The 57,671-nt window shown below is 56.6% G+C and carries 39 protein-coding genes (2 of these 39 cut by a window edge); 29 read left to right on the top strand and 10 right to left on the bottom strand.

Going from position 1 to position 57,671, the window contains the following annotated elements; all coding sequences use genetic code 11:
• The 3 genes from ACXAD0_RS15410 to ACXAD0_RS15400 all read left to right on the top strand — a co-directional run.
• Nucleotides 1-383 carry the 3' portion of an NUDIX hydrolase gene (locus tag ACXAD0_RS15410; protein ID WP_475089483.1) on the top strand. It extends 226 nt beyond the left edge of the window, so only the last 383 of its 609 coding nucleotides appear in the window; the start codon falls outside the window, past its left edge; its stop codon occupies nt 381-383.
• Nucleotides 384-456: 73 nt separating this feature from the next.
• Entirely contained in the window at nt 457-2,256 is a 1,800-nt protein-coding gene (locus ACXAD0_RS15405) for an ABCB family ABC transporter ATP-binding protein/permease (RefSeq protein ID WP_475089482.1), read from the top strand.
• A 104-nt stretch (nt 2,257-2,360) separates the two neighbouring features.
• On the top strand, nt 2,361-4,085 hold the full coding sequence (locus tag ACXAD0_RS15400; protein ID WP_475089481.1) for a dipeptidyl-peptidase 3 family protein: 1,725 nt from the start codon (nt 2,361-2,363) through the stop codon (nt 4,083-4,085).
• 111 nt (nt 4,086-4,196) lie between these two features.
• On the opposite strand, the gene ACXAD0_RS15395 is transcribed toward ACXAD0_RS15400, so the two are convergent.
• Nucleotides 4,197-5,270: a DUF389 domain-containing protein gene (locus ACXAD0_RS15395; RefSeq protein WP_475089480.1), complete on the bottom strand. Its 1,074-nt coding sequence runs from the start codon at nt 5,268-5,270 to the stop codon at nt 4,197-4,199.
• A 232-nt stretch (nt 5,271-5,502) separates the two neighbouring features.
• On the opposite strand from ACXAD0_RS15395, the gene ACXAD0_RS15390 reads away from it, so the two are divergent.
• The 6 genes from ACXAD0_RS15390 to ACXAD0_RS15365 all read left to right on the top strand — a co-directional run bounded on the left by ACXAD0_RS15390 (nt 5,503) and on the right by ACXAD0_RS15365 (nt 13,018).
• Nucleotides 5,503-6,966 (top strand): DNA-3-methyladenine glycosylase 2 family protein, encoded by a 1,464-nt coding sequence (locus ACXAD0_RS15390; RefSeq protein WP_475089479.1) that lies wholly within the window; start codon nt 5,503-5,505, stop codon nt 6,964-6,966.
• Nucleotides 6,967-6,973: 7 nt separating this feature from the next.
• Nucleotides 6,974-7,474: a methylated-DNA--[protein]-cysteine S-methyltransferase gene (locus ACXAD0_RS15385; RefSeq protein WP_475089478.1), complete on the top strand. Its 501-nt coding sequence runs from the start codon at nt 6,974-6,976 to the stop codon at nt 7,472-7,474.
• A gap of 89 nt (nt 7,475-7,563) precedes the next feature.
• Nucleotides 7,564-8,097: a gamma carbonic anhydrase family protein gene (locus ACXAD0_RS15380; protein ID WP_475089477.1), complete on the top strand. Its 534-nt coding sequence runs from the start codon at nt 7,564-7,566 to the stop codon at nt 8,095-8,097.
• Nucleotides 8,097-8,300, top strand: a complete 204-nt coding sequence (locus ACXAD0_RS15375) for a DUF1289 domain-containing protein (RefSeq protein ID WP_475089476.1) — start codon at nt 8,097-8,099, stop codon at nt 8,298-8,300. The genes ACXAD0_RS15380 and ACXAD0_RS15375 overlap by 1 nt, the downstream gene beginning before the upstream one ends.
• Before the next feature lie 45 nt (nt 8,301-8,345).
• The gene (gene dnaE / locus ACXAD0_RS15370) at nt 8,346-11,861 is read left to right on the top strand and encodes a DNA polymerase III subunit alpha (RefSeq protein ID WP_475089475.1); all 3,516 of its coding nucleotides are present in this window, start codon (nt 8,346-8,348) and stop codon (nt 11,859-11,861) included.
• 200 nt (nt 11,862-12,061) lie between these two features.
• Complete coding sequence (locus ACXAD0_RS15365) at nt 12,062-13,018, top strand: acetyl-CoA carboxylase carboxyltransferase subunit alpha (RefSeq protein ID WP_475089473.1); 957 nt, start codon at nt 12,062-12,064, stop codon at nt 13,016-13,018.
• Between the two features lie 82 nt (nt 13,019-13,100).
• Here ACXAD0_RS15365 and ACXAD0_RS15360 read toward each other — a convergent pair whose 3' ends face one another.
• On the bottom strand, nt 13,101-14,009 hold the full coding sequence (locus ACXAD0_RS15360; protein WP_475089472.1) for a DegV family protein: 909 nt from the start codon (nt 14,007-14,009) through the stop codon (nt 13,101-13,103).
• Between the two features lie 256 nt (nt 14,010-14,265).
• On the bottom strand, nt 14,266-15,738 hold the full coding sequence (locus ACXAD0_RS15355; RefSeq protein ID WP_475090402.1) for a sugar porter family MFS transporter: 1,473 nt from the start codon (nt 15,736-15,738) through the stop codon (nt 14,266-14,268).
• 205 nt (nt 15,739-15,943) lie between these two features.
• Here ACXAD0_RS15355 and tilS point away from each other — a divergent pair, with 205 nt between their 5' ends.
• From tilS to rpoS, 12 genes are all read left to right on the top strand, one after another.
• Nucleotides 15,944-17,290: a tRNA lysidine(34) synthetase TilS gene (gene tilS, locus ACXAD0_RS15350; protein WP_475089471.1), complete on the top strand. Its 1,347-nt coding sequence runs from the start codon at nt 15,944-15,946 to the stop codon at nt 17,288-17,290.
• Nucleotides 17,291-17,414: 124 nt separating this feature from the next.
• Nucleotides 17,415-19,049, top strand: a complete 1,635-nt coding sequence (locus tag ACXAD0_RS15345; protein WP_475089470.1) for a CTP synthase — start codon at nt 17,415-17,417, stop codon at nt 19,047-19,049.
• Nucleotides 19,050-19,191: 142 nt separating this feature from the next.
• Nucleotides 19,192-20,037, top strand: coding sequence for a 3-deoxy-8-phosphooctulonate synthase (gene kdsA, locus ACXAD0_RS15340; RefSeq protein ID WP_475089469.1), 846 nt, complete (start codon nt 19,192-19,194; stop codon nt 20,035-20,037).
• A gap of 166 nt (nt 20,038-20,203) precedes the next feature.
• Entirely contained in the window at nt 20,204-21,490 is a 1,287-nt protein-coding gene (gene eno, locus ACXAD0_RS15335) for a phosphopyruvate hydratase (protein WP_475089467.1), read from the top strand.
• A gap of 62 nt (nt 21,491-21,552) precedes the next feature.
• A complete protein-coding gene (locus ACXAD0_RS15330) occupies nt 21,553-21,858 on the top strand; it encodes an FtsB family cell division protein (protein ID WP_475089466.1) in 306 nt (101 codons plus the stop codon).
• Nucleotides 21,858-22,598, top strand: coding sequence for a 2-C-methyl-D-erythritol 4-phosphate cytidylyltransferase (gene ispD, locus ACXAD0_RS15325; RefSeq protein ID WP_475089465.1), 741 nt, complete (start codon nt 21,858-21,860; stop codon nt 22,596-22,598). Before ACXAD0_RS15330 ends, ispD begins: the two co-directional genes overlap by 1 nt.
• 10 nt (nt 22,599-22,608) lie before the next feature.
• On the top strand, nt 22,609-23,094 hold the full coding sequence (gene ispF, locus ACXAD0_RS15320) for a 2-C-methyl-D-erythritol 2,4-cyclodiphosphate synthase (RefSeq protein WP_475089463.1): 486 nt from the start codon (nt 22,609-22,611) through the stop codon (nt 23,092-23,094).
• The gene (gene truD / locus ACXAD0_RS15315; protein ID WP_475089462.1) at nt 23,087-24,055 is read left to right on the top strand and encodes a tRNA pseudouridine(13) synthase TruD; all 969 of its coding nucleotides are present in this window, start codon (nt 23,087-23,089) and stop codon (nt 24,053-24,055) included. Before ispF ends, truD begins: the two co-directional genes overlap by 8 nt.
• Nucleotides 24,056-24,148: 93 nt before the next feature.
• A complete protein-coding gene (locus ACXAD0_RS15310; RefSeq protein WP_475089461.1) occupies nt 24,149-24,823 on the top strand; it encodes a protein-L-isoaspartate(D-aspartate) O-methyltransferase in 675 nt (224 codons plus the stop codon).
• Nucleotides 24,820-25,770, top strand: coding sequence for a DUF368 domain-containing protein (locus ACXAD0_RS15305; RefSeq protein WP_475089459.1), 951 nt, complete (start codon nt 24,820-24,822; stop codon nt 25,768-25,770). The genes ACXAD0_RS15310 and ACXAD0_RS15305 overlap by 4 nt, the downstream gene beginning before the upstream one ends.
• Before the next feature lie 142 nt (nt 25,771-25,912).
• Nucleotides 25,913-26,758: a peptidoglycan DD-metalloendopeptidase family protein gene (locus tag ACXAD0_RS15300; protein ID WP_475089457.1), complete on the top strand. Its 846-nt coding sequence runs from the start codon at nt 25,913-25,915 to the stop codon at nt 26,756-26,758.
• A 211-nt stretch (nt 26,759-26,969) separates the two neighbouring features.
• Nucleotides 26,970-28,019 (top strand): RNA polymerase sigma factor RpoS, encoded by a 1,050-nt coding sequence (rpoS, locus tag ACXAD0_RS15295; protein ID WP_475089456.1) that lies wholly within the window; start codon nt 26,970-26,972, stop codon nt 28,017-28,019.
• An 81-nt stretch (nt 28,020-28,100) separates the two neighbouring features.
• On the opposite strand, the gene ACXAD0_RS15290 is transcribed toward rpoS, so the two are convergent.
• From ACXAD0_RS15290 to ACXAD0_RS15280, 3 genes are all read right to left on the bottom strand, one after another.
• Complete coding sequence (locus ACXAD0_RS15290; protein ID WP_475089454.1) at nt 28,101-28,427, bottom strand: YdbL family probable chaperone protein; 327 nt, start codon at nt 28,425-28,427, stop codon at nt 28,101-28,103.
• An 11-nt stretch (nt 28,428-28,438) separates the two neighbouring features.
• The gene (locus tag ACXAD0_RS15285) at nt 28,439-28,588 is read right to left on the bottom strand and encodes a YnbE family lipoprotein (RefSeq protein ID WP_475089452.1); all 150 of its coding nucleotides are present in this window, start codon (nt 28,586-28,588) and stop codon (nt 28,439-28,441) included.
• A gap of 134 nt (nt 28,589-28,722) precedes the next feature.
• Nucleotides 28,723-31,671 (bottom strand): intermembrane phospholipid transport protein YdbH family protein, encoded by a 2,949-nt coding sequence (locus tag ACXAD0_RS15280; RefSeq protein ID WP_475090400.1) that lies wholly within the window; start codon nt 31,669-31,671, stop codon nt 28,723-28,725.
• Nucleotides 31,672-32,026: 355 nt separating this feature from the next.
• On the opposite strand from ACXAD0_RS15280, the gene pepN reads away from it, so the two are divergent.
• On the top strand, nt 32,027-34,654 hold the full coding sequence (gene pepN, locus ACXAD0_RS15275; RefSeq protein ID WP_475089450.1) for an aminopeptidase N: 2,628 nt from the start codon (nt 32,027-32,029) through the stop codon (nt 34,652-34,654).
• Nucleotides 34,655-34,712: 58 nt separating this feature from the next.
• On the opposite strand, the gene ACXAD0_RS15270 is transcribed toward pepN, so the two are convergent.
• Nucleotides 34,713-35,261: a histidine phosphatase family protein gene (locus ACXAD0_RS15270; protein WP_475089448.1), complete on the bottom strand. Its 549-nt coding sequence runs from the start codon at nt 35,259-35,261 to the stop codon at nt 34,713-34,715.
• Between the two features lie 115 nt (nt 35,262-35,376).
• On the bottom strand, nt 35,377-37,023 hold the full coding sequence (locus tag ACXAD0_RS15265) for a carboxylesterase/lipase family protein (RefSeq protein ID WP_475089447.1): 1,647 nt from the start codon (nt 37,021-37,023) through the stop codon (nt 35,377-35,379).
• A gap of 192 nt (nt 37,024-37,215) precedes the next feature.
• Between ACXAD0_RS15265 and ACXAD0_RS15260 the strand changes: the two genes are divergently transcribed.
• From ACXAD0_RS15260 to ACXAD0_RS15230, 7 genes are all read left to right on the top strand, one after another.
• Complete coding sequence (locus ACXAD0_RS15260; RefSeq protein WP_475089446.1) at nt 37,216-37,365, top strand: hypothetical protein; 150 nt, start codon at nt 37,216-37,218, stop codon at nt 37,363-37,365.
• 126 nt (nt 37,366-37,491) lie between these two features.
• Nucleotides 37,492-38,757: an MDR family MFS transporter gene (locus ACXAD0_RS15255; RefSeq protein ID WP_475089444.1), complete on the top strand. Its 1,266-nt coding sequence runs from the start codon at nt 37,492-37,494 to the stop codon at nt 38,755-38,757.
• 653 nt (nt 38,758-39,410) lie between these two features.
• Nucleotides 39,411-41,828 (top strand): BapA/Bap/LapF family prefix-like domain-containing protein, encoded by a 2,418-nt coding sequence (locus ACXAD0_RS15250; protein ID WP_475089442.1) that lies wholly within the window; start codon nt 39,411-39,413, stop codon nt 41,826-41,828.
• 389 nt (nt 41,829-42,217) lie between these two features.
• Nucleotides 42,218-45,280: a BapA/Bap/LapF family prefix-like domain-containing protein gene (locus ACXAD0_RS15245; RefSeq protein ID WP_475089440.1), complete on the top strand. Its 3,063-nt coding sequence runs from the start codon at nt 42,218-42,220 to the stop codon at nt 45,278-45,280.
• A 135-nt stretch (nt 45,281-45,415) separates the two neighbouring features.
• Nucleotides 45,416-46,852: a TolC family outer membrane protein gene (locus ACXAD0_RS15240; protein WP_475089438.1), complete on the top strand. Its 1,437-nt coding sequence runs from the start codon at nt 45,416-45,418 to the stop codon at nt 46,850-46,852.
• Nucleotides 46,843-49,143, top strand: coding sequence for a type I secretion system permease/ATPase (locus ACXAD0_RS15235; RefSeq protein WP_475089436.1), 2,301 nt, complete (start codon nt 46,843-46,845; stop codon nt 49,141-49,143). The genes ACXAD0_RS15240 and ACXAD0_RS15235 overlap by 10 nt, the downstream gene beginning before the upstream one ends.
• Nucleotides 49,140-50,396, top strand: coding sequence for a beta-barrel domain-containing protein (locus ACXAD0_RS15230; protein ID WP_475089434.1), 1,257 nt, complete (start codon nt 49,140-49,142; stop codon nt 50,394-50,396). The genes ACXAD0_RS15235 and ACXAD0_RS15230 overlap by 4 nt, the downstream gene beginning before the upstream one ends.
• A gap of 52 nt (nt 50,397-50,448) precedes the next feature.
• On the opposite strand, the gene ACXAD0_RS15225 is transcribed toward ACXAD0_RS15230, so the two are convergent.
• On the bottom strand, nt 50,449-55,242 hold the full coding sequence (locus ACXAD0_RS15225; RefSeq protein ID WP_475089433.1) for a CapA family protein: 4,794 nt from the start codon (nt 55,240-55,242) through the stop codon (nt 50,449-50,451).
• Nucleotides 55,243-55,663: 421 nt separating this feature from the next.
• Nucleotides 55,664-57,671, bottom strand: partial view of an NADPH-dependent 2,4-dienoyl-CoA reductase gene (locus ACXAD0_RS15220; protein WP_475089431.1) — the 3' portion only. The gene runs 32 nt beyond the window's last position; only the last 2,008 of its 2,040 coding nucleotides appear in the window; its start codon lies off the right edge, out of view — the gene reads right to left on this strand; it ends in the stop codon at nt 55,664-55,666.

Raw genomic sequence — 57,671 nt, 5'->3', positions numbered from 1 at the left:
TCACCGCGCTGCGCGAAACCCAGGAAGAAATTGGCCTGCCGCCTGAGCGGGTGAGGGTACTGGGTCCGTTGTGGTCCCGGGCGACCCGGTGGGACGTACAGGTGACTCCCTGGGTGGGGGTGGTGCCCGCAAATGCGACTCTGACGCCCAATCCTGGCGAGCTGGATGCGATCTTCCGGGTACCACTGTCGTACTTTTTGCGCGACCCACGTATTCGCACCGATCGCATTACCATCGACAAACGCTCGGTTTATTTGCCGGCATTTGAATACGAGGGTTTTGAAATCTGGGGCTTTACGGCGGGTGTCCTCACGGAATTCCTGACGCGGGTGCTCGGCGCCAGTTTTGGTCGCCGGGACGACGTGCCGTTGCGTGCCCTGTAATCTGGCCCAAAGTCACGCACATCCGGATTGAAATGCCGGCGTATAATACCGGCGACAAATCGCGGAAGTCGTTATGCGCAGAGCCCAATCCACTGTCGCCCTGGATGAAGTCCACTGGGGTGTGCTGAAAACCCTGTTCCCCTATTTGCTGGAGTTTCGCCGTGCTGTGGCGCTGGCGCTGCTGTGCCTGGTGGGGGCAAAAGTTGCCGCGGTTGGCCTGCCGTTCATTCTCAAGCACATCGTGGACAGTCTCGATAGCAGCGGTGGTGCCGCCGCAGCCATCGCGCTGCCCCTGGGGCTGCTGCTGGCGTACGGCAGCGTTCGCTTCTCGAGCGTGCTGTTCGGCGAGTTGCGCGACACTATATTCGGGCGGGTGACAGAGCGGGCCCAGCGGCGCGTGGGGCTGGAAGTCTTCCGTCACCTGCACAGTCTCGACCTGGATTTTCATCTGAATCGACGGACGGGGGGGTTATCCCGTGATATCGAGCGGGGCAACTCCGGTATTGCCTTCCTGATGCGTTTCATGGTGTTCAATATTGTGCCGACGCTGCTGGAAATCGCTCTGGTCTCGGTGTTGCTCTGGTGGAACTACAGTGTTGCGTTTGCCGTGTTGGTACTCGGCGCGGTCGTGGTTTACATCAGTTTCTCTGTGGTGGCCACGGAGTGGCGTACTCGCTTTGTCCGTGAACTCAATGAGGCGGAGTCTGCCAGCAGTAGCCGTTCGGTAGACAGCCTGCTGAATTATGAGACGGTGAAGTATTTCGGCAACGAGGGCTATGAGTCTGGCCACTACGACCGTGAACTTGCGGCGTGGGAGCAGGCACGGCGACGCAACCGGCTCTCGCTGTTTGGCCTGAATGCTGGCCAGGCGCTGATCGTCGCCAGCGCCATGTGTGGCGCCCTGATACTGGCGGCCATGCGTGTCACCGAGGGGCAAATGACCCTGGGTGATTTTGTGTTGATCAACGCCTTTATGATGCAGATCTTTATCCCGCTGAACTTTCTCGGGTTTGTCTATCGGGAAATGAAGGGATCCCTCGCCAATATTGAGAAAATGTTTTCGCTACTGGGGGTAAAGCCGGCGGTGTCTGACGTTGCCGAAGCTGCGGAACTCCACGTCACTGAAGGGCGGATTCAACTGGTAGATGTGCATTTTGGCTACCGCAAAGAGCGGGATATTCTCAGGGGTATCAGTTTTACGATTGAGCCCCGGCAGAAAGTGGCCATTGTTGGCGCCAGTGGCGCGGGCAAGTCCACTTTGTTCAAACTGTTGTTCCGCTTCTACGATGCGACTGCGGGCCAGATCCTGATTGACGGGCAGGATATTCGTTCGGTCACCCAGGCTTCTCTCCGACGCGCGATTGGTGTGGTGCCGCAGGATACCGTGCTGTTCAATCAGTCGCTGCTGGAAAATGTCCGTTACGGTCGTGTGGATGCGTCTGACGAGGAGGTGATGGAGGCGATTCGTCATGCCCAGCTGGATGACTTCGTACGGCAATTGCCAGAGGGTGCCGACACACTCGTGGGTGAGCGGGGCCTCAAGCTTTCTGGTGGTGAGCGTCAGCGCGTGGCGATCGCGCGTGCTCTGTTAAAGCATCCACCCATTATGGTGTTTGATGAGGCGACATCCTCTCTGGATAGTCGTTCCGAACAGGGCATTCTCTCCGCACTGCGTGAGGTCGCACGTGAGCAGACGACGCTGGTGATTGCGCATCGCTTGTCCACGGTCGTGGACGCCGATGTCATTTTGGTGCTGGAGCAGGGGAAAATCGTCGAGCAGGGGGATCATCGCACGCTGTTGAAACACGATGGTCATTACGCGGCACTTTGGCGTTTGCAGCAACAGGAGCGCGATGCGATTGATGTGGAGTGACCGCTCGTCGCCTCCATTGGGCCAGGTGCGAACGGTTACCTTGATAATTGTTTGCTGCTTCACTAATGTGCGGCGGTCTGAAGATAAAAATAGGCAAAATATTTATGACAACTGCCCGATTTGCTGCGGCGCTTTTGGCGCTTGCTGTTGCCAGTGGCTGTTCCCAGCGTGACGCGCAGGAGAGTACGCCTCCTGTGGCCGATAAGCCCACACCGGAACAGGTTCAACCCGTCCAGCCGGAAACGCTGGCAGCGCCGGCTGTTGAGCCGGAAAAAGCGGTGGAATCCTCTCGGTTCGATATCTATGTGCCGGTCGAACTAACCGCCGACCTGTCCAGCCTGTCGGACAACCAGCGAAAGATGATTGGTCAGCTGATTGACGCCAGCAAGATTATGGATCGCCTGTTCTGGCTGCAATCCTACGGCTCTCCGGAAGATCTGTTGTCCGGTATTGCGGATAGTGCAGAGCGCAAATTTGCTGAAATTAACTATGGCCCCTGGGATCGTCTCGATAATAACGAACCGTTTGTCGCGGGCTATGGGCCGAAACCCCTCGGCGCCCAGTTTTATCCATCGGATATGACCAAGGCCGAATTCGAAAAGTGGCAGCAGCCCGGCAAGGACGGTCTCTACTCGCTGGTGCGTCGCGATGCGGAAGGCAACCTCGAGTTGATTCCCTACAGCGAGGTGTACAAGACGGATCTCGAGCAGGCTGCGGGCATCCTGCGTGATGCCGCAATGCTGGCGGAGGACAAGGACTTCGCCAATTACCTGACAATGCGCGCCGACGCGCTGTTGTCGGATGATTTCCGTCCCAGTGACATGGCGTGGATGGATATGAAAAACAACCGCATCGATGTGGTGATCGGTCCGATCGAAAACTACGAAGACAAGTTGTTTGCCTATCGCACGGCGTACTCTTCTTATGTCTTGCTGAAGGACATGGAGTGGAGCGAGAAGCTGGCCAAGTTTGCTGCGTTCCTGCCGGAGCTGCAGAAAGGTTTGCCCGTAGATGAGCGGTACAAGAGCGAGGAGCCGGGGACCGATTCAGATCTGAATGCCTACGACGTGCTTTTCTATGCCGGGGACAGTAATGCCGGCTCCAAAACCATTGCCATCAACCTGCCCAATGATGAAGAAGTACAGTTGGCCAAGGGCACCCGTCGCCTGCAGCTGAAGAACGCGATGCGAGCCAAGTTCGACAAGATCCTGGTGCCCATCAGCCAGATCCTGATTGCCGAAGACCAGCGCAAGCACATCACCTTTGATGCCTTTTTTGCGAACACCATGTTCCACGAAGTTGCCCATGGTCTCGGTATCAAAAAGACGGTCACTGACGGCAGCAATGTACGGCAGTCCCTGAAGGAAACCTCGTCTCCCCTGGAAGAAGGCAAGGCGGATATCCTGGGTCTGTACATGGTGACCCGACTGCATGAGAAGGGGGAAATCGAGGAAGGGGAGTTGATGGACAACTATGTCACCTTCCTGGCCGGTATCTTCCGCAGCGTGCGTTTTGGTGCGGCGAGTGCGCATGGTAAGGCGAATATGATGCGCTTCAATTACTTCAAGGAAGCCGGTGCGTTCACCCGCAATCCGGAGACCGGACAATACAGCGTGGATTTCGCCAAGATGCAGGAAGCGATGACCAGCCTGTCGAACCTAATCCTGACCATTCAGGGCGACGGGGATTATAAAAAGTCGAAAGAACTGCTGGATACCAAGGGTGTGGTCGGTGCTGAGTTGCAAGCTGACCTCGACCGACTGGCGGAGGCCAGAATTCCGGTGGATGTGACCTTTATTCAGGGTAAGGAAATCCTCGGTATTCAGTAACTTGAAGCTGGGACCAGCCTGAATGTGAAGCCCCGCTGTTAGCGGGGCTTTGTCGTTTTGGGTGGGAAAACGCTGTTTACCACATAGAGTGTTGCCTGTTTGTCGGCGGCGCTACTCGGTCTCTGAAGCGTTTGCTTCTCCTGCGTGGGATTCCAGGTTCCTGCCCGTACGCGGTTTTTGCTGGCCGCTGTGCAATATGCGCTCGCGAATTACGCCGATCTCCAGCCGCACCGGTCGGCCAATCATTTCGCTCAGCCTTTTCTGCAGTGCGTTGGCAAATCCCTGGTCAATCGCCTGCTCACCATCCACCATTTCTACCCTGATTAGAATGCCGTCGGTACCAAAGCGTGTGGTGATATTGGTAAACCGAATTTCTTTATCGGTACCTGTGATCTGACGACTTTCCGTGATCAGATTACGCTGAATCTGGTTGCGAATGACCAGTTGATCGAGGTTGTGGGTCAGGGTAGGGGTGACGATAAACAGTGCGCCGGAGGTGATGATCAGTGCGGCAATTGCTCGCCCCTGATTGCGGAAGTACTGGCAGAAAAACACCAGGGCAGCGGCAAAAGCAATGCCCACCAGGTTGGTGAGGAAGAGGATGAACGGTCGCTCCGCACTGAGTTGATCCCACGCAACACCCAACTCGATACTGGCGTCGTCTTCCAGGGCGAGCGCGATGCCGACCGTGCAGAGTGGTGGAACCAGTGCCACGGCGATCGCAATACCGGCGAGGGTGGCGGAAGTGCTGGGGCGTGTCATGGTATAGGCAGCGGCGGAGCCGGCCGCAACGGCGATGACCAGATCGAGCATGTTCGGGCGCATACGAGCCACAATTTCATGCCCTGCCATCTGGTAGCCAATGCTGAGTGTCGTCAGGTAGGCAATGCCGATACACAGCAAGGTGCCGCTGATTGCGACGAAGGCTGAGCGCATGGTCAGCGGCAGGTCCCAGGAGATGGCGCCGAACGAGAGGGAAATGATCGGCGCCATCAATGGTGCGACCAACATCGCGCCAATAATCACCGCAGCGCTGTCGGCGAGCAGCCCGAGCGTCGCGATGATCGTCGAAGCGGTCATCATCAGATAAAAACTGGTGGTGGGCACTGCGCCTGGCGCAATCTGTTCCCGGGCCTCATCCAGCGGCATCGGTTTTTCGATAAAGCGTCGCCAGTCAGCGCCCATGGTTCTGCCAGATCCTGTTGTCGGTGCCAATACAAACGACCAGGTGTTTACTTTCCTGTCGCTGCCCTGTGCCGCTGCCGGAAGCACTCCGATCCCGCTAAGTATAAGTCGTGGCTAAATAGCTGCAGCCAGTCATGGGGTATATGGCAGAGGGTTGACTGTCAGTTCCGAATCCGACTCGTTGTGGCCAGTCAAACCCTTTAGACTGGCGCCTCGATTTGAGGAATTGCCAGTGCAACTGACCCCCGAAATATGCTCCCGTGCGCGACTGGCCCGCGATCGTCGGTTCGATGGCAGCTTTTACACCGCAGTGAAAACTACCGGTATTTTCTGCCGGCCCATCTGTCCCGCGCGCGCCCCGCTGGAGCGCAATGTTGAATATTTTGATACCGCGGTGGCTGCGGCTGCGGCCGGGTATCGTCCCTGCCTGCGCTGTCGCCCGGAAGCGGCGCCGGATAGCCCGGCCTGGGAGCTGGTCGCTACGACGGTGCGGCGTGCACTGACGCTGATGCGCGGGCAGCGGGAGGGATTCTCGATTGAAGCGCTGGCGGATCGGTTGGGTATCACTAGTCGCTACCTGCGCAAGCTCTTCGCCGAGCACCTGGGTATGAGCCCGTTGGATGTGTGGCAGTCAGAGCGGGCCCTGTTTGCCTGCGCGCTGTTGCGCGATACCGACCTGCCAATCAGCCAGGTCGCTTTCGAGGCTGGGTTCGGCAGTACACGGCGCTTTAACGCGGTTTTCCAGAGCCTGTATCAGCGTACGCCCAGTGACCTCCGTAGAGATGCGAAAGCTAGCGGTCAGGGGATGCGACTGTCACTTTCTTATCGTCCGCCAATGGACTGGCCCCGATTGCTGGCGTTTTTTGCTGCCCGTGCCTTGCCCGGGGTGGAGCGGGTCGAGGGCGGGCGCTATTTCCGCACTATTCGGCTCGGTGGGTTTACTGGGGAGGTGTGCGTCTCTCATGAGGCCGAGACGGCACGGCTGATCGTAGAAATCTATCCAGCGGCGGGCAGTGAGACTACGGCGCCGCCCCTGTACGAACTGACGCGCCGTCTGCGTCGGCTGTTTGATCTGGATGCCGATTTGGCCCAGGTGACCGAGGTGCTGGGACGAGACCCCAAACTCGGTCAGTTACTCAAGTCGGGCGCGGGTGTGCGGCTGCCCGGTGCCTGGGATCCCTTTGAATACGGGTTGCGGGCAATTCTCGGCCAGCAGATTTCGGTGACGGCGGCCACCACCATTGCCGGGCGCATTGTCGAGCGTTTTGGTGCGCGACTGGAAGCGGTAGGCCCTGATGCGACCGAGCGGCGGCTGTTTCCAACGGCAGAGGCGCTGGCGGGTGTTGCGTTCGATGGGTTGGGGGTGACACGCTCTCGTGCGGAAACCTTGCGTACCTTTGTGGCCGCTGTGCTGGATGGCCGTTTGGACCTGCAAACGCGCGACCTGGAAAGCTGGTGTGCGCAGGCCACTGCCCTGCGGGGGATTGGCGACTGGACCGCCCAGTACATCGCCATGCGGGGGATGTCGATGCCCGATGCGTTCCCCGCTGCGGACCTTGGCATCTTGCTGGCACTGGGTGAAAACGGGGAGAAAGCCACCCCCGCTCAGGCGCGGAGAATGGCGGAAGGCTGGCGCCCCTGGCGCGCCTATGGGGCGCTCTTGCTATGGGAGTCATTGTCAGGTGGAAAGGAGTAATGTGCTTGTGACCGAATACGCACTGTATGACAGCCCGATGGGGCAGCTGCTGATCGCTGCGGATGCACAGGGGATTGTCGCGGTTGGGTTTGCTGATGCCCGGCGGAGTCTGCGGGAAGAACAGGATTGGCTGCCGCAGTCGAATCGCCTCACCGAGCAGGCCGCCACGCAGCTGGGCGAATACTTCGCTGGTAAGCGGAGGGAATTTGATTTGCCGCTCAACCCTCGTGGCACGGAGTTCCAGCGGCGGGTGTGGGATGCGCTGTGCCAGATCCCCTATGGCGAGACCCGCAGTTATGGCGAGCAGGCTGCAGCCCTCGGCAGCCCAACCGCAGTCCGCGCGGTGGCATCCGCGAATGGCGCCAATCCGGTCGGCATTATCATTCCCTGCCATCGGGTCATCGGCGCCAATGGCACATTGACCGGATATGCCGGGGGGCTTGCCAACAAAGCCCGTCTGCTCGAGCTGGAAGGCGCTGCCTTTGTGAGCCAGTCGGATCTTTTCTGACCGCCCATCCCGATAACCTCTGCTGGCAATGACCGCCCGCCGGCGGGATAATAGTCCGCTTGATAGCCATGGCGAAGAGCGGAGTTCAAATGCTGTACAGACTGGGTGAAACAGCACCAACACTGGTGGGCGAGGGCCACTATATTGCCCCCGGTTCCCAGATCATTGGCAATGTCCAACTGCTCAGCCACAGTTCCGTGTGGTTCAACGCGGTGGTGCGCGGCGACTGTGACCGCATCACCATTGGTGAGCGCAGTAATGTCCAGGATGGGTCCGTGCTCCATACCGATCCCGGCCAACCCCTGGTCATCGGTACCGGCGTGACGATTGGTCACAAGGTGACCCTGCACGGCTGCGAAATCGGCGATTACAGCCTGATTGGTATTAATTCGGTGATCCTCAACGGTGCCAAGATTGGCAAGTGTTGTGTCATCGGTGCCAATGCGCTGGTGACCGAAAATACCGTCATTCCCGACTACTCCATGGTGCTGGGTTCCCCCGGCAAAGTGGTGAAGACGCTCGATGAAAATATGCTCGAGCTGCTGAAAGCCAGTAGTGACCACTATGTCGGCAACGCCCGGCGATTTTCCCGAGAACTGCAGCCCGTAGAGCGCGACCTCTGATGTCCAGTGATGTCATCGCGGCCGAGAGGCCGGTCAAATCCCCGTGTATCGCAGTGTGCGCCCTCGACAGCGAGGATATCTGTGAGGGTTGCTACCGCTCAGTGGCGGAAATCAGTGGCTGGCGGACCATGAGTAACGCCGAGCGAAAACAAGTACTGTTGGTGAGCGCGCAGCGGGCTCGCCAGAGAGGACGGGTGCTCTAGGCAGAGCCCGCGTCCAGAAACCGGAATTCCCAAGACCAAAACAATATGACCCAACCCTTTGTTCACCTGCGCACGCACTCTGAATATTCCCTGATTGACGGCCTGCTGCGGATCAAGCCGATGGTGGCTCGCGCTGCCGAACTGGAAATGCCGGCGCTGGCACTGACCGATCAGACCAATTTTTACGGCCAGATCAAGTTTTACCGCGCGTGCCTCGGTGCGGGGATCAAGCCGATTTCCGGTGCAGATTTCTGGCTCAGTGAAGGCGGCGAGAGCCAGCCCACGCTGATCAGCCTGTACGCCCTGAACAAGCAGGGTTACCGCAATATCACCGAACTGATTTCCCGTGGCTGGATGCACGGGCAATACCACGGCAATGCCTATATCCGTCGCGAGTGGGTGGCGGAATACGCCGAGGGTGTCCTGGCGCTTTCTGGCGCCAAGTATGGCGATGTTGGCCGCGCCCTGGTGGCGGGCCGCACCGCCCAGGCACAGGAGCTGGCGCAGGGCTGGGCCGAGATTTTTCCCGGGCGTTACTACCTCGAGTTGCAGCGTACCGGGCGCGCCGGCGATGAAGAGTATCTACACGCGGCGGTTGCCCTGGCGGAACAACTGCAGTTGCCGGTCGTTGCCACCAACGATGTGCGCTTTCTCGAGGAGAGTGAATTTGAAGCCCACGAGGTGCGGGTTTGTATTCACGAGGGCCGTGCCCTCGATGATCCGCGCCGCGAGCGTCGCTACTCTGCCGAGCAGTACTTCCGCACGCCGGAGGAAATGGCGGAATTGTTCAGCGATGTTCCCGAAGCATTGCAAAACACGGTAGAGATCGCCCGACGCTGTTCGGCACCAATTCAGCTGGGTAAATACTTCCTGCCCGAATACCCGATTCCCGACGGGATGACGGAAGACCAGTTTTTCGAAAAGATCAGTTTCGAGGGACTGGAAGATCGACTCAAATTCATTCTCGACCCGAATGACCCGGAGTATGCGGCCAAGAAACAGCCGTATCTCGATCGCCTGCGTTTCGAGCTGGATATCATCATCCAGATGGGATTCCCGGGTTACTTCCTGATCGTGATGGACTTTATCCAGTGGGCCAAGGATCACGATATTCCGGTTGGTCCGGGGCGGGGCTCCGGTGCTGGCTCGCTGGTGGCCTATGTACTCAAGATTACCGACCTCGATCCACTGGAATACGACCTGCTGTTCGAGCGATTCCTGAATCCGGAGCGGGTCTCCATGCCCGACTTCGACGTCGACTTCTGTATGGAGAACCGCGACAAGGTCATCAGCTACGTGGCCGACAACTATGGTCGCGATGCGGTGAGTCAGATCATCACCTTCGGTACCATGGCGGCCAAGGCGGTGGTGCGTGACGTGGCACGGGTACAGGGCAAATCCTACGGCCTGGCCGACAAGCTGTCCAAGATGATTCCGCCGGATGTGGGCATGACCCTGCAGAAAGCATTTGACCAGGAAGAGGTGCTGCGCGAGTTCCTGGATGGTGATGACGAAGGGCAGGAAATCTGGGAAATGGCCCTGCAGCTTGAGGGTGTTGCCCGGAACGTGGGTAAGCACGCGGGTGGCGTGGTGATCGCCCCGACCAAGCTGACCGACTTTGCCCCGCTGTATTGTGATGAGACCGGTGCGGGCCTGGTTACCCAGTTTGACAAGAACGACGTCGAAGACGCGGGCCTGGTAAAGTTCGACTTCCTCGGCCTGCGCACCCTGACCATCATCGACTGGGCCAAGGCGATGGTGGACGAGCAGCGGGCCCGCGAGGGGAAAGAACCTCTCGTGATTGAGGCGCTGCCGCTCGATGATGAAGAAACCTTCAAGCTCATCAAGCGGGCCGAGACCACGGCGGTATTCCAGCTGGAATCCCGCGGTATGAAAGACCTGATCAAGCGCCTGCAGCCCGATAACCTGGAAGACATGATCGCCCTGGTGGCCCTGTTCCGTCCGGGTCCGCTTCAGTCCGGCATGGTGGACGACTTTATTAACCGGAAGCATGGCCGCGCCCAGGTGGCCTATCCGGATGCCAAGTACCAGCACGAAAAACTGCAACCAATCCTGGAACCCACGTATGGGGTTATTGTTTACCAGGAGCAGGTGATGCAGATTGCCCAGGAACTCGCCGGCTACACCCTCGGCGGTGCAGACATGTTGCGCCGGGCGATGGGTAAGAAAAAGCCCGAAGAGATGGCCAAGCAGCGCAGTACCTTTGAGGACGGTGCGCAGTCCCAGGGTGTTGACCCCACCCTGGCGATGAAGATCTTCGACCTGGTGGAAAAGTTCGCCGGCTACGGCTTCAACAAATCGCACTCGGCTGCCTACGCCCTGGTGTCTTATCAGACCGCCTGGCTCAAGGCCCATTACCCCTCGCAATTCATGGCGGCGACCATGTCGTCGGATATGGACAAGACCGACAAAGTGGTCGTGTTTATTGAAGAGTGCCGCGAGATGGGGCTGACCCTGGTGCCGCCCGATGTGAACCTGGGTCAGTTCCAGTTCACCGTCGATACAGATCAGCGTGTGATCTATGGCCTCGGTGCCATCAAGGGGCTCGGCGAGGGCCCGGTGGAAAACATTATTGCGGTGCGGGAAGAAGGTGGGCCGTTTACCGACCTGTTTGATTTCTGCTCCCGTATCGACCCACGCAAGGTCAACAAGCGTGCGCTGGAAGCACTCGTGCGTTCCGGCGCTCTCGACAGTATTGGTCCCAAGGCCGAAGGTAGCGATGGGCTCAATTACGCGCGTGCGGTGCTGTTCAATGCCATTGAAGAGGCTGTGAAAGCTGCAGACCAGGCCGCCAAGAATGCCAGTGCCGGCATGATGGATCTGTTCGGTGAGGTAGTGCCCACCGCTGCGGAAGGGGAGGATGTCTACGAGGATTTCCGCCGGGCTCGCAGCTGGAGTATCCGCGAGCGTCTCGAAGGTGAGAAAAATACTCTGGGTCTGTATCTCACCGGCCACCCGATTGATGAGTATGAGGAAGAGCTCAAGCATCTGGTGAAGTCGCGCATTTCTCACCTGAAACCGGACAAGGCTAGCCAGAAAGTGGCCGGTCTGGTTGTGGGTATGCGGGTCATGAAGACCAAGCGCGGCGATACCATGGCGATTGTGTCGCTGGATGACCGCAGTGGCCGGATCGAGGCGGCAGTATTCAGCGAGGCTTTCGGTGAACATCGGGAGAAGCTGGTCAAGGATTCCTTGTTGGTATTGGATGGCCCAGTCGCGCATGACGACTACAGCGGTGGCCTGAAAATGACGGTGAACAGTGTCTCCACGCTGGATGAGCTGCGCCAGGGCAGTGTCAACGCGGTGCGCCTCAAGCTCGACAGCGGCACCGCCCCGAATGGTCTGGGCAAGCGCCTGGCCACGTGTCTGCAGCCCTACCGCGGTGGCAAGTGTGGGGTGTTGCTGGAGGTCGTGCGCAGTGATGCCCGCGGTACCTATCGCCTGCCACCGGAGTGGTCGGTGGAGCCCAGCGATCAGCTGGTGCAATCCCTGCGAGATATTCTCGGGCGAGAACAGGTTATGCTGGACTACGCAGATTGATACGGGTGACGTTGCGGGAACATTGATATCCGCGGATGTTGAAAAAGGTGACTATTGTGCTTCTGTTGGTCTGATTCTTGGTCTCGACTGACCGGTTTCGGGAAGGTAAGCTATGCCGCCATTATTAACTCGGTCACTGACAGCAGCTGCGCGGGTTAATAAGCTCAGGTAGCACGAATAGGTTTTAGGGCGCGGATTTCATGAATTTCAATTTTCTCGAGTTTGAACAGCCGATTGCCGAGCTGGAAGGCAAGATCAAAGAGCTGCAGCACGTTGGTGATGACAATGAGCTCAACATCGCTGATGAAGTGGCACGTCTGCGCGAGAAAAGTCGCACGCTGACTGAGTCTATTTATAAGGAATTGACCCCCTGGCAAGTGGTGCAGGTTGCCCGTCATCCGCAGCGTCCTTACACCCAGGACTACATCCAGCGTATGTTCACCGACTGGGATGAGCTGCACGGCGACCGTCACTTTGGTGATGACAAAGCCATTATTGCGGGTATCGCACGTCTCAACGGCAAGCCGGTGGCGGTTGTCGGCGAGGAAAAAGGGCGTACCGTGAGTGACAAGGTTGCGCGCAATTTTGGTATGCCGAAGCCTGAGGGCTACCGCAAAGCGCTGCGCATCATGGAAATGGCCGAGCGCTTCAAGCTGCCGGTGCTGACCCTGATCGATACCCCGGGAGCTTACCCGGGCATCGACAGTGAAGAGCGCGGGATCAGTGAGGCCATCGCCCAGAATCTGGCGGTGATGTCCCGCCTGCGGACTCCAGTTATCTGCACTGTGATCGGAGAGGGTTCTTCCGGTGGCGCACTGGCTATCGGCGTAGGTGACCAGCTGAATATGCTGCAGTACTCCACCTACTTTGTGATCTCGCCGGAAGGCTGCGCCAACATCATCTGGAAAACGGTCGATAAGGCGCCGCTGGCTGCAGAAGCCATGGGGGTGACCTCGAGTGTTCTGGAGGAGCTCGGTATTGTGGATGAAACCATCGCGGAGCCCCTCGGTGGAGCACATCGGGATCCCGATGCGATGGCCGGTCGACTGCAGGACCGCCTCGCCGAGCAGTTGGACCAGCTGAGTGCAGTGCCCGTCGACGAGCTGCTTGAAAAGCGTTACCAGCGCCTGATGAGCTACGGCAATATCACCGGCTGATTGCCTGGAAGGGACGAGAACCCAAGAAAAAGGCCGCTATCCCTGGGGATAGCGGCCTTTTTTGTGACTGGCAGCTTTGCGCTTAGCGATTTTCTGAGGCCAGCGCCAGGGCAACGGTGTTGGGCCCCAGGTTAATGCCGCCGGAGAGGCTCATCACGCTCTTGTAAATCTTGACCTTGTGCTCTGCCGCAACCTTTTCCAGCGCTTTGAAGCCGGGAATCTTTTCCAGGTCGCTCGGCTTGCCGGCGATGCTGACCATGATAGATGGCATCAGGAGTTCACCATTACGGATCTTCTTAATGGCCAGCTCGAACAGCGCCCCAGTGCAGTTGTCGAAGCCGCGAATGGTATCGGTGACTTCTGTGCCAGAGTGGTGGATTGAAAGAATCGGGTGCAGTTTGAGGATCTTGGCCGCCATCGCCTTGATCCAGCTAATGCTGTCTTCGTTCTTGCTGCGAGCGCGCTCGCGCACGTAGTAAACGTCCTTGATGGCGGCATAACCGTGAATCTTGCGGCGGAACTCTTCCGCACACAGGCGTACCTGCTCGCCGCTCAGGCCACGTCGAATCATCGACAGGGTGTACAGAGCCAGTAGCCCCTGACCACAGAATACGGAGTGCGAGTCGACCGTGTGAACATTCACTGCGTCATTGGCGCTGCCCTGGGCAAGGTTTTTCGCCGCGACCTTGGCATTGGCAAAGGTCGGACTGTTCGCCCCGGCAATGGTCTGAACGATGATGTCCTTGCGACCCTTCTTCACCAGTCCCTGCAGGATGCCCTGGATTTCAGGGGTGGTGGCCGGGCCGGTAGTGATCTGGTGCGAGCGGTCTACCAGCGACAGGGTGTAAAAATGGGCCATCTGCGCTGGATTGCGCTGGTCACCAAAGGTGTCTTTACCCACGCTCACTTTGTGAGGCAACACGGGGATGGCGAATTTGCGCAGCAACTCATCCGGGAGGTCGCATCCTGAATCAACAACTAACTGAACCATAACTCTCTAATACATCAGGTGATATTTCCTTGGACCCGCAAAGGTATCACCAGAAGCTGGCGCGAAAAAGGTCAATTGGTGCGATAGTGCCGTTTATTTGGTTTGTGCCGAAATTGGCAAGGACTGTTTGGTCAAACAGGGATTGATGGGGATAAATGTCATTTTATACAGGTTGGTAGGGCGGTCGCCAGAGAGAGAGAGGAGAAGGTGCCCGCCGGAGTGCCGGCGGGCAGGGAAGTCAATGGGGAGGCCGTGTTTAGCCTTGCATTTCCTCCAGTTCCAGTCCCTTGGTCTCGTGGACCATGTAAATCACAAAGGCGATTGAGAGGATAGCGAACAGCATGTAGACCCCGTAAGCCGTGGCCAATCCAATGGTTGCCAGCATAATCGGGAAGGTCATGGTGATCAGGAAGTTGGCGCCCCACTGGCTCAGGCCAGCAATGGCCAGGCCGGATCCTCGCATATGGTTGGGGAACATTTCACCGAGCATAACCCACATTACGGGGCCCCAGGACGCATTAAAGAAGAATACGTAGGCATTGGCAGCGATGAGCGCCAGGAGGCCCATGCCGTCGGTCAACTGCAATTTGCCGTTTGTATCGAGGTCGGCCGTGGTAAATGCCAGTGCGACCAGCGCCAGAGTGAATGCCATACCGATGGAACCGACGAGCAACAGGGGTTTGCGGCCAATTTTGTCCACAAGGCCAATGGTAATCAGGCAGGCGGCAATGCTGATGGCGCCAGAGATAACATTGATCATCAGCGCGTCCGATTCGGAAAAGCCTACCGCCTGCCACAGTACCGCACCGTAGTAGAACACCACGTTAATCCCGACGAGCTGCTGGAATACCGCGAGGCCAAGGCCTACCCAGACAATTTTGCGTAAACGACCGCTGTGGTCCAGTAGATCGCGAAGGCGAGGGCGGTGATCATCCGCAATGGTAGAGCGTATGTCTTCCAATCGACGCGCTACTTCGTTCTCTCCGTAAAGCCGGCCCAATACCTGTTTTGCCCGGCCGTCCTGACGAGACAGCACCAGGTAGCGGGGACTCTCGGGAATCAACAGCAGAGCGAAGAAAAATACCGCAGCAGGCAAAATTTCTACCCAAAACATCCAGCGCCAGGCATCGTACCCCATCCACCACACTGTCTCCGCAGAGCCGGCGAATTGTGCCAGCAGGTAATTGCTAACAAAGGCAGCAAACAGACCGGAAATAATGGCGATTTGCTGAATCGTGATGAGGCGGCCGCGCCAGGAAGCCGGAGCCACCTCACCGATATAGGCGGGTGACATCACGCTGGCGGCACCCACCGCCAGGCCACCGAGGATGCGATAGAACACGAATTCCATTGAGCTTGTGGCGATCCCTGATCCCCAGGCGCTGATCACAAACAGGATGGCAGAGGCCAGCAGTAACTGACGACGCCCGAATACGTCTGCGAGCCTGCCCGCGAAGAAGGCACCCACCGCACACCCGAGTAGCATGGAGGCCACGTTGAAACCGGTACCGGCGGAGTCTGAATTAAACGCGGCTTGCAGCCCGCTCACGGTGCCATTGATGACGCCGCTGTCGAACCCGAACAGGAAGCCGCCAATGGTGGCGACCGCGGAGATGGTAAAGATAAAACCCAGTGAAGAGCTGGATTCCAATTCACCGGAAGCGCTTAGACCGGCTTTCTCTATCGCTTGCATGACAAATCCCTGCGAATTTTTATTGTTTGGCGGTATCGTTGTGTTTTATTGCGATGAATGCAAAATTGAAGGCGTTCGCCGCAATACTCTGAATCTTATCCTGATTTTTAACAGATTTGGGCCCTCGTATCGTAGAACTCGACCGCGTTGACGTATCCCGTGAAAAAATCGCCTCCCTTATACTGGTGGGCGCAGGCGTCTGGACTGGCGCGTATCTGAAACCCTTGCAGTGCAGAACTGGATGAGTGTGAAACCCGTTAATCCAAATATATCTGGCCCAGTGCTGGAAGTGATCGAGCGATGCTTCTCTGCTTTTCCTCGGGCCGAAACCTACTGGGTGGGTTTTTCCGGGGGGTTGGATTCCACCGTGCTCATTCACGCGATGGCGCAGCTCGGTTATCCGGTTCGGGCGCTGCATGTGCATCATGGTTTGTCACCCAGTGCCGATCAGTGGGCTGAGCATTGTCAGGCCTTTGCCAATCAGATTGGTGTTCCTTACTCTCTGCAGCGGGTGACTATTGATCGCTCTCAAGGCGGGCTGGAGCAGGGGGCTCGGAGGGCCCGTTACCAGGCGTTTCGGCAGTATCTGCGTCAGGGCGACATTCTGGCCCTGGGCCATCACGCGGACGACCAAGCAGAAACATTTTTGATGCGATTACTGCGCGGTGCTGGTGTGCGGGGACTTGCGGGTATGCCCCCATCCCGTTCGATCGGATACGCGCAGCTCGTGCGGCCAATGCTTGCATTGAGAAGGGCAGACCTGGCTACCTACGCAGAGCATCACCAACTTGGTTGGCTTGATGATGAAAGTAATCAGGACCGTAGACTAGATCGCAACTTTCTTCGTCACGAGGTGATTCCCCTCCTCGATACCCGCTGGCGGGTTGCTGATCGCATGGCTGTGGCCGCTCAGCATTTGCGGGAATCCGAAACGCTATTGGAAGAGGTGGGGGGCGAGGATCTGCAACGTTGCCACTGGCGACCGGAGCGGGTTGGCCGCAGTATCGATCTTGACGCGCTGCTCAGACTGAGCAATGCCCGAAAGAGGAATCTGGTAAGGACCTGGCTATTACAGAGCGATGCCTGCTTGCCGACCGAGGCCCAGTTGCATCAGGCCGTCGATCAGGTGACAGCTGCGCGCGAAGATGCGGTCCCCGCGGTCGATATTGGCGGGTTGGTATTGCGACGGTATCGACGGCGGGTCTATCTCACGCGACAGCTGCCACCGGTCGGCGAGCTCAGCCTCAGGTGGGACGGGAGATCGCCGATCAATTTACCGGATGGGTCGACCCTACAGCCTGGCGACGGCTGGGGGGCGGGTGACTACACGGTTCGCTATCGTCGGGCGGGTGAGCGAATGCACCCTCGTGGGCGTGACCGGTCGCAGACTCTGAAGAAACTCCTGCAGGAATACGCGGTAGAACCCTGGCTGCGCGATCGCCTGCCGATTGTTTGTACGACTTCTGGAGAACCGCTGGCGGTGGCGGATGTCTTTCTGTGCGCCGCGCATGTGCCGGGCCGACTGCTATGGTCCTTTGAGGAGATGGACCGCATCGAGACGGGCGCGCAAATGCCCAAATCTGATTGAGGATAAAACCGACTTCTGGTAGTCTGGCGTCCCATCTTAAAGGCACCGGGATCGCCGTTGGCGACTGCCTGGTACAGCCCCGCAACCCGATCCCATCGGGCATTCAAATTGACCAAGGTTTTGCATGACGCGCTACATTTTTGTCACTGGCGGCGTGGTTTCCTCATTGGGGAAAGGTATCGCCTCCGCTTCTCTGGCCGCTATTCTCGAAGCCCGTGGCCTGAAGGTCACCATCCTCAAGCTGGACCCATACATTAACGTGGATCCGGGCACCATGAGCCCGTTCCAGCATGGTGAAGTTTATGTCACCGAAGATGGTGCTGAGACGGATCTTGACCTGGGCCACTATGAGCGCTTTATCCGCACCCGCATGTCCAAGCGCAATAATTTCACCACTGGCCGGGTCTACGAGACCGTGCTGCGCAAGGAGCGCCGTGGTGATTACCTGGGTGGCACCGTTCAGGTGATCCCGCATATCACTGACGAAATCAAGCGCCGCGTCATTGAAGGCGCGCGAGATATGGACGTGGCGATTGTTGAGATCGGCGGCACCGTGGGTGATATCGAGTCCCAGCCGTTCCTCGAGTCCGTACGCCAGTTGAAAGTTGAAATGGGTGGCAACCGCGCACTGTTGATTCACCTGAGCTATGTGCCGTACCTGGCAACCGCCGGCGAGACCAAAACCAAGCCGACCCAGCACTCGGTGAAAGAGCTGCGTTCTATTGGCCTGCAACCAGATATCCTGTTGTGTCGTTCCGAGCGCGAGATCGACGCCGACTCCCGCCGCAAGATCGCCCTGTTTACCAACGTGGAAGAGCGCGCGGTCGTGCCGCTGCCCGATGCCAAGACCATCTATAGCGTTCCACGCCTGCTGCACACTTATGGACTCGACAATATTGTTGTTGAGAAACTGCAGCTGGAGTGCGCAGCCCCGGATCTGTCCGAGTGGGATGCCGTGGTCGATGGCAAGCTGAATCCAGAGCAAACCGTGAAGATTGCCATGGTCGGCAAATACATGGAGCTGCTGGACGCCTACAAGTCCCTGATTGAGTCCCTCGTGCATGCGGGTATCAAGCACCGCACCAAGGTCGAGATCGACTTTATCAATGCCGAGGACGTAGAGGGTGAAAATGGGCTCGACCTGATCAAAGGCGCGGATGCGATTCTGGTGCCCGGTGGATTTGGCGAGCGCGGTCTCGAGGGCAAGCTGGAGTCTGTGCGCTATGCACGAGAGAACAATATCCCGTTCCTGGGTATTTGCCTGGGCTTGCAGTCCGTTGTTATCGAGTATGCCCGCAACGTACTTGGCCTTAAGCAGGCCAACAGTAGTGAGTTCGATGTCAATACGCCGGATCCTGTTATTGGCCTGATTACCGAGTGGATTGATTCAGAAGGCAAGGTCGAGACCCGTGATGAAAGCTCTGACCTGGGCGGTACCATGCGCCTCGGCGGGCAGGAATGCCGCCTCGCGAAAGACAGCAAGGCGCGTGAAATATACGGTGCCGATGTCATTGTCGAGCGCCATCGCCACCGTTATGAAGTCAACAACAACTACGTTGATCGCCTGCAAAAGGCCGGGCTGAAAATTGGTGGCTGGTCGGCAGACGATACGCTGGTGGAAATGGTTGAATTACCGGAACACGACTGGTTTGTGGCCTGTCAGTTCCACCCGGAATTCACCTCCACTCCGCGTGACGGACACCCGCTGTTCGAAAGCTTCATTGCGGCAGCAGTGGCCCATCACGAGAAGCAGGGCTGATTCACCCGAAAACTTGGCCGGACTGCCCCGAGTGCCGGCCATTTGCGCTGCTCTGTGGACACAGAGCAGTCCTAAAATACTGGTCCTCAGCCGATCAGAGCGGTAGAACCTCAGGAAAATCCTGACGGATTAAGGAACAAGAATGAAAGTCATCGAAGTCGGCCAGCTTCAGGTTGCCAACGACCGCCCGTTTACCCTGTTTGGCGGAATGAACGTGCTGGAGTCCCGCGACCTGGCAATGCAAGTTGCGGAGCACTACGTCAAGGTTACCGAGAAGCTTGGTATTCCTTATGTGTTCAAGGCCTCCTTTGACAAAGCCAACCGTTCCTCCATTCGCTCGTATCGCGGGCCGGGTATGGAAGAGGGGCTGAAGATCTTTGAAGAGATCAAGCGCACCTTTAATGTACCGCTGATCACCGACGTACATGAACCGGATCAGGCCGCGCCCGTCGCCGAAGTTGTCGACGTTATCCAGCTGCCCGCGTTCCTGGCGCGCCAGACGGATTTGGTCGCTGCGATGGCAGCCACCGGAGCCGTGATCAATGTGAAAAAGCCTCAGTTTATGAGCCCGCCACAAGTCAAGAATGTGGTGGAGAAGTTTGCTGAAGGTGGCAACGAGAAAATCATTTTGTGTGAGCGTGGAGCCTGCTTTGGGTATGACAACCTGGTAGTTGATATGCTCGGCTTCCGCACCATGATCGATGCTTCCGGTGGTGCGCCGCTAATTTTCGATGTGACGCATTCTCTGCAGATGCGTGATCCTTCCGGCGCTGCGTCCGGTGGGCGTCGTTCGCAAGTCACCGAATTGGGCCGCGCGGGTCTCGCCATCGGCATTGCCGGCCTGTTCCTTGAAGCGCATCCGAATCCGGACAAGGCCCTGTGCGATGGGCCAAGCGCTTTGCCACTGGAAAAACTGGAGCCGTTCCTGGCCCAGATGAAAGCGGTGGATGACCTCGTAAAAGGGTTTGAGCCACTGGATACCAAGTAATTTCCTGTAGGGAATTACCGAAAACCTGTCAGTGGAAAATAATTGCGAAAAGCAGAGTGCACTGACGTTGTTGGATGACGCTGGCATTTGGGCCGCGGATCCAATGTTTGCAGGGGAGGTTGGATCCCTTGCTTTCTCTTACCACTGACCAACATGGAGCCTGTTAATGAGCAAGATCGTCGCTGTCAAAGCCTATGAAGTATTGGATTCCCGCGGCAACCCAACTGTTGAAGCGGATGTAATCCTCGAGTGTGGTGCTGTCGGCAGTGCCTGTGCCCCGTCTGGTGCTTCCACCGGTTCCCGCGAAGCCCTGGAACTGCGTGACGGCGACAAGAGCCGTTACCTGGGTAAGGGTGTGCTCAAGGCGGTTGAGAATATCAACTCCACCATCGCCGACCTGCTGGTAGGTATGGACGCGACTGATCAGCGCGCGCTGGATCAGGCCATGATTGAAGCCGATGGTACCGAGAACAAAGCCAAGTTTGGTGCTAACGCGATTCTGGCCGTATCACTGGCTGCTGCCAAAGCTGCAGCGATCTCCAAGAAAGTGCCGCTGTACCAGCACATCGCGGAAGTGAATGGTACTCCGGGCCAATACTCCATGCCCGTGCCGATGATGAACATCCTGAATGGCGGTGAGCACGCTGACAACAATGTCGATATTCAGGAGTTCATGGTTCAGCCGGTTGGTGCGACCAGCTTTGCGGAAGCCCTGCGTCAGGGTGCGGAAATCTTCCATTCCCTGAAGAAAGTGTTGTCCAGTAACGGTCTCAACACTGCTGTTGGTGATGAAGGTGGCTTTGCGCCCAACTTGCCTTCCAACGAAGGTGCTCTGACCGTGATCGCTGAAGCCGTAGAAAAAGCCGGTTATAAACTGGGCGACGAAATTACCCTGGCCCTCGATTGCGCGTCTTCTGAATTCTATAAAGATGGCAAGTACGACCTGGCTGGCGAAGGCAAGAAATTTGACAGCGAAGGCTTTGCCGATTACCTCGCCAACCTGTCTGAAACCTACCCAATTATCTCCATCGAAGATGGCATGGACGAAAGTGATTGGGATGGCTGGAAGATCCTGACTGACAAAATCGGTGACAAGGTACAGCTGGTCGGAGATGATTTGTTCGTGACCAACACCAAGATCCTCAAGGAAGGTATCGAAAAAGGTGTCGGTAATTCCATTCTGATCAAGTTTAACCAGATCGGTTCTCTCAGTGAGACCCTGGACGCGATCAAGATGGCCAAGGATGCAGGTTACACTGCGGTGATTTCGCACCGTTCCGGTGAGACTGAAGACACCACGATCGCAGATCTGGCGGTTGCGACTGCGGCAGGCCAGATCAAAACCGGTTCCCTGTGTCGCTCTGACCGGGTTGCCAAATACAACCGCCTGCTGCGTATCGAAGCCGAGCTGAATGGCTCTGCTCCTTATCGCGGCCGCGCGGAATTCAAGTAATAGCGATGGGTGGGGCATCCTGATTGCATCAGGGTGCGCCCTCCCAGCATCGGGTCGGCACTATGAAATGGCTGTCTGCGATTCTCGCGATAACGATTCTGGTCCTGCAGTATCGATTGTGGGTGGGCGAAGGCAGTTTTGCCGAAGTGACCCGCCTGAAGCGTGAGCTGGCGGAGCAGCAAGATCGTAACGCGGTACTGGAACGCGAAAACCGGCACCTTCTGCGCGAGGTACGCAGCATCAAAGAGGGGACCGACGGTGTTGAAGCCAAAGCGCGCTATGACCTCGGCTTGATTCGTGAAGGGGAAACCCTGTTTATTTTTGTCGACCCTGACCAGAAGGGTCAGCGAAATAGCGGGGACGAGTAGTGGCGGGTTTCTGGGTCATCTTGCCTGCGGCGGGCATTGGCAGTCGCATGGGTGCCGATCGTCCAAAGCAATATCTTCCCCTGCTGGGGCGTCCTCTGATCTCTCACACTTTACAGAACGTGCTCTCCTGGCCCGGATTGGAAGGTGTCGTTGTGGCCACCGCGGTCGACGATCCCTATTTTGGGCATTTGCCCGAGAGTACTCACGCAAAAGTATCTACCGTAACCGGCGGGGCGGAGCGTGCAGACTCTGTTTTGGCGGCGCTGGATTTCCTGTCCGGCAGGTTGTCTGATCACACTACGGTGCTGGTGCACGATGCCGCGCGTCCCTGTGTTTCCCTGAAAGATATTGAAGCGCTGTTATCAGAGGATGCGGGGCCTGTCGCACTGTTGGCGCAGCCTGCAAGCGACACGCTCAAGCGCGCCGGGGTCGGTGAGAATCCTGAGGTTCAGCAAACTCTGGACCGGCAACAGGTGTGGATGGCGCAGACCCCGCAACGGGCTCCGCTGGGTATCCTTCGCGATGCGTTAAGGGCGGCGATATCTGCGGGTGCTCCGGTTACGGATGAGTCCAGCGCGTTGGAATTCGCCGGTTTTACCCCGCGCCTGATCGCGGGACAGCGCGGTAATATCAAAGTGACACATCCGTCTGACATTCCATTGGCGGAAGCCATCTTGCGGTTGCAGTATTCCGACGCTGAGGCGGAACGACAGCGGGTTCCCGGAAGCGAATCAGCCTGAGAAGTAATTTATGAATATTCGTATAGGTCAGGGATTTGATGTCCATGCCTTTGGTCCAGGTGATCACGTCACGTTGGGTGGTGTGCGTATTGACTACCAACACGGCCTGAAGGCCCATTCTGACGGGGACGTACTCCTGCATGCGCTTGCCGATGCGATTCTCGGGGCGTTGGCGCTTGGTGACATTGGTCATCACTTCCCCGACACGGATCCGCGCTATGCGGGGGCGGATAGCCGCGCGTTGCTCCGCCATGTGGTGGAGCTGGCAAGGGAGCATGGGTATGGCATGGGAAATGCTGACTGCACACTGATTGCCCAGGCGCCGAAGATGGCTCCACATATTGACCTGATGCGAGAGAATATCGCTGAAGATTGCGGGGTTTCCATTCAAGATATTAGCGTCAAGGCGACCACGACAGAACGTCTGGGTTTTACCGGGCGTGGAGAGGGTATTGCCGCGCAGGCGGCGGTACTGTTGGTCCGTCGAAATGACTGAACGCTGGGATCTGAATTGGCTACCGGCCTATGGCGGCGCGCCGGTAACGGGTGACTTTCGGTCCGAGCCTGAGGATTTTGTGGTCGATGAAATGGCCATGCCTCCCAGTGCGGATTCCGGAGAGCATGTGTACCTTCTGGTGCGCAAGCGCGGTGCCAATACCGGCTGGGTGGCGGCACAGCTCGCCAGTTATGCTGGCGTACGGACTTCGGACGTTGGCTTTTATGGGTTGAAGGACCGACATGCGGTCACCACCCAGTGGTTCAGTGTTTGGCTGGCGCAAAAGCCGAGTCCTGACTGGACGACGTTCCAGTGCGAAGGGGTGGAGATTCTGGAGTCCCGTCCAGGTCCGCGAAAGCTGAGACGAGGGGAACATATCGGCAATCGCTTCCAGATTCGGTTGCGCAATATTTCGGGTGACAAAGCGGCTGCCGATCAGGTATTGGCCCAGTTGCATAATGGGGTTCCCAATTACTTTGGCGAGCAACGTTTCGGCAGGGAAGGCGGCAATCTGACGCTGGCAATGGGGATTGCCGAAGAGGGGGTTCGCTGTCGAAAGAATGAGCGCTCTTTTGCCATGTCTGCCGCGCGCAGTTGGTTATTCAATCAGGTGCTGGCCGCCCGTGTCAGTCAGGGAACCTGGCGGGAACCTGTCGCGGGCGAACCGCAGGCGGAGCCTACCGGTCCCTTGTGGGGGCGCGGACGCAATCCAGCCTCTGATACGCTCGGCGAGCTGGAAAGCGCGGTGTTATCCCCATGGCAACCGCTCTGTGATTGGCTCGAACATTGCGGTCTCAGTCAGGAGCGCCGGCCACTCGTGCTCAATCCGGAAGGACTCGAATTCGATTGGTCTGAAAATGACCTGCACTTGTCCTTTGCGTTGCCTGCCGGGGCGTTTGCGACGTCGGTGCTGAGGGAAGTGGTAAAGCTGGTCAATGTGAGTAGCCCGGCCATAAAATAGAGACAAATATCAGAACCGGCGATACAGCCGGACGGCCGTGATCCCGTGATCCGGCCAACTTTGGGGAACTCTTTTGCAGGGGAAAGGGGCATTATGGATCACTTGCGACGTGAGGGGTTGGGCATGACGTCCCAGCGCACCCGCAATCGACTGATACAGCGGCTCAAGGAGGAGGGGATCGAGGACGATCGTGTTCTGGATATTATCGCAACCACTCCCCGTCATCTGTTTCTGGATGAAGCGCTCTCTTTCCGTGCCTACGAAGATACAGCCCTGCCGATTGGCTACGGCCAAACCATCTCTCAACCCTATATTGTTGCGCGCATGACTGAGCTATTGCTCAATCGGGCGAGCTCTCTCGAGCGCGTTCTCGAGGTGGGCACAGGTTCGGGCTACCAGACGGCCGTGTTGGCTAAATTGGTGGGACGACTGTATTCCGTGGAGCGTATTGCTCCCTTGCTGGACCAGGCACGCAAGCGTTTGCGTGAGCTCGGCCATTTCAATGTGGAATGCAAGTTGAGTGGAGAGGAAGGGTTCGGCTGGCCTGAAAAAGCCCCGTTCAATGGGATTCTGGCTGCCGCGGCGCCGGTAACGATACCTGAAGAACTGAAGCAGCAACTGGCTCCGGAAGGCGTGCTTGTTCTTCCGGTAGGCGGTGATACGCAGGAATTGGTGGTGGTCCGTCGCTGTGAAGACAGCCAGCGCTTTGAGACCGAAAAGCTCGAACCCGTTCGGTTTGTGCCTTTGCTGGGAGGCGTAGTGCGATGATGGCTCGGCTATCCAGCGCCTCGCGTCACTACGGTGGTATCGCCTTGAGAGGCATGGCGATGGGCGCCGCTGACGTGGTGCCCGGTGTATCCGGAGGCACCATTGCTTTTATCACCGGAATTTATGAAGAGCTACTTGACTCGATCAGCCGTATTGGTCCCCACTGTGTAACCATGTTGCGCAAAGAGGGGGTTGCGGCCACCTGGGAATACATCAATGGCAATTTTCTATTGTCACTCTTCTGCGGCATTTTGATCAGCATATTCAGTTTCGCCAACCTGATCGGCTATTTGCTGGAGCAATACCCGATTATGGTCTGGGCCTTTTTCTTTGGTCTGATCTTCGCTTCTGTAGTGCCAATCATTCGACAGATAACTCCATGGCGCGGATTGGAAATCGCGTGCCTCGTGGGCGGTGTCCTTTTGGCAATTGGCATCAGCGAAATACGCCCGGCCCAGATAGAGGCGACACCGGTCACTTTGTTTTTGTCCGGCGCACTCGCGATTTGCGCAATGATTCTGCCTGGCATTTCAGGCTCTTTCATTCTGCTGATGATTGGAATCTACAGCCAGGTGCTCAGTGCTGTTCGTGACCTCAATGTGGTCTATCTCAGCTGTTTTGCCGCGGGTGCGGCAACCGGTTTATTGCTGTTCAGTCGGCTGTTGTCCTGGTTGATGCACCACCATCGCGCCAAAACGCTAGCGACATTGGCGGGGATCCTGATTGGCAGCCTGAAGGTCGTTTGGCCCTGGAAACTGCCGGCGGCGGAAGTGGCCATGGGAGATAAATTGACTCCTACGCTGTCCAATATTTCGCCCTGGCGTTTTGCCGCCGAGACGGGGGAAGCGTCCCTGTTTGTTCCGGCCTCACTTGCGGCGCTATCCGCAGTGCTATTGGTGCTTGTGCTCGAGTTCACAGTTGGTGGTGGGGCGAGGTCGCACAAATAATGGGCGCGTAACTCTTCAATTTGTATATTTGACCCCTTTTGGGTCGGTTCGCAGGGGTTACCACGGGCTTTTGGCACATTTTTGGAACAATTTTTTATACGCTTTTTCCATAAATGGGCTTCCTTGATGTAAAAAGAGAATAATGAAACGTCGCAATATTGAACCGCAAAGGACTCGTGACTGTATCGTCATTTTGGGCGGTCTACGTCGAGTTCACGGCAAAGTGTTAAAAATATTTACCGTTCTTCTCGGGGCTATTTTCGTTTCATCCTGTTCTTCCCTTCCGGCTCCGTCGAGCAGTCTGGAGCAGCCGCCAAGTATTCGAATAGGTCATCACGTGGTGAGCAAAGGGGAGACGCTCTATTCCATCGCCTGGCGTTATGGTAAGGATTTCAGACAGTTAGCGGCCATTAACGGGGTTTCTCCTCCCTACCAGATTTTCCCCGGACAGAGGCTCAAGCTGGCGGGCCCGGCGGTGGTACAGGCGCCTGCGGTGCGCGCTAAACCGGTGCCGAAGACGGTCTCTCCGAAGGTAAAGGTCACTACCGTAGCGGAGGCAAAGCCTAAAAAATCATTAACACCACCCGCGAAAAAGAAAAGTGCGCCAGTCCGGACCCATGGGTCAATCGCATGGCGCTGGCCTAACCGTGGAAAGGTGATTTCTCGATTCAAGGCCAGCGACCCGCTCCGGAAGGGTGTTGATATCGCGGGGCAAAAGGGGGACTCTGTACTTGCGGCTGCTAACGGCACTGTCATCTACGCAGGGAATGCGTTGCGAGGTTACGGAAAACTGTTGATTGTGAAGCACAGCGAGGAATTCCTCAGTGCTTACGCCCACAACGACAAGCTTCTTGTCAACGAGGGTAGCGAAGTAAAAGCGGGGCAAAGGATCGCGGAAATGGGTTCGAGTGGTACCGACCGCAATATGCTCCACTTTGAAATTCGTCGCAATGGCAAACCGGTTGACCCTCTGGCCTTTCTTCCATGATCTGAGTTGTGCCCGCAACTGCCGCAGATAAAAACGGACTTTTATGTGTACCACTTGAGGTAACTATCTGGCCCAAAATGGCTGGCGTCATTGAAGACCAAAGCTTGAACGGAACCAGATAGTTGTTGCACACCAGGTAGCGCCTTCGGCTTTACCACCAGGCTGTTGTCTGTGTGCGACTGGTATTGGCAAAGTACAAGGAGTAGGGGAAATGGATGCACAACGGCAGCACCAGCCGATGGCTGGCGAGGCAGATCTTCCTCCAGAGTTGGATAATAAGGAAATTCGGCAAAAAGCCGACAACGACCAAATCAGCGACATTAGCAAGAAACGCCACACCCGGAGCAAGGTGGCGAGGAAAAGCTCCGAACCCTCCCCCGCTAAATCGAGGACCACGCGCTCATCATCCGATGTGCAAATGAAAAACCTCGATGCAACACAGCTTTATCTAAACGAAATAGGCTTTTCTCCACTGCTGACGGCAGAGGAAGAGGTGTATTACGCCCGCAAAGCTCTGCGAGGCGATGCCGCATCGCGCAAGCGCATGATCGAAAGCAACCTGCGACTGGTGGTCAAGATCGCCCGTCGTTATGTTAGCCGCGGACTCGCACTGCTGGATCTTATTGAGGAAGGAAACCTCGGTTTGATTCGCGCAGTCGAGAAGTTTGATCCAGAACGTGGTTTCCGTTTCAGTACCTACGCTACCTGGTGGATTCGACAGACCATCGAACGGGCAATTATGAACCAGACCCGAACGATTCGCCTGCCCATTCATGTAGTCAAAGAACTGAATGTGTACCTGCGTGCTTCGCGCGAACTCGCTCAAAAACTTGACCACGAACCCTCAGCAGAGGAAATCGCAACTCTGCTGGAAAAACCGGTCGAAGATGTTGAGCGTATGCTGGGACTGAATGAGCGTGTGACGTCCGTCGATACGCCGATCGGCCCATCTTCCGAGAAAACCCTGGTTGACACGATTCCAGATCAGCAAGAGTCGGATCCGGCGGAACTACTGCAGGACTCTGATCTCTTTGACAGCATTAACCGTTGGCTGGGCGAATTGCCTGACAAACAGTGCGAAGTCGTTTCGCGCCGCTTTGGCTTGAGAGGCTATGAGGCCAGCACTCTGGAAGAAGTCGGGCGAGAGATCGGCCTGACTCGTGAGCGGGTGCGTCAAATCCAGGTGGACGCGTTGAAGCGTCTGCGGGAAGTGATGGAAAAACAGGGCCTCGACGGCATGTCCCTGTTCGGAAATCTCTAGACGTCCTCTGGTAGAGCGTAAAAAGCCCACCCCTTTTCATCAGGGTGGGCTTTTTTATTGGCGGAGCGGAAACCGCAGTCTCTATTTCTGCACCCAGCGCCCACGATTGTCCTGATAGTAAGCCCCCCGGGGCAAACGGGCTTCCAGTTTCTCAGCCGCTCTCGCGGCAACCTGAGCGACACTGATATTGTTGCGCTTGGCAATCTCTGTGTATTCCCGTTTGCGCTTGGCGTTGACACTGGCGACGAGTTTTTTCAGCTCTGGTGATGATTCGGAGACAGTCGCGATGTATCCGCTGTTTGCCTCACCGACCAATCCCTGCTTGCGGGCATCATTCAGGGTGATTGCCATCGCCGGTAGTGATAGCGCCAAGGCCAGGATCACGAACAGTCGCTTGAATAATTTCATTGGTGGACTCCTCAAAAAATTCCTTCTTCATCGTCGAACAGGTTGTCCAGCTCTTTGTCGACCTTGACGCGGATTTCATGTTCAATCTTGACGTTAAGGTTTACGGTGATTGGCTCACTGGGCGCCTGTACGGCGACAGTGGGCGTACAGGCGCTGACCATCCAGGCACCTAATAAAAGAACTGGCAGAAGCCGGCCGCTCTTCATTGTGTGTTCCTCCAGCTTGATACAACAGCTTATTGGTAGTTTGCAGGACGTAAGCTTAACGCAAGCTGAATTCGAGGTCCCGATTGCTGTCACTGTAGCTGTTTTTCGACAGCATCGGACAGGTCCCGTCCCGCTTGCAGGGAGTTCAACATCGCCGGGATATTATTTTCCAGGTTGAGGTTGATGATGAGGTCTCGATCCGCTGCCACTGAATCACTGCGCCCGACGAGTCGAAGTTGCAGCGTCAGGTCGCCACTGGGCGGGTAGTTGAGCGTGCCGCTGAGCTCTCGATAGTTATAGTCTTCCAGCGCTCCGGCGATGAGCTGAAGCTGGGGATTGGTGGCCAGCATCTGTGGGGAAAAAGCGCCATAGTAGCGTAATCTTCCACCCGGCGGCCTGGCTTTGACTGTGCCATCGACAACCGTCGCGCCGTCTTTATTGGTAGTCAGGGGCAAGGTGATGTCGAGAATACCACTGGCTGCGAAGTTTTCCGTCTCCATCTGTTTGCCGAGCGCCTCCAGTGATACCCCCTCCAGGGATACAGAACTCTGTCGCGCTTTTCCGTCCATATTCCAGCGCAGCATATCTGCCCGGGCGGAGCCTTCCAGTAGCGTCGCGTTTAAGTCTCGAATCACGATGTCGCCTGTTGCTTCAACGTCGAGGGAAAATGACGTATCAGTAATCGGGAAACCGATGTCGAGGGATTGCAGTTGGATGTCGGCGGGTGAGGTCGTCTCCCAGCCGTCACGGGTTTCCCTGACATCCATGGCGCCCGAAAGCCCAATCATGAAAATGTCCTCATAAGCCGCTGTCACTCCATTCAAGGTAATTCGAGCATTGCCGGCCTTTTGCCCGGGCGCAGCAGGCCAGTAAATATTCGCGGTGCCACTGACGTCGCCGGCGACGACGTCCACTGGTATGCCAGAAAGCGCGCCGCTGAGCGGTTGTTGACCAGAAAAAGTGGTGGGCGGCAGAAGGACACTGGCATGCCCGTTAGCGCCTGACAGGTTATGTTCCCATTGGAGGCTCGCAGTCATAGGGGCCGCCGATAGCTTTCCTTCACCGCGGAGTTTGTCTCCGGCAAGCGCCACGCTTCCCTGTATATCCATGGTGGATAGATACTGGTTCATGATGTTGACCGGTATCTGGGTGCCTTGATAGTCGAATGCCGCGCGCAAATTATCCTGGGTGCCACCCACCGACAGCGCGTCAATCATGACCGCGCCACCAATTGCGGCCATCTCGTTGGCGGCCTCTTCGGTGGCTATGGAGGCACGTCCCTGGCATTCAAAGCCGGGATGATTGAATTGACAGCGGAACTCCGGCGCTTCGATCAGGGGTGCGGTGAGTTTGACGTCAGACAGCTCGACCTGCTCCGCCTCTGCCGACAGTTCAGAAAATTCCAGAGACGCCAACTGCGCCGGTTGACCGGTTCGCGGTCTAATGTTCAGAACAAATCGGCTTTGGGCCTGCATCTGTTTGACCTGTATTGCATGTGCACTGTGAGCCAGCGAGGGGATAGCCAGAGCGAGTGCACCTTCGCAGCCTCCCTGCGAACCATTACGGCATTTCAGGGCTGAGGTAGATACCTGCGCAAAAAGCGTATTGTCCTTTGTTGTTGCCCGGAGCTGAATGGCCTCCGCAGTAAGATCGACTGTGTCCTGCCCCAACTGCAGGTTCACGGTCACTGGCTTGGGCAGTTGCGCGGTCAGTCGTCCGCCTGCGAGGTCATCTAACGGGGGCAAGGTGTCCAGGCGATCCTGCAGGATCGAAAAGGGGATCTGTACATGCCCATTTTCCAGGAAGGTCAATTGAATCGACGCAGGGAGCGGGGGCTCCCCTGGCGATAGGGGACTCCCGAGTATCTGGGTTTTTGCCAAGAATGCGATCTGGCCATCAACATCTTGGTTGTTTGTGGCCGCTCGTTGTGGGATACCGGGGGCCGCAGAGGAAGCCGGACCCTGTGTGTAGCGGAGTAACGTTGCCAGACCTGCGCGGAAAATGGTGCCCTCGATAGAGACTTCACTACCTGCAGGTGAGGCTGCGCTATGGAGTTGTAGCTCGGCAGCCTCTATCCCCGCGTTGTCCTTTATATGTGCGGTGCCGGCTCCTTCAACGCTCGTGATGGTGAGGGGGCTCAAGGTATCGATACTGATCGCAATGGGCGATGTGGTGGCCAAACGGATGGACCAGGTATCCGAGGGGGGTACCGGTAAGTCCAATTGTGCGTCTTGGGTTTCAATCCTGAGCGTAAAATCCTGGGCGGATTGCAGGTCCCTGAGCGCGTCGGGCATCTTACCCTGGATGTCCAGCGCCACCGATCCGCTGCTGGGCACGGCGTATGCGAACAGTTCGGGTAGCAGTGGTTGGGCAAACGCCGACAATCCTTGCAGGTCTAGATCGCCATGCGCTCGGGCTTGCCAGTAACTATTGTCGGTGGCGTCGAGGTTGACCGACAGTTGGCCGATTTCCGACCCTGCCGGAGTCGTCAATTTCGCCTCAGCGTGGAGAGACTCCCGATCACCGGATAACGTGACGTCAAGAGTGGCGTTGTGGTCCGCTAACGCCAGGTAAGCCTTGCGGCTCTCGACGTCGGTATTGAACACGAAGTGAAAGGGTTCGTTAGGTCGTTCGGACACGAACAATTGCACGACTTCGATCCGCCCCGGTAGAAATCGAGCGAATTCGGTGAGGGTGTTTCGCAATCCAATTTCCGGATCGGGGACTGGCGTTTCATAGCCGGCGGTGGGGGCCTGTCCGCGTTCCAGCTTGATTGTATCGATGACGACAGAAGTTCGATGGCGGCGCCAAGGCAGCATGAACTGAAACGGGTGGTCAATATTTAGTCCGCTGACGTCGATAACATCATTATTGGCGGTGCGGATTCGCAGAGTGGCAATGGACAGACCGTCGCTGTTCATTTGCAGCCCCTCAAACGCAGTGACCGCTGCATCTCCTAGAGCGGAGTCGAGGGTCGCTTGAATCAAAGGCTCTCGATACCGCCATGCGGTGAACAGAATAGCGAGAGTGCACACCATGACACCCAGTAAAAACAGGTGCCTTTTACGTCGCTTGGAAGATGTGGGCTCACTCATGCCGCTAGTTTACGCTAGTGAAGGGGTACCGACTAACAGGCGGCAAGGCGTCCGGTCTTTCAATGATTAAGCGTTGTCACTTCAACGGACTCTGGCCGGCCTGTAAAGGGTATATGGCTGTCTGCCGTAATCCCTTATAGTGAGCGTAACGAATTCTGAGGCAATTGCTGCATCTTGAACGGCCGGTTGTCGGTTGTGGCAAGACGTCAAAATAACTGTACGCGGAAGAGGTCCAGGGCACCAGGCCCATGTAGAAACTCTTTTAGCGCCTCTTTGATAAAAGGATACCTTGATCTCCATGAAAGACGCACAACCCAGGACCATCTACCTGAAAGATTACCGGGCTCCAGACTACCTGGTTGATACGACTGATCTCGTCATTGAACTCCGGCCCTCGGGCACTGAGGTGACGTCAACATTGCATATTCGCCGGAACCCGGCTGCAGGCGCCGGACTGCCTCCGTTGCAACTAGACGGTGTCGAGCTTGAATTGCTGTCCCTATCGGTCGATGGCCAACAGATGGGCGATACGGATTACCAGTGGCTCCCGGAGGGGTTGCAGATTCCTGTCGAACAGCCGGAATTTGAGTTGGTGATTCGTAACCGGATTCATCCCGAGGCAAATACGTCGCTGGAAGGGCTGTACCTGTCGAATGGGATGTACTGTACCCAGTGCGAAGCAGAGGGCTTCCGAAAGATCACCTTCTACCCGGATCGTCCCGATGTCATGTCCCGTTTTACGACGAAGATTATTGCCCCGAAGGAGTATCCGGTTCTCCTGTCAAACGGCAACGAAATTGATCGGGGGGAACTCGAAGACGGACGGCAATTTACGCAGTGGGAAGATCCCTTCGCAAAGCCCGCCTACCTCTTTGCTCTCGTTGCCGGAGATCTTGAGTCGGTATCCGATCGCTTTATCACCGCCAGCGGCCGGGAGGTCAAACTAGTCATATTCACGGAGGCGCGGAATATTGGTAAATGCGACCATGCCATGCGTTCCCTGAAACATGCCATGCGGTGGGACGAGGAAGTCTACGGCCGAGAATATGACCTCGACATCTTTATGGTCGTCGCTGTTGATCACTTCAACATGGGGGCGATGGAGAATAAGGGCCTGAACATTTTCAACTCTGCCTGCGTGCTGGCCAGTCCTGAGACCGCTACCGATGCCGCCTTTCAGCGTATTGAGTCGATTGTTGCCCACGAATATTTCCATAACTGGTCGGGGAATCGCGTTACCTGCCGCGACTGGTTTCAGCTCAGTCTCAAGGAGGGTTTTACCGTTTTTCGGGATGCCGAATTTTCAGCAGATATGAATTCCCGGGCGGTAAAGCGCATTGAAGATGTCAATGTACTGCGCAGTGTCCAATTTGCCGAGGACGCGGGGCCAATGGCCCATCCCGTACGACCTGACTCCTATATAGAGATCTCTAACTTTTATACGTTGACGATCTATGAGAAGGGGGCCGAAGTCGTTCGCATGATCCATACCCTGCTGGGTCCTGACCAGTTCAGAAAAGGCTCGGATTTGTATTTCGACCGGCACGATGGCCAGGCAGTGACTTGCGAGGATTTTGTTCGGGCGATGGAGGACGCCAACGGTGCTGACCTTTCCCAGTTCAGACGATGGTATAGCCAGGCCGGCACGCCCCGGGTTCAGGTGCGCGATGAATTCGACAGTGAGACCGGGGAATACCGGCTTACGCTGATCCAGTCCTGCCCGCCATCGCCAGGTCAAACGGCTAAAGAGGCTTACCATATCCCTCTGCAGACGGCTCTGTTCAATCCCGAAGGCGAAGCGGTAGCGCTTAATGATCAGGGGGACGTCGAGGTTGTCCTGGAACTGACTCAGCCTGAACAAACCTTCGTATTTTCTGGGCTGGCAGCGCGTCCTGTTCCCTCCCTTCTGCGCGGCTTTTCTGCGCCGGTACGGCTCGAGTATCCGTATATGCCGGATCAGCTGCTGTTTTTAATGCGACACGATACTGATTCTTTTAATCGCTGGGATGCCAGTCAGCGCCTGGCGTTCGAGGCTCTGAATGCTTTGCAGGAGGCTTTCCGCAATGGTCAGCAGATGTCATTGCCCCCAGCGCTGGTCGAGGCTTATCGGAAACTGTTGACCGACAGCACACTCGATCCCGCATTGGTTGCAGAAATGCTGACACTACCCAGCGCGCAATTGATGGCAGAAGAGAGCGTTGAGATTGATGCGGCAGCAATCATTGCAGCGCGGGATTTTGCCAGAGAGGCATTGGGACAGGCGTTGGTCACGGAGTTTTTAGACTGTTATCGTCGTCTGAAGCAGTCCGGTCCGTACCGTCCGGAAGCGTCGGATATCGCCAACCGCCGTCTGAGAAACACTTGCCTTGCGTACTTGTGTGCGTCCGGTGACGAGGTGGGAATCACGTGTGCGACACAACAATATGATGATGCCGGTAATATGACCGATAGCTCGGCGGCACTCGCTGCCATTGTGAGTTATGCGCCCGCTGGGCAGGTAAACCGTGCGTTGGACGATTTCTATCATCGCTGGCAAACCGATACCCAGGTGGTTGAATTGTGGTTCTCGCTGCAGAGTGCCTGTGGGGAATGGGGCACCCTGGATCGCGTCCAGAAATTACTCAGGCATCCCGCATTTGAGATGACAAACCCAAATAAGGTCAGGGCGGTGATCGGCGCGTTCGCCAATAGAAACTTCAAACAGTTTCACCAGGCGGATGGCAGTGGTTTTCGTTTTCTCGCCGAGCAGGTGATCGCCCTGGATAGTATCAACCCTCAGATTGCTGCGCGTCTGGTGACGCCACTGACCCGCTGGAAAAAATATGCCGCAGAAAATGCGCAGCCCATGCGTGCGGCGCTGGAATCGATTCATACGAGTGGTGGACTTTCGAAAGATTTGTATGAAGTGGTCAGTAAAAGTCTATAAGGAGCCCACTCGCCATCAGCAGGGGCTATCGATTCCGGGTGTCCCTTGGTGGGTGCTTCTATAGAAGATGGCTGTCTTTTTCTTTACCGAGAGCACGCAGAGTCAAGCCATTCGGTCCTGACTGCAACTCCGTCACGGAGGTGTAGTCAGGCCGAAATTGGTAGATTCGATCCGCGCCTTTGATGCCGGCAACTACAGAATTGATGACCATAAAGTGGCAGAAGATCGCCGTATCCTCCTGAATGCCACAAAGATAGTCCCAAATGTTCTGGCGCCAAACCTGTTGATGAGGTTCCAACGTGGACCACGCCAGAGGTTCGAGCGTCTTTATCCACCGCCCCCGTTCTTCTGGGGGCAGCTCCAGGGGGGATGGAATTTCGTTGACCGCTGTCTCCAGTTTGACGGCGGCTTGCCACACGCGGGAGAGTGGCTCCGCGGTCTGACGTGCGCGGAGCTTGGGGCTGCTGATTAACCGGACGCGAACGTGGCCTGCCCACTGGTCTGCCAGGATCCTGGCCTGCTTCCTGCCGAGTTCGGTCAATCCCGGATCTTCCAGTCCAGGTTTTTTGGCCGCCTCACCGTGGCGAATTAACAATATGCGGGTCATGTGGATATTGGCTTTGAGGACAAGTTCCGGGTAAATAGCCGATCCAGCGCTATCCCGAAAGTGAGCGGTCCGGTTAACGGAAGGGCGACTTTAACGAAAGCAGCTCAGCATCAGTCTAAAGGTAGCGCCCGATTATTTCATTGGGGATGTGTCTCCATATACGATGCAGATCCCGGGGTTTGAGATTGTACACATGTTCCTGAGGATGTTTGCCAAACCGACGGCTGTGTCCCTCTGAAAAGGACTTCCAATCCTCTCCGGGAGAGCCATGTTCGGCAAAATTCAACCACGCGTTTCGCATTTCTTCGCTGAGCGTATGGGGGTCAGATTCCCCACCATACAAGTGCTGAAGGTCTTCCTTGCCGTGGGTACCAAATACATATCCCAGTTCAACAGCATGGCAAGCACCGAGTAACGGCTGAGCGGCGAGGGGTTGGGCAAACTGATAGTGGAAAGCCGGACCTTTGTGCGCTTCGAGCATTCTCAACCCGGGCAGGGTAAAGATCATATCCGTCAGCATCAGATTCCAGACCCGGCTCCATTCAGGCCACAGGCTTTCCTCATGGCGGCTCGCACGCTCGGCGTAGTGATCCAGCAGTGGGTCCAGCAAATTCTCCGGAACCAGCCATTCCAGTCGGCTGCGAATCTGTTCCCGATCGAGTGAGTAAACTTCAGGGTACGGGATACTGAAGAGATTCCACTCCTCTACATTGCTGCCGAGCATCAATGCGACGTCGGCGTTCCTACCCTCGCGGAGGGCATCCATTGGTGCGTAGGGTAACAGTTCTGTATCGATGACGGGTTTAAAGGGCAATTGTCCCCACTGTGTCTCGAGCCTGGGATCCGAGAGAAGAGCCTTTTGCGCCTGCAGTAGTTCCCTTGTGGTTGCTTGATTGGGGCCCTTTGCGGCGATTCCCTCCAAATGTTCGACAAACGCCTCTGCCACCAGATTGGCACGATCCTGTGTATGTAAAACGCATGGGCTGCCACTCTGGACAACCGCCTTGTGGAAGAGCCCTTTGCAGGCGGGGGCAGCGAGGAGGGCTGCAATACTCATTGCACCGGCAGATTCACCGAACAGGGTGATGTTATCCGGGTTTCCGCCAAACGCTGCAATATTTTGATGCACCCAGCGGAGTGCGGCAATCTGATCCAGTAAGCCCTCATTGCCGGTTGCGGGGCATCCACTGATATCCTTCAGCCGCAAAAAACCCATACTGCCCAGGCGATAGTTGCAGGAGACAACAATCGCCCTGCCACTGGCAGCGAGATGGCGACCGTCGTAAATACATTGGCAAGAGGATCCCATATAGAAGGATCCACCATGGAGCCACAGCATGACCGGTAGTGGCTTCTCTATATGCGTCGGCGCATAGACATTTAAGTAGAGACAGTCCTCATTATCCGGTTCTTCTCCATTCGGTCCGCGGACCTCCAGTAAAACCGATGGATTCTGCGGCGAAGGCTGTCCGAACTGAATAGCGTGGTACGGTTGTTTCCATGGTGGGACAGGTTGTGGTGGATGCCAGCGACGCTCGCCCACGGGCGGGAGAGCGTATGGTACGCCGAGAAAGGATCGGACGGTTCCGTTTTCTTCCCGGCGGCCAATCAACGGCCCGCATGGACTGTCCACGATGTCGCTTAATGGGTGGCTCTCAGAATTGGCTCGCTCGAAGTTGGAGGGTTCCGCATTCATCTCTTTGTCGTTTTCCTTCACGATACTCTGACTGTCTGCTTCCTGCAGCGCGGAAAGTATAGACACCGACCTGAATTTCATTGAATGGACAAAAAACTTTCATGTCGGTGTTTTCAAATTTGACGCAGCCGTTTACTATCATCTGACTGTCGGGTGATGCCCGCGGAAAACAGAACGCGACGTCCTGGAGAGTGGACACCTCTCAAAGGGTCGCGACCGAAGAACCAATACAGTTCACAGCCAATGAAACAACTGTCGATGAACAAGTACTACGCCATGCCACAGCTGAATACTCAGCCGCTGGCCTGTGCCTGTCTGACAGCTGGTCATGCGGTGAAACTGCTGACGCAGGTGGCCTCTATTCGTGCCCTGCGTCTCTGGTCCGTAAAACTGTTGCCGCCGCGCTAGAACACCCCACATGCCCAGAGCTGGAAGGTGTTTCACCTTCCAGAAGAAAACCCGGAAGGTGATCCTTCCGGGTTTTTTTTTGCCGAAATTATTGCCGATTCGGTATCGAATGAAGGAGTAAACACTATGGAAAGGCAATGGTGGCAGTATCTTCACAGCTTCCCGCCGTTGATTTGGGTATTGATGCTCGGAAGCCTGATTGGGCGCGGAACCTATTTTATGGTTTGGCCATTCCTGGCAATCATCCTGCACCAGAAGTTTGCGCTGGCGCCTTCTATGGTGGGACTTATTTTGAGTTCGGCAGCGGTGACGGCTGCCCTGGTCGGATTTTTTGCAGGCGCATTATCGGATCGCTGGGGGCGCCGGGCCCTGATGCTGTCTGGCACCGCATTGAACGGCGTCGCGTTTTTGATATTGGCGTTCGCTGATGCTCTGTGGGTTTTTGCGCTCGCAATGTTGTTATGTTCTCTTGGCCGCGCGATCTGGGAAACTCCGGCGGGCGCGTTGATTGGGGATCTGGTGCCCAACCAACGTGCGAGGGAGTTTGCACTGCAGTTGCGCTATTTCCTGGTTAACGTCGGTGCAGCGATTGGCCCAATCCTGGGGGTCTGGCTTGGTATCAGCGCGCAGCAAAAGACCTTTTCCCTGACGGCATTGAGCTACCTGTTACTGTTTGCCGGATTTATTTGGGCGTTTTCGTTCACGAACAGTGGCAGAACTGCAGCGCGCTACAGGGCGTGGTCAGCATCCATGGGCAAAACGTTGAAGATCCTTTCCCGGGACCATGGTTTTTTGATGATCGTAGTGGCAAATGTGGTGATGTTTTTCGTCTACGCGCACTTCGATTCCAGTCTTGTGCAGTACCTGTATCAGGCAGGGCTTCCCGAGGTCGTCAAGTTGGTCTCGGCGATGATTCTGGTGAACGCGTTGACGATTGTGGTTTTGCAATTCCCATTGTCGATTGCACTGGGTAACTTTTCGGTGGCCCATCGGATCTATATCGGTCTGGTCATCCTGGCGATTGGCCAGCTGTGGTTTGCCCTCAATCCTGTCAACTGGATTGCAGGATGGTTGGCGGCAGCATTTGTCGTGAGCTTTGCAGAAGCCATTCTGTTTCCAAACTTGAGTGTTCAAGTTGACCAGATGGCGCCGAGAAACCTGCGTGGCGCCTATTTTGGGGCATCGGCGTTTTATGCCGTAGGCTGGTCCTTGGCACCGGTAGTGGGAGGCGTTGTGTTGGAACTCGCCAGTGGCCCGGTGCTCTATCTGGCGATGGCGATTTTATGTGGGCTCGTTATCCATCTGTATCGAGTCGCCGAAGGACTGTCGCGACCAGATCTTGATGACGATGATCTCGAGCTGTTGCAAACCAGTGAGGTGACAAAGGCCTAAGGCAGTTTTCTGAGCGACTTTGAGCAGGCGATCATTCGGGCCTGGTAAGGGTGCTCTATCAGAGCGGGTAGCAGATGGCGTTCTAGTTGTTTGCTACTCGTCCTGTTTCCCTCCATTCAGGCTTGAGTCCGCGCGTTCGATGGCTTCCTCCGAATTCTTGCTGGCCACCGCAATCGGGCGTTTAAAGGTAGGCCTGGGAAGCTTATACCGTCAGGTCTATGCATACTAAGTCACCGCTATCGTCCCACTCAACCGGCATTCGCCGCTGATCGTGCCTTTGCCTGAAGTCTTCTGCAGGTCGATGGTTTGCAGTCAGGGTTTTCCATCGCCATGTGATCACAACCTACTTAAAGCGTTTTGCGGGAAGAGCACGTTTTCTATCGGGTGCCATGAGTCTGATTTTCCAAAACAAAAACCTGAGCGTCAGATTGAGGTCGGCAAGGGAAGGAGGCGTCAGGCTAGCTTGTATTTGTCTCTAGATTCAGCCATAAAAAATACTAGCGTGGTTAAAAAGTGATCAGCTGGCTCTTCGGAAAAGGAATTCCGCGTCAAAGGGTTTTCGCTTCGAGTACCTCTGAAACTCCGACCCGCAGGCAGCCTGGAGGCAAATTTGTGTCTCGGGATCCCAGTAGTTTTAGCAGTTGGGTAGTGCTATGAGTATTACGGTTATCGACAGGGCAAGCGGATCTGTCAGGGAGCTACCGTTCGGCGATATAAGATTAACGTCGCCGGATATCGTCAAGCTCTCCGCCGGCCCGGAAGCGGTAGCCTCTTATAGTCAGGCAGGTAATAACCTGGTTGTCACGCTGAACTCTGGCGAGTCCTTCACCATTTACGATTTCTTTATGCGGGGCGAAGGTGCTCTCACGAGTGAGATAGTGCTGGAGGACACTGCGGGGCAGCTTTGGTGGGGACAGTACACTTCCGACGATTTCATATTTTCACCTCTGACCTCCATCGAAAGCCTCGCTTCTGGTGAGTTTCAGCCGGTTCCCTATACCTATTTCGACCCGAACTCAGACGCTGCGGCCTCTCTGGCAGCCTTTGTCCCTAAGGGCGCCGGCGCGGCTGGCGCTGCCGTGCCGCTTGCCGCTACTTCCTCAAGTTCTGCCGGTTTGATTCTGCCAGCGATTGCTGTTGGTGGCGTCGCGTTAGATCCTGAGGAGGGGGAAAGACCGTTCGTGCCGTTCGATCCCACATTTGGATTACCACCCGATAACGATGCGGATGCGGATTCGGATGCGGACGCCGACGCGGACACTGACGCAGACGCGGACGCGGACGCTGATTCCGATTCGGACGCGGATGCAGACGCCGATGCAGACGCCGATGCAGATGCGGATGCCGACGCCGACGCAGATGCCGACGCGGATGCCGATGCGGATGCCGATGCGGACGCTGATGCCGATGCCGATGCCGACGCCGACGCCGACGCCGATGCAGATGCAGACGCCGATGCCGATGCCGATGCCGACGCTGATGCGGACGCCGACGCCGACGCCGACGCCGACGCCGATGCCGATGCCGATGCCGATGCTGACGCGGATGCAGATGCAGATGCTGACGCGGACGCCGACGCCGATGCCGACGCCGATGCCGACGCCGACGCCGACGCCGACGCGGACGCCGATGCTGACGCTGATGCGGATGCGGATGCGGATGCGGATGCCGACGCAGATGCGGACGCCGATGCCGACGCCGATGCGGATGCGGATGCCGACGCAGATGCGGACGCCGATGCCGACGCCGATGCGGACGCTGATGCCGACGCCGACGCCGACGCCGACGCCGATGCGGACGCTGATGCCGATGCCGATGCCGACGCCGACGCCGACGCAGATGCAGACGCCGATGCGGATGCCGATGCAGACGCTGATGCAGACGCTGATGCGGATGCGGATGCCGATGCCGATGCAGACGCTGATGCAGATGCTGATGCAGATGCAGATGCTGATGCGGACGCTGATGCCGACGCCGACGCCGACGCCGACGCCGATGCGGACGCTGATGCCGACGCCGACGCCGACGCCGATGCAGACGCCGATGCGGATGCAGACGCCGATGCCGATGCTGATGCGGATGCCGACGCCGACGCCGATGCTGATGCCGATTCCGATGCCGACGCAGATGCGGATGCGGATGCCGACGCCGACGCCGACGCCGATGCTGATGCGGATGCTGATGCGGATGCGGATGCGGATGCGGATGCGGATGCGGATGCGGATGCGGACGCCGATGCCGATGCCGATGCCGATGCGGATTGCGACGCTGATGCCGATGCCGATGCCGATGCCGATGCCGATGCCGATGCCGATGCCGATGCGGATGCCGATGCGGATGCCGACGCCGATGCGGATGGAGACGCCGATGCCGATGCGGATGCGGATGCCGACGCGGATGCGGATGCCGATGCGGATGCGGATGCGGATGCCGATGCCGACTGCGATCTACCGAATGCGATCTCGTATACAGCCTTCCGCCTTGAAAACGGGGATGTTGTAAAAGTCGAATTCGGTGATACGGAGATTACTGACTGCAAGTATCCGGAGACACTATTCGACTGCATCGAAGAAACGTATGGCAGTGCGCCCGTTGAATATGTGATGAAGGCTGGCAACGACCACTACGATGAAGATGGCAATCTGGTCAGCCAGCAAGAGCTTGAGGCCAATTGGCCGACAAATCCTGCTGGCAATGTCGGCGGTCCTGGTGTGATAGAGACGACCCTTGAGGATCTCTGTGACGATGCGGGGCTGGAGTCCGGCGCAATGGTCAGTGAAATCGAAATCGATTGTGAGACCGTTGACCTGGGTGAAATGCGTGAGACGGCAGAGACGCATCTTGAGCAAGCACAAGACGCTGTCGAAGTCGAGACGCCGGAACTCGATGATCTTCTGGAACCCGACGAGATGGATATCGAACTACCCGTAACGCAGTCTGCGGAAATGAGGTTCGGTGAAAACAGCTCTGGAGGTGGCCATGAGCTCGCTGGGCCGGATGTCACGCCATCCCTCGACGAAGAAGATCCGTTCGGTGACGAGCTCAACAACGGTGACAGCGAAGGGATCTAAGTGAGATGCGCAGTCACCCACCGGGAGGCCGGGTAATCCAGGCTCGGTTTCCCAAGGCGGACTGCGATTAGATTGCTGAAAACATTCCTGTCATAGGTCTTGCCAAAAGGGGCTCTTTGAGCCCCTTATCTTTTCTTGTCACTCGCGAGAGGGTTTAGGTGACTGTCCCCATCCGAAGAATGATTCAGGTGACATCGCGACTTGCAAAGCGTGAGGAGGTCGCCCATAAAAAATATTGAGCGGTTAAAAAATGATCGGTTGGTCGTTCGGAGAGAAATTTCGCGTCAAAGGGTTTTCGCTTCGAGTACCTCTGGAACTCTGACCCGCAGTTAGCCCTGAGGCAAATTTTTGCCTCGGGATCCCAGTAGTTATAGGAGTTGGGTAGTGCTATGAGTATTACGGTTATCGACAGGGCAAGCGGATCTGTCAGGGAGTTACCGTTCGGCGATGTAAGATTAACGTCGCCGGATATCGTCAAGCTCTCCGCCGGCCCGGAAGCGGTAGCATCTTATAGCCAGGCAGGTAATAACCTGGTTGTCACGCTGAACTCTGGCGAGTCCTTCACCATTTACGATTTCTTTATGCGGGGCGAAGGCGCTCTCACGAGTGAGATCGTGCTGGAGGACACTGCGGGGCAACTTTGGTGGGGCCAGTACACTTCCGACGATTTCATATTCTCCCCCCTGACCTCCATCGAAAGTCTCGCATCGGGTGAGTTTCAACCGATTCCATATACCTATTTCGACCCGAACTCGGACGCAGCGGCTTCACTGGCAGCCTTTGTGCCCAAGGGGGCCGCTCTCGGCGCTGGTGCAGCGCCGGTTGCAGCCGCTTCCTCGAGCACTGCAGGATTGGCCCTGCCGGGGATCGCTGCAGGCGGGGTATTACTTGATGATGACGATGATAATGATGGCGGCCTGAGCCCTCCGCCAGTATTTGGCCCAGAGGAACCTGATGATGAGTTCGAACCCGTAGATCCTGGGTTTGGAGTACCGCCTCCTGGGTTCCGTCCACCGCCGGACGGTGATGCCGATGCCGATGCGGATGCAGATGCAGATGCAGATACGGATGCAGACGCCGATGCGGATGCCGATGCCGACGCGGATGCCGATGCGGATGCCGATGCGGATGCCGATGCCGATGCAGATGCAGATGCGGATGCTGACGCCGATGCGGATGCTGACGCCGATGCGGATGCCGACGCCGACGCGGATGCGGATGCGGATGCTGACGCCGACGCGGATGCTGACGCCGATGCGGATGCGGATGCCGATGCAGATGCAGATGCTGACGCCGATGCAGATGCCGACGCCGATGCGGATGCCGATGCTGACGCCGACGCCGACGCCGACGCCGACGCCGACGCCGACGCGGATGCGGATGCGGATGCTGACGCCGATGCGGATGCCGATGCAGATGCAGATGCAGATGCGGATGCTGATGCCGATGCGGATGCAGATGCAGATGCTGACGCCGATGCAGATGCCGACGCCGATGCCGACGCGGATGCGGATGCCGATGCCGACGCGGATGCTGACGCCGACGCCGACGCCGACGCCGACGCCGACGCCGACGCCGACGCGGATGCGGATGCTGACGCCGATGCGGATGCGGATGCCGATGCAGATGCGGATGCTGATGCGGATGCGGATGCGGATGCGGATGCAGATGCCGACGCGGATGCGGATGCCGATGCGGATGCGGATGCCGATGCGGATGCAGACGCCGACGCGGATGCCGATGCGGATGCCGATGCAGATGCCGACGCCGACGCCGATGCGGATGCCGATGCGGATGCAGACGCTGACGCCGATGCCGACGCGGATGCCGATGCGGATGCCGATGCGGATGCAGACGCCGACGCCGATGCGGATGCCGATGCAGATGCAGATGCCGACGCGGATGCCGACGCGGATGCCGACGCGGATGCAGATGCCGACGCAGATGCGGATGCCGATGCGGATGCGGATGCAGACGCAGATGCCGATGCCGACGCGGATGCCGACGCGGATGCCGACGCGGATGCCGATGCGGATTGCGATGCAGACGCCGATGCGGATGCCGATGCAGACGCCGATGCGGATGCCGATGCCGATGCCGATGCCGATGCAGACGCCGATGCAGACGCCGATGCAGACGCCGATGCCGATGCGGATGCCGACGCGGATGCAGATGCCGATGCCGACGCGGATGCGGATGCGGATGCGGATGCCGACGCGGATGCAGACGCCGATGCGGACGCCGACGCCGACGCCGACGCCGATGCGGATGCGGATGCGGATGCCGATGCGGATGCCGATGCGGATGCCGATGCAGACGCCGATGCGGATGCAGACGCCGATGCCGACGCGGATGCGGATGCGGATGCGGATGCCGACGCTGATGCCGATGCCGATGCCGATGCCGATGCCGATGCCGATGCGGATGCCGATGCGGATGCCGATGCGGATGCGGATGCCGATGCAGATGCTGACGCGGATGCCGATGCCGATGCCGATGCGGACGCCGACGCCGACGCCGACGCCGATGCCGACGCCGATGCGGATGCAGATGCGGATGCGGATGCCGACGCCGATGCGGATGCAGATGCGGATGCGGATGCCGACGCCGATGCGGATGCTGACGCCGATGCCGATGCCGATGCCGATGCCGATGCCGATGCCGATGCCGATGCCGATGCCGATGCCGATGCCGATGCGGATACGGATGCCGATGCTGACGGGGACGCTGACTCAGATGCCGACGCGGATGCGGACGCCGATGCCGATGCTGATGCTGATGGGGACGCTGATGCAGATGGAGATGCAGATGCCGATGCTGATGCAGACGCCGATGCAGACGCCGATGCGGATGCCGATGCCGACGCGGATGCCGACTGCGATTTACCGAATGCCATCTCCTACACCGCGTTCAGACTGGAAAATGGCGATGTAGTGAAAGTTGACTTCGGTGATACCGAAATCACGGACTGCAAGTACCCGGAAACACTATTCGAGTGTATTGAGGAGACCTACGGCAGTACGCCAGTTGAATATGTGATGAAGGCCGGACCGAATCATTACGATGAGGACGGAAACCTGGTGAGCGAAGAGGAGCTGGAGGCGAATTGGCCGACGAACCCTGCGGGTAATGTTGGTGGGCCAGGTGTCATCGAAACGACGCTCGATGATCTCTGTGATGAGGAAGCCGTTGACAATAACGTGGCGGCAAACTCTGCACAGGTCATGTCAGCGGACGAAGAAGAGTCTCCGGGAATTGACGATCTTCTGGAGCCTGATGACGCGGAGATTGAGTTCCCATCTGATGCCAGTGAGGAATCCGCTTCGACTGAGGAGTCTGAAAGTGGCCATCCTGTTGATCATCAAGCGCAGGGCCCGGATGTCGTGCCATCCATGGAGGAAGAGGATCCATTCAATGATCCACTCGCCGGCGGAGGGCAAGAAGAGCTCTAGCCTCTAGTCAGCAAAAAACCGGACAACCGGGCCATTCGGCCCGGTTGTTCATTGTCTAAACTAAAGGATGAAATTTCGCGTTAACACTCGGCCAAAGGACCTGGCCGCCAAACATAAATAACAGGTCATACGGATATGGCTGAATTGAAAGGGCAGGGTGCTCCAAAGTGGGGTCGCTCAGTCGTATTAGCGAGTATTTGTTTCTCCTTTCTATCTCTCGCCCAGGCTCAGCAAGCCACCGAGCCTGCCTCCGGGGGTGTGAGTCCACAGGTAATCGGTGAGGAAGTTGCCGCTCCCGGTGGACCAGTGTTTTCACAGTCCGTGTTGGGGGACGCTGGCAGCCCAGTCTCCATCACTGATGCCGTCCTCCATGCCGTGCAGTGGCATCCCGCGGTCAGCGAAGCTGTCGGCGGCTTGAACCGAGAAATGGCCAATATAAAGAGTGCGAGGGCGGGCTATTTTCCCCAGATTAGCGTGGGCGTCGTCGCTGGAGAAGAGAGCGACTCGGACAGTGAAAACTATGCGTTCCAGCTGTATGCCTCACAACTCATCTATGACTTTGGCAAGGTATCCAGCGATGTAGCGCTGGCAACCGCTGGGAGGAGTAGGGCTGAGGCCAATTTGCTCCTGACTATCGATGAGGTAGCAAGAGATACCGCATTGGCAGCGGTTGAAGTACAGCGTTACCAGCAATTGGTCTTCTCCGCGCAAGAACAGGTTGACGGCGTTGCCGCGATCAGTCGTTTGGTCGAAATGCGGAGTAAGCGAGGTGCGAGCTCCTATTCCGATGTACTTCAGGCTAAATCAAGAATGGAAGCCGCACGAGCGTCTCGAATTCAGATTGAGGCTGATTTAAATCAGTGGCGCAGTGTTCTTCAGTCATTGACGGGTAGCCCGGATCTGTTTTCCTTGTCAGGCGAGTTTCCGGAGAACGCCTCTGGTGCATGTGATATTGAAGGGGGGATGGAAGCTGTTTCTCCCCAACTATTGATCGCAGAAGCTGAGCGCGCTGAGGCATTTGCACGTATGAAGCAAAGCAAAGCGCAGGCGTGGCCGACCATTTCTATTGACGGTAGCGTCAACCGATACTTGAGTGAACGCTACGTAGATTCAGACGTTCTAGACGAACATGAATCAGCGATTTTCTTGCGCGTTTCAATGCCCGTCTATCAGGGCGGCAGAATTCGATCTAATCGTGATTCTGCCGGGTTCGCGCTGCGCTCCGCAGAAGCCGCTCGTGATTTTGCCAGGTTGGAGATCGACAGAGATCTTCAATCTGCAAGACGCCAGGCAACTGGGTTGGATAGTAGCCTGAGTATTTTGTCCACTCGAGAGGAATCGATCAGACAGACTCGAGACTTGTATCGCAAGCAATACAGCGCTCTTGGTACGAGAACACTGATCGATCTCCTGAACGCAGAGCGCGAGCTGCATCAGGCACGGACCGAGCGCCAGAATACCCTTTACGATCTACACCGACTGGACATTTCCTGTCTGTATACCGCCGGCCGTCTGCGCGAAGCGTTTACGATTGAGGGAAGAGAGGTTCAGGGAGTCGCAATATGGCCCTAACCCAGCAAGAAAATGTATCGAAGTTCGATGGCATGGGCGCATCGGAAAGTTCAGAAGACTATGGCTGTGGGGCAGAAACCCGACGATTGGTCGGATCTTGGTGGAAACCGATATTGCGCGTCGCGCGACACTATCGCGTTGACCATTCTCCGGAGAATGTACGCCTTGCGGGTCTGGCCTGTGACGGTGCGGAGAGCAGTACTGTCATAGAGGCAATGGTTCGTCATGCGGGCCTGAAAATCCAGGAAGTGAAATATGAATCGGCGAGAATCACTGCCGAACGATTGCCTCTTGTGGTTGAGCTAAAAACGGGTCCAATTGCAGTAATAGATAGCATCGATACGCTTGGTACCGTGACATTGAAAATCAATGATCGCAAGGAGAGCGGTAGTTACACCAGAGAAGCGTTAGATAGCGAAGTCAAACGTCTATTTGTGCTACGTCCAGATGAGGTTGTACAGGACTCCAGAGTTGACGATTATATCGATACAGATAAGAAAAGTTGGCTTCAGGACATTTTGTTGCAAAACGTTCGTCCCTATGGCCACGTGCTATTAGCGACAATCGCAGCGAATTTTTTGGCACTGACGGGCATTCTGTTTGCCATGCAGGTATATGATCGCGTTATTCCCGCGGAGTCATTGCCCACACTCTACGTTCTATTCTCCGGGGTCGCAATTGCTCTGGTATTCGACTTTGTCTTGCGCTGGATGCGTATTCGCATCACGGATTTGCTGGGGAAACAGGCGGATCTCAAAATGTCTGACCGGGTTTTCGGAAGGGCACTACGACTGAAGAGTTCTGAGAGGCCAAAGTCTACCGGCGCATTCGTATCACAGATTCGCGAGCTGGATAGAGTCCGAGAGCTGCTCACCTCAACGACAGTGACGGCGATGGCAGACATACCCTTCTTGCTGCTCTTTCTGCTTGTATTCTGGGTAGTGGCCGGTCAGCTCGTCCTGGTTCCACTCTTTGCTGCCGTATTCATGGTCTTGCCGGGGCTTCTGCTGCAGCCTCGTCTCAAGAAACTTGCCAGTGCTTCGATTAGAGAATCCAGTCTCCGTCATGCGACGCTAATGGAAGCCGTGCAAGGGTTTGAAGATATCAAGGGCTTGCGTTCGGAGCAGAGATTTCTTAGCCAATGGAATCAATATAATGCGGTTACGGCCGAGTCCAGTGCAAAGCTACGCAGCTTGCTCAACTTGCTTTCGGTGTGGAGCCAAAAGGTTCAGATGTCAGTATTTGCATTGGTTGTACTTTTTGGTGCGCCACTGGTCATGCAGGGTGAAATGACAACTGGTGCCCTGATCGCCGCGTCAATTCTTGGCTCCAGGACGATGGCGCCGATGGCGGGGGTCACGCAGATTTTAAATCGCTGGCAGCAGGCGAGGGTAGCGATGCAGGGACTGGATCAGATTATGAATCTTCCAGTGGACTACCCGGAAGGCGCGCGTCTGGTGCACAAACCGGTGATACAGGGCGTCTATCAGTTCAGCAACGCAATCTTCCAGTATGACAGTGAAGCGCGGCGGCCAGCCCTGACGGTCGACGAGCTGCAAATTCGCCCTGGCGAAAAGGTGGCGCTGCTTGGCAAGAACGGCGCAGGGAAGTCAACGTTACTACAGGCACTGTCCGGTCTGCTGGAACCGAACTCCGGCATCATTACGCTGGATGGCGTGGTGTTGAATCAGATTGATCCCGCGGATGTTCGTCGCGACCTGAGTTATCTGAACCAAAATGCGCGTCTCTTTCATGGAACGCTGAGGGAGAACCTCATCATGGGGGCGCCCGACGCGACGGACGAGGATCTATACAGTGCGCTATCTCTCTCTGGAGGCATTGATTTTGTTCGGAATCAGACCAGAGGTCTCGACCATGTCGTACTTGAGGGCGGTTTGGGGCTGTCTGGAGGTCAGCGCCAGCAATTGCTACTCGCGCGACTGCTGGTGCGTGATCCGCGGATTTTGCTTCTGGATGAGCCGACGGCTTCGATGGATCAACTGGCTGAAAAAGCCTTTATCGCGAAAATGTCGACCTGGTGCAAGGAGCGTACGCTCATCGTTGCCACACATCGACGCAGCATACTGAGCCTTGTGGATCGCGTCATTGTCGTCGACTCTGGAAGAATCATCATTGACGACTCGCGCGATGCTGCATTGCGCGCGCTGCGGCGGGTTACGAATGAAAGTCGTCGTGAGTCGAATCCCGCTGTCGACGAGAGTAGGAAAAGCACCAGCTCAAGTAGTGGCGATGGTGAAGATGGTGTTAGCCGCGAGGTCACAGAGTCGTGAGTATTGAATCGAAGGCCGCGGAGAACAAGCCCGCAGTGGTTATGCAGCGCGGCGTGGAGGGGGCCTTTCGTCATAAGCGTAATGGTCTGGATGTGGCCGCAGACTGGGAAGATGACTACGTACTCCGCCAATCGTCGAGGATCGTCTGGGTCTTCTTTCTTCTGCTCGCCACACTGGTGAGTTGGGCCTTTTTTGCTCAAATTGACGAAGTCTCGTCAGGTGTTGGAAAAGTAGTGCCGACTTCGCGGGCCCAGGTTATTCAGTCTCTGGAAGGCGGCATTCTTGCGCAGCTGAATGTGAGGGAGGGCGATATTGTCGAGCATGGACAGGTCCTGGCACAGTTAGACCCCACCAAGGTTCGCTCGAACGTCGAGGAAAGTGCAGCGCGCTATCGGGCTGCTGTGGCCAAGGTCGCCCGCCTGAGTGCAGAAGTGAACGGCGAGAAGCTGGAGTTCCCAGAGGAAATTCAGAGTCATGAAGAGCTTATTGCCAAAGAGCGCAAGCTGTTCAAATCACGCCAGAAAGGACTCGAAGAGTCGCTGGATGGTATTCGACAGTCCCTCTCCCTGGTGAACAAAGAGCTATCGATCACCCGCTCACTGGTGCAGTCTGGCGCCGCAAGTGACGTCGAGGTGTTGAGATTGAGTCGGCAAAAGGCTGACCTCGAACTGAAAATCACGGAAGCGCGGTCTGCCTATATCGTTGAAGCCCGGGAAGAGTTGGCCAAAGCAAGTACCGAAGTTTCGGCGCTGGCTTCAGTCATTGAAGGCCGTAATGATGCGCTCTCGCGCCTGACACATCGGTCGCCGGTTCGGGGTATCGTCAAGGATATTGAGATCACGACCATTGGGGGAGTCATTCCGCCGAATGGTCGCCTGATGGAAATCGTGCCGCTGGACGACAAACTGTTGATCGAAGCGCGAGTCTCGCCCCGGGATATTGCATTTATTCGCCCTGGGCTCGCGGCAAAGGTGAAAATTACCGCATACGACTATGCGATCTATGGCGGACTCGAAGGGGCTGTGACGACCATTTCGCCGGATACGATTCAGGATGAAACCGCCCCCAATGAGTACTACTACCGCGTCTTTATCTTGACGGAATCGGACGCGCTGGTGAATAAAATAGGGAAGGAGTTCCCCATTGTGCCCGGAATGATTGCCAGCGTTGATATCCGCACTGGCTCAAAGACGGTAATGGATTATATGGTGAAACCATTCAACCGGGCGAAGGAAGCACTGCGAGAGCGTTGATCCTTGCACCCGGCATCCTCATCCTTGCCAGCCTGCTAAAGTTTTTTGAACATTAATTGTTACTTTCCAAAAGGCTGGATACGTCTCCAAAGTCTGAATCCCTTCTCGATCCCTTGATGAGGATTAAATCGTTGTCCTTTGCCTCCCCTGAGAGATAGTCCACCAGGTCCTTTGCTGTCGTAAAGTGCGGGCCCAGTATGTTCTCGGGCAACTCGGGGCGCAGGTGTTCCATTTCATCGCCGTGTGTGATCACCCAGTCGGCTCCGGTGGCGACCAGTGGTGGGGCGAGGCTCTTGTGTAAATCTTCAGCTCGGTCTCCAAGGTGAACAATTCTTCCGAGCACCGCGATCTTCCTGCCGCCCTGATCCGGACGCGAGTGCTGGAATACTGAGAACGCATTGAGCATGGAGTTAATGGTTGCATTCCAGCTATCGTCGATCACATTCACCGATCGGTCTCCGACTTTGATCGCTTTGCGATCCAGGCAGCCCTCGCGGGAGTGGTAGTGGGATAAGCTGTTGATCGCCTGATCAAGGTCGCGCCCCATTGCGTAGACGGCACTCAAGGCAGCGATGGCATTGCGGACCATGCCCTGTCCAGGTATCGGAAGAGTAAAGCGGACTTGCCGTTCCGGGAAAGTCACAACGACCGAACTACCCGTCGAATCTGCCTCAATTTGATCGATACGGATATCTGCTTGTTCCGATGAGCCAAATACCAATACTCTGGATGCATGCTTGCGTGCCATGCGGAGGACATAATCCAGATGCGGAAGGTGGTCCCCGACGATGGCTGTTCCGCCGGGCTCCAATCCGTCAAAGATACGGGATTTCCAGCGCGCAGTATCTTGCTCTGTCTTTACTTTGCGTGTTGCCTGGGAAATACCAATTTCCGTAACGATGGCGACGGTTGGCCTGAGCACCCGCGTAATAGGGCCGCGCTTCATCCACAAGGCGCTTTGTGCTACTTCAATGACCGCAACTTCATGCTCCGGACTGAGGCTGGCGAGCATGGATGGTGCGCCGACTCTGGTGTTGTAGTTGCCCAGGCTTGAGAGGACTTTTTCCCGGTTACCGAGCATATTGCTCAGAAGGTTGACGGTCGTAGACTTCCCTGCAGTACCCGTGATCGCAACCAGGTCTCCGTGGAAACGGCTGCGCGCTGCGATTCCGAGTTCGATAATGGCCTTGATCGGATCCTTCACCAGCAGCAGTGGGAAATTTGCGGGGAGACCTTCGACGGGCTTCGAGACAATGGCTCCAGCCAGTTTTGGATGGAGCTTTTTGAGCTTTCCATGTTGGTCCCACATCTTGGTGGGCGTACTGGTACTTTGCTCATGGTACAGGCGGTCCTGTCGACGGTGAGCGACAAACAGCGCGGGCTGCAAAGACTGATCGATAAATGAAACGCCCGAAACCACACTGCGTACAAACCACCCTTCTGGCGGCGGCACCAGCCAGGTTCCCCCGGTGACCGCCGCCAGTTGTCGTGCAGTCCAGGTTTGTCCAGGTTTTACGGAGTCGATGAATTCCGGGAAGTGGCTGCGGTAGGAAGGTACCGAAGGAGAATTTGCACCAGCGCGCAATGCCACGCGTATGTCAAAGTCGGGTAGCGGAACGGGTGCTATTTGCTCACGATTGGAAACCAGGCCGACATGCATCCGCAGCACATTATTTTCCAATGTCTTGGTCGCCGGTGGACGCAATCCATAGCAGTCTCTGTAAATTCGTCCGGGTTGCCAGCGACTGGTGGGGAGCTGCCAATCACATGGATCGTGATCCATTGATTTTCCCCAATAGGGCATCTTCCCGGGTTTTGTTGGAATTGCCCGGATGTCGAGGCGAAAATCATCTACCAGCTCCGCGTCGGTCGTCCAGAAGGATTCAACCCAGAGCATGGTTCGTGACTGAACCTCACGCGGCGTAACCTGGAATCCCAACAGCGTGAGCGGGCCGATTCGCAGGGGCGCGATCTGGCATTCATCTGGGATAGCAGTCACTTCCCATTGAGATGCAAGCTGTTCTGTAGATGGCTGCAGATGGTCGAGCTGGTAAGCGGTCCTGTAGCCGGCTTTCGCCGGTGATCTCTTCCGCGGCGGAGGGGCCAGGGGGAGTGAGGCAGTACCCGCGGGCGTCATCTCGAGCTCGCAGCCGAGCGCGCGACAGGATGTCGCAAAGCGCTCACAACTCTCTTCTGCTGCGCTACCGGTCAGCACCTGTGTATACCCGAAGCCCACGCCCACCGGGCAAAACTCGACGGCTTCAATGCCGTGTTCACTAATGCTCAACCGGAAGACGCCGCTTGGCGCCAGCGAGCGACGCACTGCGTCAAACAACAGGTCGCCGGCATCGTGCAAAATTGGCCGCCCCTTATGCAGTTCAATCCCCTGCAGTCGATGTGCACTGGTACCCAGTACTGCGTCTGCGCCCGCATCGATGATAGCATAGCCAACTGCCCGCTCATCTTCGGCAGGGTGCTCCTGCTGATTGGGGCCCCAGTGGACCGCGACAAGAACAACATCTGCCTGCTGCCGAATTGCCTCGATACGTGGGGCCAGTAGTATTCTCCATTCCTCGGGGTCCTGGAGAGAGAGATGGGCAATCCCGGGCGTGTCTTTACCTGCTGCGAAATCGGCCTGAGTAGCGTCCAGAGAGAACAGTGCAACATTGAGTTCACCGGCGGATCGAATCACCGGCTGCAGCGCATCCTGAAGGTTCTTTCCCGATCCTGCGTGACCGATTCCCACTCGATCCAACCACTGATTTTGTTCCAGCAGTGCTTCAGCGCCATAGTCGCCACTGTGATTGTTGGCCGTGGCTACCAGATCCACCTTTGCTGTGGCGAGTAGACTGAGCATTTCCGGTCTGGCGCGAAAATAGTACGGTGAGGCCTCTCCTTTATCGACACCCTGTATGCCGGACGTTGCGACGACACACTCGAGATTCACAATGGTCAGATCTGCATCACTCAGGGGGGGCAGATCGCCCAAAACCTTCTGTTCACCGAGCTCGGCGGTACGATAATGCTGGCGGCGCGCAAGGTTCACATCTCCACCAAATGCCACGGTCGCTGAATGTTCTGCAGGAGTCCTTTGCGCGATGGTGGTTGCTTGTTGCGATCGGGTAAAGGCATTGGCCGGTGCCGTGGTTCCAGATTCGGCCAGTGGCATGTTCGGTGCCGCCAATCCACGAGCCTGCGTGGATCGATCCATCAGGTATTTGCGATAAGCAACGAATCCAGACAGGTAGTGCTCTACATCATCGATACGAATACGGAAAGCATGGTGTCGGATGAAAAAGCTTCCCAGGATCTTTCCTGGCTTCCGGAAGTACATCGCGATTTCTGGCCAGAAATACCCGTTGAGGAGGTATTCAGCGCGTTTATGCAGCGCCCGGTAAAACCACGTAATATCCAGGGCAGCGAGGAGGTGGGACAGCTCTGCTGAATTTTGAAGACGAACCACCATCTTTTCAGCAGCCATCATCAGTTCCAGAAGCGTTGGGAAGGTGGTAATCCGGTTTTCCACAAAATCCAGATAGCCCGCAACATTATCAATGCCGAATTTGAAATACTTCTCCTCAGGACAATAAAGGGTGAGTTCATTGACACAGTAGCTGAGCCAGTGATCGTGTGCTCTCCAGTGCTCTGCTTTGATAAAGTATTCGAAAGCACGCTTGACCAATGTGAGCCAGCGTTCATCTCTGGTGAGGCCGTACAGTCGCATGAGACCAAATGCGGCTTCGCCATCGTAGTAGATGATGCGCGATTCCTCTTTGATGGTCAGGTCCGGATATTCGAGGACATGGACAAACTTACCGGACGATGCGTCCTGCATATACTCGATACCGCGTGCCAACTTGTCCATCAGGGGCAGGTATTCTTTGGACCCCGTTAAATCACAGAACTTAACGAGTGCGAGCAGGCAAACTGCGTTGCCTCCCAGTTTGATCTCTCCATTCCCCTCGACGAGAAATGCGCCGGTACTGCCGTCGGTCAGCTTGACCGACTTGATCATCCGCGTGACCAATTGTCGCAATGACCTGTCGATAGCTTGCTTTGTGGCATCGTCTTGAGTGACTTCCCAGCCCTCGAGCATCGCGTAGGTGCTGCTCGCATGGCGCAGGGCGTTGTATGCGCCGATATCCCGGTCGAAGCAGGCGTGGACACCATAGATGAATCGTCCATTTTTCTGTACCTGGTCCGCAAGGTATCGACTGCTTGATTCAATCACCTTATCGACGGTATAGGGTGTGAGCGCAGTGAGTATGCGTCTGCCTGCATTTCTGCCAGGGCCGTACAGTCGAACGGGTTCATCGGTTCCGCTGGTGAAGATGCCTTCTGTATGGAGTACCAGGATCTTGCTGTCATCTTCAAAGTTTACTTGGAGGGTAGCGCCAAATTTCTTCCTGGCATAAATCAGAAAGTTTTTTTCATTGATGATCGCATGAGGAATCTCATTGCCTCCGTAGAGCATGGCGTTGCCATTGAGCTCTTGCTCAAGAAAGGCATATTTGCGGTTTTTTCCCAGCGCCAGTCCATAGCGAAAGTAGTTTCGCTTGGTCTTCGAGAGGAGATCCCTCAGGGTGTTCCAATCGGTCTCAGTAGCTTGTGTGACCCAGTCAATTCGCAGCCAGCGCACGTCGACGCGCTTGCGCTCTGCAAGTCGGCGGCACTGCTTCGCCCCCTTCTGCCAGGCACTCTCGAAGTCATGTTCCGTGACGTGGACGACGGACGCGCGCTCTTTGCCGTCACAGATAGAAAAGAAGAGGGTGATGGGGGTTTGAGCTCTGCTGGTTCCCTGTTCAACGGAGGGGCGAGAGCGGAGGAGCAAGTCGGAAAGCGACATGTGGGACCTCGATGTCGGATCACTGGAATTCGAAATTAGAGCCCGACTGCAGATAAGGGCGGTGGAGGTGCGGTGTCGCGCAATGTGAGGCGATGCGCCGAACGTTCGCCTCATCAGAATATGTTGGAAGAAACCCCAATCGTTTTTGACACGGTTGGGTAGGATTTTTTGGCTGGGAAGCCATTCCCTGAGTCGGTGTTTTAGATCCGGATTTTTGGAAGCCGGCGATTGTAAACCGAGCTCGTCGCGTTCCATGCGATGCCTGCGTTACTCCATGGGCAAGTATAGAACCCGGTTATGGGGGGCGCTAGAAACCGCGCGATGATAACGACGGTTCGAATCGACTGATCGTGACTGTGATTGCGTCGGAAAGCACTGCCACCGAGCCAGCCCAGCGTTCAATGCGCAGCTACTACAGGTGCTAGAGTGAGGCCGCTAAACGCGTTCCTTGATCGATGGCTCGCTTGGCGTCGAGTTCTGCGGCAACATCGGCACCGCCAATCAAGTGTGCTCGGAGTGCACTGTTCTCCAGTGCTTCAAAAAGATCTCTTGCCGGGTCCTGCCCGGCGCAGATGACAATGTGATCAACTTCCAGTACTTTAGGTTTGTCGTCGATAAGAATATGGAGGCCCTGATCGTCGATCTTTTCATAACTGACGCCTGCCAGCATGTGGACCTTTCGATGCCGCAAACTGGTCCGATGGATCCATCCGGTCGTTTTTCCCAGTCCTGCGCCGAGCTTTGTTGTTTTGCGCTGCAGCAGGTAAATCTCGCGTGGCGATTCCGGAGGGCTCGAGGGTTTTAATCCGGCGCGGTGATCGAGCGCGATATCTACGCCCCATTCATCGAAGAACGCTTCCTTATTTGAGGCGATCAGGTCGCCGTCGCTGAGCTCTTCTTCCTGTGGATGGGCGAGATACTCTGCCACGTCAAAGCCGATTCCCCCAGCCCCGATGATTGCGACTTTGCGGCCCACGGGGCGCCGGTATTTTAATACGTCGAGATATCCGAGCACTTTATCGTGGTCGATGCCGGGAATTGATGGCGTGCGTGGCTGTACTCCGGTCGCAATAATGACTTCATCAAATCCGCTTAAATCGGTGGTGGTTGCGCGATGGTTGAGCCGAACCTCAACGCCCTTCAATTCGAGCTGTCGACGAAAATACCGGAGGGTTTCCTCAAACTCTTCTTTGCCGGGTATCCTTCGTGCAATGTTGAATTGTCCGCCGATGCTGGCATCAGCCTCAAACAGAGTGACGTGATGACCTCTTTTGGCGGCAGTGGTGGCAGCTGCAAGCCCCGCAGGTCCCGCTCCGACCACACCGATGCGCTTCGGAGTTTTGGTGGGGAGTATTAACAGTTCGGTCTCGTGACACGCCTGGGGATTCACCAGGCAAGAGGTGAGTTTGAGCACAAACGTGTGATCAAGGCATGCCTGGTTACAGCCGATACAGGTGTTGATCTCGTCGCTGCGGCCCTCTGCTGCCTTGTTCACGAAATCGGGGTCGGCGAGGAAAGGGCGTGCCATGGAAATCATATCCGCATGACCAGCGGCAATGATCGCTTCACCGACCTCCGGCATGTTGATGCGGTTGCTGGTAATGACAGGTACGTTGAGGTGTTTGCGTACTTTTTCCGTGATCTGGGTGAATGCCGCGCGGGGTACACTGGTGGCGATGGTGGGAATACGGGCTTCATGCCAGCCGATACCCGTGTTGATCAGGTTGGCGCCAGCCTGTTCGATACGCTGGCCTAATGCGACCACTTCGTCAAAGCTACTGCCGTCCTCCACCAAATCGAGCATCGACAGCCGGTAGATGATGATGAACGCTTCGCCGAGTGCCGCGCGAACCCTGCTCACAATCTCCACCGGCAGTCGCGTCCGGTTTTCGAAGCTACCGCCCCAACGGTCAGTTCGCTTGTTGGTATGGGTAACCGTGAACTGATTGATGAAATAGCCTTCCGAGCCCATGATCTCGACGCCATCGTAGCCAGCGTCCCTGGCCAGGGCGGCGCAGCGCACAAAGTCATCGATTTGAGACTCGATTTCCCCATCGGTCAGTTCCCGGGGGCAAAACGGGTTGATGGGCGCCTGTAGCGGTGATGGTGCGACCAGATCTGGGTTGTACGCATAGCGACCCGCATGCAGTATTTGCATACAAATCTTGCCGTGATGGGCATGTACCGCAGGTGGGATAACGCTGTGTTGCTGAACTTCTTCTTGCGTTGTGAGTTTCGCAGCTCCCATTGCCACGCAGCCTTCCTCATTTGGTCCGATTCCACCGGTGACAATCAGCCCAACGCCGCCGCGGGCGCGCTCGCCATAAAAGGTTGCGAGGCGCTCGAATCCTCCCGGATGTTCCTCCAGATTCGTATGCATCGAGCCCATCAGTATCCGGTTCTTCAGTTGGGTGAAACCGAGATCAAGC

This window comes from Microbulbifer sp. ABF4_148 (genome assembly GCF_056158985.1).
Note: the sequence above shows the minus strand (reverse complement) of the source record. Positions and strands in the feature narration are given on the sequence as shown.

What these genes read in the sequence shown, in the direction of transcription:
- ACXAD0_RS15280 (WP_475090400.1), bottom strand. Translation starts at nt 31,671, where the DNA reads ATGGTGTGCACTCTCGCTATTCTGTTCACCGCATGGCGGTATCGAGAG.
- kdsA (WP_475089469.1), top strand. Translation starts at nt 19,192, where the DNA reads ATGAAAGTCATCGAAGTCGGCCAGCTTCAGGTTGCCAACGACCGCCCG.
- ACXAD0_RS15290 (WP_475089454.1), bottom strand. Translation starts at nt 28,427, where the DNA reads ATGAAATTATTCAAGCGACTGTTCGTGATCCTGGCCTTGGCGCTATCA.
- dnaE (WP_475089475.1), top strand. Translation starts at nt 8,346, where the DNA reads ATGACCCAACCCTTTGTTCACCTGCGCACGCACTCTGAATATTCCCTG.
- ACXAD0_RS15240 (WP_475089438.1), top strand. Translation starts at nt 45,416, where the DNA reads ATGGCTGAATTGAAAGGGCAGGGTGCTCCAAAGTGGGGTCGCTCAGTC.
- ACXAD0_RS15365 (WP_475089473.1), top strand. Translation starts at nt 12,062, where the DNA reads ATGAATTTCAATTTTCTCGAGTTTGAACAGCCGATTGCCGAGCTGGAA.
- ACXAD0_RS15305 (WP_475089459.1), top strand. Translation starts at nt 24,820, where the DNA reads ATGATGGCTCGGCTATCCAGCGCCTCGCGTCACTACGGTGGTATCGCC.
- ACXAD0_RS15300 (WP_475089457.1), top strand. Translation starts at nt 25,913, where the DNA reads ATGAAACGTCGCAATATTGAACCGCAAAGGACTCGTGACTGTATCGTC.
- eno (WP_475089467.1), top strand. Translation starts at nt 20,204, where the DNA reads ATGAGCAAGATCGTCGCTGTCAAAGCCTATGAAGTATTGGATTCCCGC.
- tilS (WP_475089471.1), top strand. Translation starts at nt 15,944, where the DNA reads ATGAGTGTGAAACCCGTTAATCCAAATATATCTGGCCCAGTGCTGGAA.
- ACXAD0_RS15395 (WP_475089480.1), bottom strand. Translation starts at nt 5,270, where the DNA reads ATGGGCGCTGACTGGCGACGCTTTATCGAAAAACCGATGCCGCTGGAT.
- ACXAD0_RS15405 (WP_475089482.1), top strand. Translation starts at nt 457, where the DNA reads ATGCGCAGAGCCCAATCCACTGTCGCCCTGGATGAAGTCCACTGGGGT.
- ACXAD0_RS15235 (WP_475089436.1), top strand. Translation starts at nt 46,843, where the DNA reads ATGGCCCTAACCCAGCAAGAAAATGTATCGAAGTTCGATGGCATGGGC.
- ACXAD0_RS15260 (WP_475089446.1), top strand. Translation starts at nt 37,216, where the DNA reads ATGAACAAGTACTACGCCATGCCACAGCTGAATACTCAGCCGCTGGCC.
- ACXAD0_RS15330 (WP_475089466.1), top strand. Translation starts at nt 21,553, where the DNA reads ATGAAATGGCTGTCTGCGATTCTCGCGATAACGATTCTGGTCCTGCAG.
- ACXAD0_RS15225 (WP_475089433.1), bottom strand. Translation starts at nt 55,242, where the DNA reads ATGTCGCTTTCCGACTTGCTCCTCCGCTCTCGCCCCTCCGTTGAACAG.
- ACXAD0_RS15285 (WP_475089452.1), bottom strand. Translation starts at nt 28,588, where the DNA reads ATGGTCAGCGCCTGTACGCCCACTGTCGCCGTACAGGCGCCCAGTGAG.
- pepN (WP_475089450.1), top strand. Translation starts at nt 32,027, where the DNA reads ATGAAAGACGCACAACCCAGGACCATCTACCTGAAAGATTACCGGGCT.
- ACXAD0_RS15310 (WP_475089461.1), top strand. Translation starts at nt 24,149, where the DNA reads ATGGATCACTTGCGACGTGAGGGGTTGGGCATGACGTCCCAGCGCACC.
- ACXAD0_RS15255 (WP_475089444.1), top strand. Translation starts at nt 37,492, where the DNA reads ATGGAAAGGCAATGGTGGCAGTATCTTCACAGCTTCCCGCCGTTGATT.
- ACXAD0_RS15245 (WP_475089440.1), top strand. Translation starts at nt 42,218, where the DNA reads ATGAGTATTACGGTTATCGACAGGGCAAGCGGATCTGTCAGGGAGTTA.
- ACXAD0_RS15360 (WP_475089472.1), bottom strand. Translation starts at nt 14,009, where the DNA reads ATGGTTCAGTTAGTTGTTGATTCAGGATGCGACCTCCCGGATGAGTTG.
- ACXAD0_RS15270 (WP_475089448.1), bottom strand. Translation starts at nt 35,261, where the DNA reads ATGACCCGCATATTGTTAATTCGCCACGGTGAGGCGGCCAAAAAACCT.
- ACXAD0_RS15375 (WP_475089476.1), top strand. Translation starts at nt 8,097, where the DNA reads ATGTCCAGTGATGTCATCGCGGCCGAGAGGCCGGTCAAATCCCCGTGT.
- truD (WP_475089462.1), top strand. Translation starts at nt 23,087, where the DNA reads ATGACTGAACGCTGGGATCTGAATTGGCTACCGGCCTATGGCGGCGCG.
- ACXAD0_RS15400 (WP_475089481.1), top strand. Translation starts at nt 2,361, where the DNA reads ATGACAACTGCCCGATTTGCTGCGGCGCTTTTGGCGCTTGCTGTTGCC.
- rpoS (WP_475089456.1), top strand. Translation starts at nt 26,970, where the DNA reads ATGGATGCACAACGGCAGCACCAGCCGATGGCTGGCGAGGCAGATCTT.
- ispF (WP_475089463.1), top strand. Translation starts at nt 22,609, where the DNA reads ATGAATATTCGTATAGGTCAGGGATTTGATGTCCATGCCTTTGGTCCA.
- ACXAD0_RS15380 (WP_475089477.1), top strand. Translation starts at nt 7,564, where the DNA reads ATGCTGTACAGACTGGGTGAAACAGCACCAACACTGGTGGGCGAGGGC.
- ACXAD0_RS15250 (WP_475089442.1), top strand. Translation starts at nt 39,411, where the DNA reads ATGAGTATTACGGTTATCGACAGGGCAAGCGGATCTGTCAGGGAGCTA.
- ACXAD0_RS15345 (WP_475089470.1), top strand. Translation starts at nt 17,415, where the DNA reads ATGACGCGCTACATTTTTGTCACTGGCGGCGTGGTTTCCTCATTGGGG.